At 71.3% G+C, this 57,459-nt stretch carries 52 protein-coding genes and 1 pseudogene; 37 read left to right on the plus strand and 16 right to left on the minus strand.

Annotated elements, in window-relative coordinates; translation table 11 throughout:
* From ABT324_RS26130 to folK, 7 genes are all read left to right on the plus strand, one after another.
* On the plus strand, positions 1–638 hold a 638-nt coding region (locus ABT324_RS26130; protein WP_351182786.1), incomplete at its 5' end, for a tRNA lysidine(34) synthetase.
* Positions 639–715: 77 nt separating this feature from the next.
* Positions 716–1,270 (plus strand): hypoxanthine phosphoribosyltransferase, encoded by a 555-nt coding sequence (hpt, locus tag ABT324_RS26135; RefSeq protein WP_351182788.1) that lies wholly within the window; start codon positions 716–718, stop codon positions 1,268–1,270.
* A 257-nt stretch (positions 1,271–1,527) separates the two neighbouring features.
* The gene (gene ftsH / locus ABT324_RS26140) at positions 1,528–3,891 is read left to right on the plus strand and encodes an ATP-dependent zinc metalloprotease FtsH (RefSeq protein ID WP_351182790.1); all 2,364 of its coding nucleotides are present in this window, start codon (positions 1,528–1,530) and stop codon (positions 3,889–3,891) included.
* Positions 3,892–3,998: 107 nt separating this feature from the next.
* Complete coding sequence (gene folE, locus ABT324_RS26145; RefSeq protein WP_351182792.1) at positions 3,999–4,571, plus strand: GTP cyclohydrolase I FolE; 573 nt, start codon at positions 3,999–4,001, stop codon at positions 4,569–4,571.
* Complete coding sequence (gene folP, locus ABT324_RS26150; RefSeq protein ID WP_351182794.1) at positions 4,571–5,419, plus strand: dihydropteroate synthase; 849 nt, start codon at positions 4,571–4,573, stop codon at positions 5,417–5,419. Before folE ends, folP begins: the two co-directional genes overlap by 1 nt.
* Positions 5,412–5,801, plus strand: a complete 390-nt coding sequence (folB, locus tag ABT324_RS26155) for a dihydroneopterin aldolase (protein WP_351182796.1) — start codon at positions 5,412–5,414, stop codon at positions 5,799–5,801. The genes folP and folB overlap by 8 nt, the downstream gene beginning before the upstream one ends.
* A 16-nt stretch (positions 5,802–5,817) precedes the next feature.
* Positions 5,818–6,312 (plus strand): 2-amino-4-hydroxy-6-hydroxymethyldihydropteridine diphosphokinase, encoded by a 495-nt coding sequence (gene folK / locus ABT324_RS26160; RefSeq protein WP_351182798.1) that lies wholly within the window; start codon positions 5,818–5,820, stop codon positions 6,310–6,312.
* A gap of 8 nt (positions 6,313–6,320) precedes the next feature.
* Here folK and ABT324_RS26165 read toward each other — a convergent pair whose 3' ends face one another.
* The 3 genes and pseudogenes from ABT324_RS26165 to ABT324_RS26175 all read right to left on the minus strand — a co-directional run.
* Positions 6,321–8,051: a tetratricopeptide repeat protein gene (locus tag ABT324_RS26165; protein WP_351182800.1), complete on the minus strand. Its 1,731-nt coding sequence runs from the start codon at positions 8,049–8,051 to the stop codon at positions 6,321–6,323.
* Positions 8,048–8,419, minus strand: coding sequence for a hypothetical protein (locus ABT324_RS26170; RefSeq protein WP_351182886.1), 372 nt, complete (start codon positions 8,417–8,419; stop codon positions 8,048–8,050). Before ABT324_RS26170 ends, ABT324_RS26165 begins: the two co-directional genes overlap by 4 nt.
* 59 nt (positions 8,420–8,478) lie before the next feature.
* Positions 8,479–8,829 (minus strand): annotated as a pseudogene (locus ABT324_RS26175) (hypothetical protein); the annotation flags it as partial.
* On the opposite strand from ABT324_RS26175, the gene ABT324_RS26180 reads away from it, so the two are divergent.
* The gene (locus ABT324_RS26180) at positions 8,777–9,370 is read left to right on the plus strand and encodes a sigma-70 family RNA polymerase sigma factor (RefSeq protein ID WP_351182802.1); all 594 of its coding nucleotides are present in this window, start codon (positions 8,777–8,779) and stop codon (positions 9,368–9,370) included. The pseudogene ABT324_RS26175 and the gene ABT324_RS26180 overlap by 53 nt on opposite strands.
* Here ABT324_RS26180 and ABT324_RS26185 read toward each other — a convergent pair.
* On the minus strand, positions 9,363–10,319 hold the full coding sequence (locus tag ABT324_RS26185) for a MerR family transcriptional regulator (RefSeq protein WP_351182804.1): 957 nt from the start codon (positions 10,317–10,319) through the stop codon (positions 9,363–9,365). The two genes, ABT324_RS26180 and ABT324_RS26185, sit on opposite strands and share 8 nt — an antisense overlap.
* Positions 10,320–10,410: 91 nt before the next feature.
* Here ABT324_RS26185 and ABT324_RS26190 point away from each other — a divergent pair, with 91 nt between their 5' ends.
* The 13 genes from ABT324_RS26190 to ABT324_RS26250 all read left to right on the plus strand — a co-directional run bounded on the left by ABT324_RS26190 (position 10,411) and on the right by ABT324_RS26250 (position 25,575).
* A complete protein-coding gene (locus ABT324_RS26190; RefSeq protein ID WP_351182806.1) occupies positions 10,411–10,899 on the plus strand; it encodes a DUF3180 domain-containing protein in 489 nt (162 codons plus the stop codon).
* Positions 10,900–11,098: 199 nt separating this feature from the next.
* Entirely contained in the window at positions 11,099–11,947 is an 849-nt protein-coding gene (locus ABT324_RS26195) for a DUF6779 domain-containing protein (RefSeq protein WP_351182808.1), read from the plus strand.
* Positions 11,948–11,997: 50 nt separating this feature from the next.
* On the plus strand, positions 11,998–13,263 hold the full coding sequence (locus tag ABT324_RS26200) for a PrsW family intramembrane metalloprotease (protein WP_351182810.1): 1,266 nt from the start codon (positions 11,998–12,000) through the stop codon (positions 13,261–13,263).
* 856 nt (positions 13,264–14,119) lie between these two features.
* Positions 14,120–15,019, plus strand: coding sequence for a Rossmann-like and DUF2520 domain-containing protein (locus ABT324_RS26205; RefSeq protein WP_351182812.1), 900 nt, complete (start codon positions 14,120–14,122; stop codon positions 15,017–15,019).
* A 28-nt stretch (positions 15,020–15,047) separates the two neighbouring features.
* The gene (gene panC / locus ABT324_RS26210; protein ID WP_351182814.1) at positions 15,048–15,926 is read left to right on the plus strand and encodes a pantoate--beta-alanine ligase; all 879 of its coding nucleotides are present in this window, start codon (positions 15,048–15,050) and stop codon (positions 15,924–15,926) included.
* A 93-nt stretch (positions 15,927–16,019) separates the two neighbouring features.
* On the plus strand, positions 16,020–16,496 hold the full coding sequence (panD, locus tag ABT324_RS26215; protein WP_351182816.1) for an aspartate 1-decarboxylase: 477 nt from the start codon (positions 16,020–16,022) through the stop codon (positions 16,494–16,496).
* A gap of 33 nt (positions 16,497–16,529) precedes the next feature.
* On the plus strand, positions 16,530–17,333 hold the full coding sequence (locus ABT324_RS26220; RefSeq protein WP_351182882.1) for a type III pantothenate kinase: 804 nt from the start codon (positions 16,530–16,532) through the stop codon (positions 17,331–17,333).
* 111 nt (positions 17,334–17,444) lie between these two features.
* Positions 17,445–18,899, plus strand: a complete 1,455-nt coding sequence (lysS, locus tag ABT324_RS26225) for a lysine--tRNA ligase (RefSeq protein WP_502949798.1) — start codon at positions 17,445–17,447, stop codon at positions 18,897–18,899.
* 185 nt (positions 18,900–19,084) lie between these two features.
* Positions 19,085–19,441 (plus strand): histone-like nucleoid-structuring protein Lsr2, encoded by a 357-nt coding sequence (locus ABT324_RS26230; RefSeq protein ID WP_351182820.1) that lies wholly within the window; start codon positions 19,085–19,087, stop codon positions 19,439–19,441.
* 331 nt (positions 19,442–19,772) lie between these two features.
* On the plus strand, positions 19,773–20,843 hold the full coding sequence (locus ABT324_RS26235; RefSeq protein WP_351182822.1) for a FecCD family ABC transporter permease: 1,071 nt from the start codon (positions 19,773–19,775) through the stop codon (positions 20,841–20,843).
* Complete coding sequence (locus ABT324_RS26240; RefSeq protein ID WP_351182824.1) at positions 20,840–21,922, plus strand: FecCD family ABC transporter permease; 1,083 nt, start codon at positions 20,840–20,842, stop codon at positions 21,920–21,922. Before ABT324_RS26235 ends, ABT324_RS26240 begins: the two co-directional genes overlap by 4 nt.
* Complete coding sequence (locus tag ABT324_RS26245; RefSeq protein ID WP_351182826.1) at positions 21,919–22,779, plus strand: ABC transporter ATP-binding protein; 861 nt, start codon at positions 21,919–21,921, stop codon at positions 22,777–22,779. Before ABT324_RS26240 ends, ABT324_RS26245 begins: the two co-directional genes overlap by 4 nt.
* A 246-nt stretch (positions 22,780–23,025) precedes the next feature.
* The gene (locus ABT324_RS26250) at positions 23,026–25,575 is read left to right on the plus strand and encodes an ATP-dependent Clp protease ATP-binding subunit (RefSeq protein ID WP_351182828.1); all 2,550 of its coding nucleotides are present in this window, start codon (positions 23,026–23,028) and stop codon (positions 25,573–25,575) included.
* Between the two features lie 247 nt (positions 25,576–25,822).
* Here ABT324_RS26250 and ABT324_RS26255 read toward each other — a convergent pair whose 3' ends face one another.
* Positions 25,823–26,548: a DedA family protein gene (locus ABT324_RS26255; RefSeq protein ID WP_351182830.1), complete on the minus strand. Its 726-nt coding sequence runs from the start codon at positions 26,546–26,548 to the stop codon at positions 25,823–25,825.
* A gap of 269 nt (positions 26,549–26,817) precedes the next feature.
* On the opposite strand from ABT324_RS26255, the gene ABT324_RS26260 reads away from it, so the two are divergent.
* From ABT324_RS26260 to ABT324_RS26270, 3 genes are all read left to right on the plus strand, one after another.
* Entirely contained in the window at positions 26,818–27,435 is a 618-nt protein-coding gene (locus tag ABT324_RS26260) for a helix-turn-helix domain-containing protein (protein WP_351182832.1), read from the plus strand.
* A gap of 51 nt (positions 27,436–27,486) precedes the next feature.
* Positions 27,487–28,386 (plus strand): hypothetical protein, encoded by a 900-nt coding sequence (locus tag ABT324_RS26265; protein ID WP_351182834.1) that lies wholly within the window; start codon positions 27,487–27,489, stop codon positions 28,384–28,386.
* Between the two features lie 86 nt (positions 28,387–28,472).
* On the plus strand, positions 28,473–31,616 hold the full coding sequence (locus ABT324_RS26270) for an ATP-binding protein (RefSeq protein WP_351182836.1): 3,144 nt from the start codon (positions 28,473–28,475) through the stop codon (positions 31,614–31,616).
* 235 nt (positions 31,617–31,851) lie between these two features.
* On the opposite strand, the gene ABT324_RS26275 is transcribed toward ABT324_RS26270, so the two are convergent.
* Together ABT324_RS26275 and ABT324_RS26280 are read right to left on the minus strand one after the other, a co-directional pair.
* Entirely contained in the window at positions 31,852–32,670 is an 819-nt protein-coding gene (locus ABT324_RS26275; RefSeq protein WP_351182838.1) for an ABC transporter permease, read from the minus strand.
* 70 nt (positions 32,671–32,740) lie between these two features.
* The gene (locus ABT324_RS26280) at positions 32,741–33,688 is read right to left on the minus strand and encodes an ATP-binding cassette domain-containing protein (RefSeq protein WP_351182840.1); all 948 of its coding nucleotides are present in this window, start codon (positions 33,686–33,688) and stop codon (positions 32,741–32,743) included.
* Between the two features lie 104 nt (positions 33,689–33,792).
* Between ABT324_RS26280 and ABT324_RS26285 the strand changes: the two genes are divergently transcribed.
* A complete protein-coding gene (locus tag ABT324_RS26285; RefSeq protein WP_351182842.1) occupies positions 33,793–34,785 on the plus strand; it encodes an endonuclease/exonuclease/phosphatase family protein in 993 nt (330 codons plus the stop codon).
* 43 nt (positions 34,786–34,828) lie between these two features.
* Here the strand turns inward: ABT324_RS26285 and ABT324_RS26290 are convergent, their stop codons facing one another.
* From ABT324_RS26290 to ABT324_RS26310, 5 genes are all read right to left on the minus strand, one after another.
* The gene (locus ABT324_RS26290) at positions 34,829–35,137 is read right to left on the minus strand and encodes an antibiotic biosynthesis monooxygenase family protein (protein WP_351182844.1); all 309 of its coding nucleotides are present in this window, start codon (positions 35,135–35,137) and stop codon (positions 34,829–34,831) included.
* A 64-nt stretch (positions 35,138–35,201) separates the two neighbouring features.
* The gene (locus ABT324_RS26295; protein WP_351182846.1) at positions 35,202–37,142 is read right to left on the minus strand and encodes a YhgE/Pip family protein; all 1,941 of its coding nucleotides are present in this window, start codon (positions 37,140–37,142) and stop codon (positions 35,202–35,204) included.
* Positions 37,139–37,819, minus strand: coding sequence for an ATP-binding cassette domain-containing protein (locus ABT324_RS26300; RefSeq protein WP_351182848.1), 681 nt, complete (start codon positions 37,817–37,819; stop codon positions 37,139–37,141). The genes ABT324_RS26295 and ABT324_RS26300 overlap by 4 nt, the downstream gene beginning before the upstream one ends.
* An 835-nt stretch (positions 37,820–38,654) precedes the next feature.
* On the minus strand, positions 38,655–39,170 hold the full coding sequence (locus ABT324_RS26305; RefSeq protein ID WP_351182850.1) for a 2'-5' RNA ligase family protein: 516 nt from the start codon (positions 39,168–39,170) through the stop codon (positions 38,655–38,657).
* The gene (locus ABT324_RS26310) at positions 39,170–40,075 is read right to left on the minus strand and encodes an iron-sulfur binding domain-containing protein (RefSeq protein ID WP_351182852.1); all 906 of its coding nucleotides are present in this window, start codon (positions 40,073–40,075) and stop codon (positions 39,170–39,172) included. Before ABT324_RS26310 ends, ABT324_RS26305 begins: the two co-directional genes overlap by 1 nt.
* Positions 40,076–40,830: 755 nt before the next feature.
* Here ABT324_RS26310 and ABT324_RS26315 point away from each other — a divergent pair.
* Positions 40,831–41,415, plus strand: coding sequence for a hypothetical protein (locus tag ABT324_RS26315; RefSeq protein ID WP_351182854.1), 585 nt, complete (start codon positions 40,831–40,833; stop codon positions 41,413–41,415).
* A 66-nt stretch (positions 41,416–41,481) separates the two neighbouring features.
* Here ABT324_RS26315 and disA read toward each other — a convergent pair whose 3' ends face one another.
* The 3 genes from disA to ABT324_RS26330 form a co-directional block, all read right to left on the minus strand.
* Positions 41,482–42,579: a DNA integrity scanning diadenylate cyclase DisA gene (gene disA / locus ABT324_RS26320; RefSeq protein ID WP_351182884.1), complete on the minus strand. Its 1,098-nt coding sequence runs from the start codon at positions 42,577–42,579 to the stop codon at positions 41,482–41,484.
* A gap of 2 nt (positions 42,580–42,581) precedes the next feature.
* Positions 42,582–43,952: a DNA repair protein RadA gene (radA, locus tag ABT324_RS26325; protein WP_351182856.1), complete on the minus strand. Its 1,371-nt coding sequence runs from the start codon at positions 43,950–43,952 to the stop codon at positions 42,582–42,584.
* A 107-nt stretch (positions 43,953–44,059) separates the two neighbouring features.
* Positions 44,060–44,635, minus strand: coding sequence for a copper chaperone PCu(A)C domain-containing protein (locus ABT324_RS26330; RefSeq protein WP_351182858.1), 576 nt, complete (start codon positions 44,633–44,635; stop codon positions 44,060–44,062).
* Between the two features lie 300 nt (positions 44,636–44,935).
* Here ABT324_RS26330 and ABT324_RS26335 point away from each other — a divergent pair, with 300 nt between their 5' ends.
* From ABT324_RS26335 to rlmB, 7 genes are all read left to right on the plus strand, one after another.
* The gene (locus ABT324_RS26335; protein WP_009947449.1) at positions 44,936–45,424 is read left to right on the plus strand and encodes a CarD family transcriptional regulator; all 489 of its coding nucleotides are present in this window, start codon (positions 44,936–44,938) and stop codon (positions 45,422–45,424) included.
* Positions 45,425–45,443: 19 nt separating this feature from the next.
* Positions 45,444–46,148, plus strand: a complete 705-nt coding sequence (ispD, locus tag ABT324_RS26340) for a 2-C-methyl-D-erythritol 4-phosphate cytidylyltransferase (protein WP_351182860.1) — start codon at positions 45,444–45,446, stop codon at positions 46,146–46,148.
* Positions 46,145–46,627, plus strand: a complete 483-nt coding sequence (gene ispF, locus ABT324_RS26345) for a 2-C-methyl-D-erythritol 2,4-cyclodiphosphate synthase (protein ID WP_351182862.1) — start codon at positions 46,145–46,147, stop codon at positions 46,625–46,627. Before ispD ends, ispF begins: the two co-directional genes overlap by 4 nt.
* A 110-nt stretch (positions 46,628–46,737) precedes the next feature.
* On the plus strand, positions 46,738–46,938 hold the full coding sequence (locus ABT324_RS26350) for a hypothetical protein (protein WP_351182864.1): 201 nt from the start codon (positions 46,738–46,740) through the stop codon (positions 46,936–46,938).
* Between the two features lie 100 nt (positions 46,939–47,038).
* The gene (locus tag ABT324_RS26355) at positions 47,039–47,719 is read left to right on the plus strand and encodes an HAD family hydrolase (protein WP_351182866.1); all 681 of its coding nucleotides are present in this window, start codon (positions 47,039–47,041) and stop codon (positions 47,717–47,719) included.
* A 72-nt stretch (positions 47,720–47,791) separates the two neighbouring features.
* Positions 47,792–49,186 carry a cysteine--tRNA ligase gene (gene cysS, locus ABT324_RS26360; RefSeq protein ID WP_351182868.1) on the plus strand — a complete coding sequence of 465 codons (1,395 nt, stop codon included), beginning with the start codon at positions 47,792–47,794 and terminating at the stop codon, positions 49,184–49,186.
* Between the two features lie 3 nt (positions 49,187–49,189).
* Entirely contained in the window at positions 49,190–50,146 is a 957-nt protein-coding gene (gene rlmB, locus ABT324_RS26365) for a 23S rRNA (guanosine(2251)-2'-O)-methyltransferase RlmB (RefSeq protein WP_351182870.1), read from the plus strand.
* A 249-nt stretch (positions 50,147–50,395) separates the two neighbouring features.
* Here rlmB and ABT324_RS26370 read toward each other — a convergent pair whose 3' ends face one another.
* On the minus strand, positions 50,396–51,217 hold the full coding sequence (locus ABT324_RS26370) for a phospholipid scramblase-related protein (protein WP_351182872.1): 822 nt from the start codon (positions 51,215–51,217) through the stop codon (positions 50,396–50,398).
* Between the two features lie 194 nt (positions 51,218–51,411).
* Here ABT324_RS26370 and ABT324_RS26375 point away from each other — a divergent pair, with 194 nt between their 5' ends.
* The 4 genes from ABT324_RS26375 to ABT324_RS26390 all read left to right on the plus strand — a co-directional run bounded on the left by ABT324_RS26375 (position 51,412) and on the right by ABT324_RS26390 (position 57,292).
* Positions 51,412–52,845 (plus strand): MBOAT family O-acyltransferase, encoded by a 1,434-nt coding sequence (locus tag ABT324_RS26375; RefSeq protein ID WP_351182874.1) that lies wholly within the window; start codon positions 51,412–51,414, stop codon positions 52,843–52,845.
* Positions 52,846–53,016: 171 nt separating this feature from the next.
* On the plus strand, positions 53,017–55,035 hold the full coding sequence (locus ABT324_RS26380; RefSeq protein WP_351182876.1) for a putative bifunctional diguanylate cyclase/phosphodiesterase: 2,019 nt from the start codon (positions 53,017–53,019) through the stop codon (positions 55,033–55,035).
* Between the two features lie 221 nt (positions 55,036–55,256).
* A complete protein-coding gene (locus tag ABT324_RS26385) occupies positions 55,257–55,958 on the plus strand; it encodes a protein phosphatase 2C domain-containing protein (RefSeq protein ID WP_351182878.1) in 702 nt (233 codons plus the stop codon).
* Positions 55,959–56,014: 56 nt separating this feature from the next.
* The gene (locus tag ABT324_RS26390) at positions 56,015–57,292 is read left to right on the plus strand and encodes an alginate O-acetyltransferase AlgX-related protein (RefSeq protein ID WP_351182880.1); all 1,278 of its coding nucleotides are present in this window, start codon (positions 56,015–56,017) and stop codon (positions 57,290–57,292) included.
* The last annotated feature ends 167 nt before the right edge of the window (positions 57,293–57,459 follow it).

The raw sequence follows: 57,459 nt of genomic DNA on the forward strand, positions 1-57,459 counted from the left end.
AGCGCCGCCCGCCCGGTTCGCTGGTGCTGCTCGGGCACACCCTCGATGACCAGGCCGAATCCGTGCTGCTCGGGTTGGGGCGGGGGTCGGGCGCGCGGTCGATCGCGGGGATGCGGCCGCTGGACCCGCCGTGGGCGAGGCCGTTCCTGGGGGTGCGCCGGGAGACCACCGAGGCGGCTTGCCGGGAGCTCGGGCTCGACTTCTGGCGGGACCCGCACAACGCCGATGCCCGCTTCACCCGTGTGCGGTTGCGCACAGAAGTCCTTCCCCTGATGGAAGACGTGCTGCAAGGTGGTGTTCACGAGGCGTTGGCCCGGACCGCTCAACAGCTGCGGGAGGACGCCGACGCGCTGGACGCGGTGGCCGCCGCGGAACGCCGTCGGGTCGAGGTGGGGGAGGGGCTTGATGCCTTGTCGTTGAAGGAGATTCCGGCCGCGGTGCGGCGCCGGGTGCTCAAGGCGTGGCTGCTGGACCGCGGCGTGCCGGAGCTGTCCGACGCGCACCTGCGGGCGGCCGACGCGCTGCTGGCGGACTGGCGCGGGCAGGGCGGGCCGAGGTTGCCGGGCGACTTTGTGCTTCGTCGCGCGCATGGCACGCTTCAAGTCGAAGCGGCGGGTCGCAAGCCGCCGAATGGCTGATGGGCGACGCGTTGTCGGAACCGGGGCCTTGCCGCGCCGGGGGAACTGTCGATCAGACGAAGAGGGGAAGCCGGGCCGTGTACGACGGCGACATTGCTTCTGTGCTCATCAGCGAGCAGCAGATCAAGGACAAGGTCACCGAGCTGGCCAAGCAGGTCGACGAGGACTACCACCAGGCCAGCGGGGACCTGCTGCTGGTGGGCGTGCTCAAGGGCGCGGTGATGTTCATGACCGACTTCGCGCGGGCCCTGCCGCAGCCCGCCCAGCTGGAGTTCATGGCGGTCAGCTCCTACGGCTCGTCGACCTCCTCGTCCGGCGTGGTGCGCATCCTGAAGGACCTGGACCGCGACATCGCCAACCGGCACGTGCTGATCGTCGAGGACATCATCGACTCCGGGCTGACGCTGTCCTGGCTGCTGAAGAACCTCAGCTCGCGCAATCCCGCCTCGCTGGAGGTGTGCACGCTGCTGCGCAAGCCGGACGCGGTGCAGGTCGACGTGCCGGTCAAGTACGTGGGCTTCGACATCCCGAACGAGTTCGTGGTCGGCTACGGCCTGGACTACGCCGAGCGCTACCGGGACCTGCCCTACATCGGCACGCTCGACCCGAGGGTTTACACGACGGGCGTCTGACTCGGTCAAGTCCCGCTCGCCGCTGCGTGAGGTGGGTTCGTGGTGGACGGGTGTCCGGTTCGACCCTCTTGGCCCACGGGGCCGGGGCGACCGGATACGCTGTTCATCCTGTGCCGGGCGCGGCGTGGTCGGGCCCGCACATCGGCCGGTACGCTGGTCTGAAGGGGTTGACGGCGACGATGAACTGTGTCTGCCGAGCAGCCGTCGCCCGAAGTGACAGTCAGGGAGGGTCGAGGCCGCCCGTCGGCCGCAAGTGAATGGACCGAAAGCGCCTGCTCCGCAACCCGCTGCTGTGGATCCTCATCGCATTTCTGTTGATCTTGTCGTTCAACGTGCTCTTCGACGAGACCCGCGCCTACCGCGAGGTCTCCACGTCGCAGGCACTCGAGCAGATCGCTCAGGGCAAGGTCAAGGAAGCGACCATCGAGGACAAGGAGCAGCGGGTCCGGCTGACCCTGAATGACGGCCAGAACTTCGATGGCAGCAACCAGCTGATCGCGCAGTACCCCGCGGGGGCCACCGACCAGGTGGTCGAGGAGATCCGCAACGCGCACGTGCCCACCTGGAACACCAAGGTCTCCCAGGACTCGTTCTGGGTGCAGATGCTGTTCTACCTGGTGCCCATCGGCCTGCTCGTGCTGCTGCTGATGTGGATGATGAACAACGTCCAGGGCGGCGGCAACCGCGTCCTGAACTTCGGCAAGTCCAAGGCCAAGCAGCTGACCAAGGACATGCCCAAGACGCTGTTCACCGACGTCGCGGGTGCCGACGAAGCCGTCGAGGAACTGCACGAGATCAAGGACTTCCTGCAGAACCCTGGCCGCTACCAGGCCCTCGGGGCGAAGATCCCGAAGGGCGTCCTGCTCTACGGCCCGCCCGGCACCGGCAAGACGCTGCTCGCGCGCGCGGTCGCCGGTGAGGCCGGGGTGCCGTTCTACTCGATCTCCGGCTCCGACTTCGTCGAGATGTTCGTCGGCGTCGGTGCCTCCCGGGTGCGCGACCTGTTCGAGCAGGCCAAGCAGAACGCGCCGTGCATCATCTTCGTCGACGAGATCGACGCGGTCGGCCGCCAGCGGGGTGCCGGTCTCGGCGGTGGCCACGACGAGCGGGAGCAGACCCTCAACCAGCTGCTGGTCGAGATGGACGGCTTCGACTCGCGCGGCGGCATCATCCTGATCGCCGCCACCAACCGCCCGGACATCCTGGACCCGGCGCTGCTGCGCCCGGGCCGCTTCGACCGGCAGATCCCGGTGTCCGCGCCGGACCTGCGCGGTCGCCGCGCCATCCTCGGCGTGCACTCCAAGGGCAAGCCGCTGGCCCAGGACGTCGACATGGAGAGCCTGGCCAAGCGCACCGTCGGCTTCTCCGGTGCCGACCTGGAGAACGTGGTCAACGAGGCCGCGCTGCTCACCGCGCGGGAGAACGGCCAGCTGATCACCGCCGCGGCCATGGAGGAGGCGGTCGACCGGGTGGTCGGCGGCCCGCGCCGCAAGAGCAAGATCGTCTCCGAGCGGGACAAGAAGATCACCGCCTACCACGAGGGCGGCCACGCGCTCGCCGCGTGGGCGATGCCCGACCTGGAGCCGGTCTACAAGCTGACCATCCTGCCGCGCGGTCGCACCGGCGGGCACGCGCTCGTCGTCCCCGAGGACGACAAGGACATGATGACCCGCTCGGAGATGATCGCCCGGCTGGTGTTCGCGCTGGGTGGCCGCTCCGCCGAGGAGCTGGTCTTCCACGAGCCGACCACCGGTGCCTCCAGCGACATCGAGCAGGCCACCAAGATCGCCCGCGCGATGGTCACCGAGTACGGCATGACCGCCCGCCTGGGCGCGGTGAAGTACGGCAAGGAGGAGGGCGACCCGTTCCTCGGGCGCACCGCCGGCCAGCAGCCGAACTACTCGCTGGAGGTCGCGCACGAGATCGACGAGGAGGTGCGGCGCCTCATCGAGGCCGCGCACACCGAGGCGTGGGAGGTGCTCAACACCTACCGCGACGTGCTCGACGACCTCGTGCTGGAGCTCATCGAGAAGGAGACGCTGAACCGCAAGGACCTGGAGCGCATCTTCGCCCGCGTGGAGAAGCGGCCCCGGATCACCGCGTTCAACGACTTCGGTGGCCGCACCCCGTCGGAGAAGCCGCCGGTCAAGACGCCCGGCGAGCTGGCCAAGGAGCGTGGCGAGCCGTGGCCCCCGGTCAAGGAGGAGCCGACCCCGGCTCCGGCCCCCGCCCCGGCGGGCAACGGCGTCCCGGCGGGCTACGGCCAGCAGCAGCAGGAGGAGTCGACCCCGGCCGGTGCCGGGGCGAACCAGGGCACCGTGCAGATCCAGCAGCCGCAGCCGCCTCAGCAGCCGCAGCCGCAGTCCGGTCAGCACGGCCAGGCGCCGCAGGCGGTGCCGCCGAACTACGGTGCCCCGCCCGGCTGGACCCCGGCGACCACGCCGTCGGGCTCCAACTACTCCGGTGGCCAGTACAACTGGACGCCGTCCTGGGAGCGCGGGCCGCAGCAGTCCGAGCACCCGGCGGCGCCGGAGCACGGCGAGCAGCAGTCGCCGGAGTCGCCGCGGCCGGAGGGCTCGGACCCGGGCCAGGACAACGGAGGCGGCAACCAGAGCCGCTGATGCTGGCTCGCCGCGAGGCGACTCAGTGGAGGAACGAAGAATTGACCAGTTCGGTCGACGAGCCGATCGGGACGGGAGACGACTCCCGTCCCGACGGTTCTTTCCAGATGCCCCAGTTCGACCAGGCGCGCGCCGAGGCCGCGATCCGGGAGCTGCTGCTCGCCGCCGGTGAGGACCCGGAGCGGGAGGGCCTGCGCGACACGCCCACCCGCGTGGCCCGCGCCTACCGCGAGCTGTTCGCGGGGCTCTACACCAACCCGGACGAGGTCCTGGACAGGACCTTCGACGAGGCCCACGAGGAACTCGTCCTGGTCCGCGACATCCCGGTGTACAGCCAGTGCGAACACCACCTGCTGCCCTTCCACGGCAACGCGCACGTGGGCTACATCCCGAACGAGCAGGGGCGGGTGACCGGGCTGTCGAAGCTGGCCCGGCTGGTCGACCTGTACGCCAAGCGGCCGCAGGTGCAGGAGCGGTTGACCTCGCAGGTCGCCGACGCGCTGGTCCGCCGGTTGGAGCCGCGCGGGGTGATCGTGGTGATCGACGCCGAGCACCTGTGCATGGGCATGCGCGGCGTGCGCAAGGCCGGGTCCACCACCACGACGTCCGCCGTGCGCGGCCAGTTCCGCAGCTCAGCGTCCTCGCGCGCCGAGGCGTTGTCGCTGATCAGGGGCCGTTGATGCACCCGAGGTTGCCGAACCCGCCGCGCTGCGCGGTGATGGGCGTGCTGAACGTGACCCCGGACTCGTTCTCCGACGGCGGGCGCTACCTGGACCGCGGCGCGGCCATCGCGCACGGCGTGGAGATGCACCGGATGGGCGCCGACATCGTCGACGTCGGCGGGGAGTCCACCCGGCCGGGATCGGAGCGCGTCGACGCGGCCACCGAGGTCGACCGGGTGCTGCCCGTGGTCCGCGAGCTGGTCGCGGCGGGCGTGCCGGTCAGCGTCGACACCACCAGGGCCCGGGTCGCCGCGGCCACCGCGGAGGCCGGGGCGGCGGTGATCAACGACGTCTCCGGCGGGCTGGCCGACCCGGACATGGCGCGGGTGGCCGCCGAGACCGGGCTGCCCTGGGTGCTGATGCACTGGCGCGGCCACAGCAAGGACATGAACAGCCTGGCCCAGTACTCCGACGTGGTCACCGAGGTGCGCGACGAGCTGCTGCGGCAGGTCGACGCGGCGCTACGGGCCGGGGTCGCGGAGGACGCCGTCGTGCTGGACCCGGGGCTGGGCTTCGCCAAGACCGGGCGGCACGACTGGCAGCTGCTGCAGCGGCTGGAGGTGTTCGTCGAGCTCGGCTTCCCGGTGCTGGTCGGGGCCTCCCGCAAGCGGTTCCTGGGGCGGCTGCTGGCCGACGCCGAGGGCACCCCGCGCCCGCCCGCCGGGCGCGAGACGGCCACCGCCGTGGTGTCGGCGCTGGCCGCCGACCGCGGTGCCTGGGGCGTCCGGGTGCACGACGTGCGGCAATCGTTGGACGCCGTCGCGGTGACCGCCGCGTGGCGCAGCGGAGGGGAGTGCGGTGGCTGACCGGATCACGTTGACCGGGCTGAAGGTGCGCGGCAACCACGGCGTCTTCGACCACGAGAAGCGCGACGGGCAGGACTTCCTCGTCGACATCACCGTCTGGATCGACCTGGGCGAGGCCGCCAGCAGCGACGACCTGGCCAAGACGCTGCACTACGGGGAGCTGGCCGAGCGCGCGGCGGCGATCGTGGCCGGGCCGCCGAAGGACCTGATCGAGGCGGTGGCGGGCGAGATCGCCGACGACGTGATGACCGACGCGCGGGTGCACGCCGCGGAGGTCACCATCCACAAGCCGAGCGCGCCGATCCCGCTGACCTTCGCCGACGTGGCGGTGACCATCCGCCGCTCCCGGCGCGGTGGTCGCGGCCAGGTCGTCCCGGCGTGACCTGCAGGGGGGTCCGATGAGCAGGGCGGTGCTGTCGCTGGGGTCGAACCTCGGGGACCGGCTCGGCTACCTCCGGCTCGCCGTCGCGGGCTTCGCCGACGTGCTGGTCGCGGCGTCCCCGGTGTACGAGACGGCGCCGTGGGGCGTCACCGACCAACCCGACTTCCTCAACGCGGTGCTCATCGTCGAGTCCCCGGACCTGGACGAGTGGGGCTGGCTGCGGCGCGGCCAGCAGCTGGAGCAGGAGGCGGAGCGGCGGCGCGAGCAGCGCTGGGGCCCGCGCACCCTGGACGTCGACGTGGTCAGCGTGGACGACGTCCGCAGCGACGACCCGGAGCTGCTGCTGCCGCACCCGGGCACGCCGAGCCGGGCGACGGTGCTGATCCCGTGGCTGGCCGTCGACCCGGAGGCCGAGCTGCCCGGTCGCGGCCGGGTGGCCGAGCTGCTGGCGGCGCTGCCCGCCGAGGAGGTCGCCGACGTCCACCTCCGCTCGGACCTCAGCCTGACCTGACCGGCCGGTCACGCGACGGTGGCGGTCGGGGTGGCGACCTCGGCGGCCGCCGCTTCGGCCCTGGCCCGGGTGTCCCGCGCCAGGGCTTCCCGCCCCGACAGCTGGTGGAGTTCGGCCAGCTCGCGCAGGGCGAGCGCCTGCTGGTGGCGTTCTCCCTGGGTGGTGGCCAGGCGCAGCCCCTCGTCCAGCAGGGTGCGCGCGGTGGCGAAGTCGCCGACGTCGCGGTGCGCCGCGCCCAGGTCGACCAGCACTTCGCTCTCCGCCGCCGGGCCGCCGACCTTCGCCACCACCTGGCGGGCGGTCTGCAGGTGCGCGGTGGCTTCGGGGTAGCTGCCGAGGTCGAGGTAGGTCTTGCCGATCTGGTGGTGCACGTAGGCGACCTTGGGGGTCAGCCCGTGCGGCACCGCGAGTTCGAGGGTGCGCTGCAGGTGGTCCAGTGCGGTCTCGCAGTCCCCCAGGCGGCGGTGCACGTCGCCGATGTCGGTGAGGGCGCTGGCCTGGCCGTCGACGTTCCCGGCCTGGCGGGACAGGTCGAGCCCGACCCGCAGGCTCGCCAGCGCGTCGTGCAGGAAACCCTTCGCCGCCAGGGTGTTGCCCAGGTTGCTGCGTAGCGCGCCCTCGCGGAACGGGTCGCGACCGGCGCACAGCGCGGCGCCCGCCTGGAAGTGCCGCAACGCCTCGCTGAAGTCGCCGAACCGGAAGCAGGCGGTGCCCAGCGATTCCAGCGTGCTCGTTTCCATCGCGCGGTCGCCGGTGCTGCGGTGGTACTCCAGCGCCCGGTACAGGTGTTCGCGAGCTTCGGCGCCGCGGCCCAGCTCCAGGTAGGTCGCCGCCAGGTCGGCGCGGGTCATCGCCTCGCCGGTGGCGTCCTGGGCGGCGATCGCGGCGGCTTCGTCCGCGGCTAGCCGTTGCAGCAGCAGGACGTCCGCGCGCAGGGCCGCCTCGGCGCGGTGCGGCGTGAACCGGTGCAGCACCATCACCCGCGTCTGCCACGGCACGGGCTCGGCCGAGGGCGGCGGCGCCTCCGCGTCGTGCAAAATCAGGACCGGCGCGTCCGCGGACGCCGGGGTCGCCGGCGGGGGCACCGGGCTCCAGCACCGCCACCCGGTCGTCCCGGTCGGTCGCGGCGCGACCCAGGTCCGCCCAACCCGACGGGCGGTCGGTGAACACGTGGACCTTCGCGCCGAAGCGCAGCGCCCGGTAGGCCAGCAGGCGCGCCGCCCAGGATGCGCCGACCAGCGCGATCGACACCGGGACGGGCTGGACAGCGTCAACGTCACCGGGAAACCCACCTGGTTGCGGCCCAGTGGGAAGCCGAACGAGGTGCCGGTGAGCTGCAGCAGGTCCAGTTCCGGTTCGCTGGCCAGGTGCCGTCCGATGTGGAGCCGGGGCACCGAGCGCTGCTTGCGCGGTCGCCAGCCCTGCGGCTTGCGCACCACCTCGGTCGGCTCGTCGTCCTCGTGCGGCCCGGGCCCGCCCGGGGGCAGCGGCGAGGCGGCGGCCCGCGCGGTCGCCACCGGCGCGGACACGACGGCAGCACTGGTCAGCACCGCCCCGCTCGCCTGCTGGCGCCACTCCGCGGAACCGAGCGCGGGCGCGAAGGCGGTGTCGTCGGGTTTGGCCGGGGCCGCTGGGGGCGCGCTCGGCATGGCCGGGGGCTGCGCCGTCGAGATCACCGGAACTCGCTTGTCCGGCGCGGGTTCTGTGGGCGGTGCTGCGGCCGCCGGGGGCTGGTTCACCGCGCGCCTCCTCCGGTCGGTGCCGATGCGTACACCGCGGGCAGCTGCTGTCCGTCCAATCTGGACAGACGCCCGTCCGCGAGTTCGACGAGCCGCGCGACCCGCTCGCAGGTCTGCGCGTGCTGCTGCTCGCCCGTCACCACCCGGAGAAGGCCGGAAAGTTCGGTGCCGCGCCGCCCCGCCTCCAGTGCGAGGGAGATGCTGACCTGCGCGTCCGGCACCTCGGCCAGCGCGGACAGCAGCAGCGAGCCGCGCTCCGGGTTCGGCCACGACCGCACCCGGAAGCAGCCGTGCTGCAACATGGTGGAGCGCCACGAACCCCACTCCTCGCGCGGCTGGACGGGCCGCCGGTTCGCGGGCTCGGCCAAGTCGCAGGAGCGCACCAGCGCGTCGAGCAGGCCATCGGTGTCGAGAGCGCGGGCAACCCGCGGCGCCGCAGCGAACGCCGGACGCGGTCGGTCAGTTCGGCGAGCCGCGCGGGGACGTCCGGGTCGGAGCCGCTGTCCACTGCGGCGGAAGCGACCGCCCGAGCGTCCAGCCGAACCGCGATCCACACCACGTGATCGCGCCGGGCTGATCCGGGCAGCGGCGCGCTGTGCAGCACGACCCGCACCACCGCCCCCGGCAGCTCGGCCGCGAGCTGCGCCAGCGCCGCCCAGCATCGCCAAGCGCTACGCCGGGCGCGGCCTGCCGCTGCTGGACCTGATCCAGGAGGCAACCTGGGGTTGCTGCGCGCGGTCGAGAAGTACGACCACAGCCCAGGATTCCGTTTCGCCACCTACGCGACCTGGTGGATCCGCAAGGCGATCCTCCGCGCGCTGGCCGAGCAGCCCCGCACCATCCGGCTGCCAGCGCACCTCACCGACCAGCTCGCGCGGGTGGCGCAGGCGCGGCGGAAGCTGACGGCCGAGCTGGACCGCGCGCCCCGGTCCGACGAACTCGCAGCAGCGCTGGACATCCCGCTCCGCCAGCTGCTCGACCTGCTCGCCCTGGCCCAGGAACCGCTCAGCCTCGACCAGCCCGTCGGCGCGGACGGCGGCACGCTGGGCGAGCTGCTGGCCCGCCCCGACGAGCTGGAGGCACCGGGGATCGCACTGCTGCGCAACGAGGTCGAAGCCGTGCTCGGCACGCTCACCCCGCGCGAGCAGCAGGTGATCAGGCTGCGCTGCGGCTTCGACGACGGCCGCCAGCGCACCCTGGCCGAGGTCGGCCACGAGCTGGGCGTCACCCGCGAGCGGATCCGGCAGCTGGAGCACCGGATCCTGCGCAAGCTCCGCGAACCAGCCCGGGCCGACCGCCTGCTGGCCTACGTCAGCTGACCGGTCGCGCGGAGGCGCGGAGCGCGGCGGCCAGCCACTTCGTCGCCTCGTTGGTCACCGGGTGCTGCGGCCAGTCGTTGATGATCGCCAGCAGCTCCCAGTAGCGGGACATCCGCGCGTCGTGCCCCTCGTAGGAGGCGGCCACCTCGCGGCGGAACTCCGGGGTGTCCGGCTTGCCCCACGAGGCGGTGGCCATCGCGACCAACCGGTCGACCAGCTGCCGGGCCTCGGCGCTGTCCGGCGCCACCCCCGCGTCGACGGCGGCCTTCGCCTCGTCGGTGACGGCCCACCACTTCGGCGCCTCGTCCTGCGCCACCATCGGCTCACCGGCGTCCCGGCGGTCGGAGTGCTCCTGGTAGAGCGCCCGCACCGCGCGCCGGAAGTCCTGGTCCTGCACCAGTTCGGCGAGCTCGATCCAGGCCTCCAGCTGCTCGGTGCTCGGGTCGTCGGGCAGGTTCGGCTTCGCCGAGCGCATCCACTCGGTGAAGCCCGGGGTCACGTTCAGCCCCTCGGCCTCCGCGCTGACCTCGTCCCAGAACTCGTCGATGAGCCGGTTGCGCTCCTCGTCGGACATCTTCGCCAGTTCCTGCATGATCTTGGCCTCCTCAGCCGTTCGGTCGAGCTTCACGACCGCCCGCAGCACGGCCCGCCGGGTTCGCAGCACCCGCATCTGCTCCTCCAGCAGCCCGAGGTGGGTGCTGGCCAGCTGGGCGAGCGTGGTCTCGCGGGCCAGCACCCGCTTGACCTCCTCCAGCCCGGCCCCCAGTTCGCGCAGCGTGCGCACCAGTTCCAGGCGGCTGACCGCGGTCACGTCGTACAGCCGGTAACCGGATGCGGTCCGGTCGGTGGGCGGCACCACGCCGGTGTCGGAGTAGAACCGGATCGTCTTCACACCCAGTCCGGTGCGACGGGCCAGTTCACCGATCGTGTAGCGGGCGGTGTCGTTCACGTCGACCACCTTCGACCTTCCAGTCGGGGGAGACTCAAGAAGATTTTCGCCCGACCCGCCCCGCGGCCCGATCGGGTGCGATCCTGGAGCCGTGGCACCGCGACAAGCAGAGCACCTCTCGTTCACCAAACCGCGCCAGCTGGTCATCGGCGGCGCGGTGGCGGCGGTCGTGGTCTTCCTGCTGACCCGGCTCGCCTACGGCGACCTGCCGCAGCTGCCGCTGCTGGCCGGGGCGACACTGCTGCTGATCGCGCTGGTCGACCTGGTGCTGGCACTGGTCATGCGGCCGCGGATCCAGCGCAAGCCGGGGACCGAGCGGGTGGACGGCCTGACGGCGGCGCGCGCGGTGGCGCTGGCCAAGGCGTCCTCGCTGGCGGGCGCGATCATGGCCGGGGTGTGGATCGGCCTCGGCGCCTACCTGCTGCCGATGGTCCGGACCGTGCAGGCGGCGCAGTCCGACATCACCGCGGCGGTGGTCGGCCTGGTGAGCGCGGGAGCGCTGGTCGCGGCGGGCCTGTGGTTGGAGACCTGCCTGCGCAACCCCGACGAGCCGGACGAGCCCGACGACGACGAGGAGTGAGTGGTTCCCACCACGCCACGCTCCATGACCATCCGGCTGCGGTGCGCACGCTTCGCGCTGCTCCCAGCGGTTTTGACGCCTCCCGGAGGTGCGCGTTGAGCTGGTCGGGCTACTGGTCGCTGGGCTGCGGCGACCAAAGTGGTGCCGGGATGTTCGCCTTCAGATCTCGAACTGATAACCGCCCGGTACCGTGGTGGGCATGTCCGATCGCGGCAGTACCGAGACCGACACCCGGGCCGGGGGCTCGACCGCGCTGTGGGTCGGCGCGCTCGTGCTCGCCGCGGCGGCCACCGCCGTGCTGGTGATCAGCGATGACGCCCGCCTGCTGCGGCTGGGCTTGGTCGCGGCGCTGTGGTCGGCGCTGGTCGGGGCGTTCGCGGTCGCCCGGTTGCGGCACCGGGTCGCGCAGGACGAGAAGCTCGCCGAGGACCGGCAGCGCATCTACGAACTGGAGCTGGAGCGGGAGATCGCGGCCCGCCGCGAGTTCGAGCTGGAAGCCGAAGCCGAAGCACGCCGGAAGGCCGCCGAGGAGTCCGAAGGCGAGCTGAAGGCGCTGCAGTCCGAGCTGCAGCGGCTGCGCACCAGCCTGGAGCAGGTGCTCGGCGGAGACGTCCTGTTCGAACGGGTCGCGCTGCGCGCCGAGTCCACCCGGGTCCGCTCGCTGGGCGAGAACAGCGGCAAGATCGAAGGCCAGCTCACCCCGCCACCGAACCGGGAACTGCCCGCCGCCGCGGCCCAGAACACCGAGCTGATCAGCCGACTGTCCGGCGAGCAGCCGCGCGAGGAGCACCGCACGAAGATCCGCCCGCGGCCCAAACCGCAGGTGGCGCAGGCGCACCCGCCCCGCCCGGCTCCCGCCCGCCGCCCCGAGAAGGTGCACCAGGAACCGCCGCAGCGCGCACCGGAACCCCCGAAGAAGGCCCCGGTGGAACCAGCCCCCGCCCCAGATCCGGCCGGGGCGCACGCCGAGGGGACCTCGGTGAACGACCTGCTCGCGGCCTACGGCACCGCCTCCGAGACGCAGCGGCGACGGCGGCGACGCGCCTGAGGAGGTGACTGTCCGGGCGGTCCCGGACGCCCTTCTCTAGGGTTTTGTCCGTGTCGAGTCCTGATCTCCGGGGGCCCGCCGCCGACCTGTCCGGCGCGCGGAAGCTCCAGACCCGAAAGCACCACGCCGTTGGTTGGCCGGTCGCTGGCCTGATCGTGCTCGGGATCTGCGGACTGGTGATGGCCGGTGTCACCACCTCGCGGGTCGGCGCGCTGCCCGCGCTGGTCGGTGCGCTCGCCGCGCTGCTGCCGGTCGGCGTGGTGTTCGCCGCGATCATCTGGATCGACCGCTGGGAGCCCGAACCGCCGATGCTGCTGCTCGGCGCGTTCCTGTGGGGTGCGGGCGGTGCGACCGCGTGCTCGCTGCTGCTCAACGACACCGTCATCCAGCTGGCGGACGGCCTGTTCGGGGCTGGCGACCAGAAGTTCTTCCTGACCGCGGTGATGGGGCCGCTGGTGGAGGAGGCGGCGAAGGCGCTGTTCGTGGTCGCCCTGTGGTTCAAGCGCCGCTCCGAGTTCAACGGGATGGTGGACGGCATCGTCTACGCGGCGCTGACCGCGGCGGGCTTCGCCTTCACCGAGAACATCCTGTACTTCGGCAAGGCCTTCGCGCTCGGCGGTGTCGGCGGCCCGGTGGGCGGCGTGGTGGCGGTGTTCATCATGCGCGGTGTGCTGGCGCCGTTCTCGCACCCGCTGTTCAGCGCGATGTTCGGCATCGGCATCGGTCTCGCCTCGCGCACCGACAACAAACGCCTGCGCTGGGTCTACCTGCTGAGCGGGTTCGCGGCGGCGTTCCTGCTGCACGCGGTGTGGAACGCGGCGACGCTGCTGGGCGGCGCGGAGTTCCTGAACGTGTACTTCCTGATCATGGTGCCGATCTTCCTGGGCACCTTCGGCCTGGTGGTGTGGCAGCGCAAGCGCGAGCAGCGGATCGTCATCCAGCAGCTGCCGGTCCTGGAGCGGGCCGGGCTGATCGTGCGCAGCGAGATGGAGATGCTGGCCACCCTGGCGGGCCGGAAGGGCTGGCTGCGCAAGGTGCGCCGCAGCGCGGGCCACGAGGCGGCCAAGGCCGTCCGCGACTACCAGATCGCGGTCACCGAGCTGGCGTTCCTCCAGCACCGAGCGGCCGAGGGCCGCACGACGAGCGCAGCCCGCCGAGCCCGCCGCGAGAAGCTGATCGAGGACCTCAAGCAAGCTCGCCGCTCAGCAGCAGGCACCCAACAAGCCATCCAAACAGCCCGCATCAAGATCAACGAACTAACCCAGCACAACCTGAAACGCCCCCGCCCCAAACCCCCAACCCACCCCCACCCCTAACCAACCCCCACCAAAACTGCCCCCGGCCCTGAGACCCCCGGCCCCGAGGCCCCCCGGCTCCGAGGCTTCCGGTCCGGAGGTCCCCCCGGCCCTGAGGTCCCCTCGCGGTCCCGGGGTCCCCCCGGCTCCGAGGCTTCCGGTCCGGAGGTCCCCCCGGCCCTGAGGTCCCCTCGCGGTCCCGGGGCCCCGCGGCCCCGAGTCCCCAAGGCCCCCACGGCCGCCGAGACATCCACGGCTCCGAGGCCTTCGAGACACGCGGGGCGCCCGAGATGCCCGAAACCGCAGTTTCAATTGAAACTGCGATTCACCGTGCCCAGGCCCCGCAGTTTCAATTGAAACTGCGCCCCAACGAGGCCAAGGACTGCGGCCGTGCCCCCGCCTCGGCCGTCATCGTCCGGTGCTGCGCGTCGATCCCCCGGCGTCCGAGTACGGCCCCGAGTTCACAGGTTCAACGAGGTTGGGGCTGTGGTTTCGTCGTCCCTGCTTCGATGTGCGTCGCTCGGTGCTGTGCTTCGGTCTGGTGCCCTGGGGCGGCTCCGGGGTCGCAGTTTCAATTGAAACTGCGATCTGTCGTGGCTGGGGGTCGCAGTTTCAGTTGAAACTGCGGGAGCGGGTGCGGACCGCCGCCGTGCTTGGGGGCGGGGTGGTGGGGTTGGGTGTGGTGGGGGACTCGGCGCGTGGGTGCCGTGGGCCTCGGGTGGGGCTTGCGGTGGAGTTGTGTGGGACTGGGTGGCGTTCACCGGGGCGTGGTTCTCGCCACCTGGGCGGCGTCACCGGGCCGTGGCCGGGCTACCCTCGCGCTGCTGTCCGGTACCCGGTGGTTGGGACTGGAACGGTGTTGGAGGACGACGTGGCGATGTCTGCTGGTCGCACGGGCCCTCGACTGCGCGTGGGAGTGATCTCCGCCGGTCGGGTGGGTGCCGTGCTGGGCGCGGCGCTGCAGCGAGCAGGGCACCAGGTGGTCGCGGTATCCGCCGTGTCCGAAGCCTCGCTGCGCCGCGCGGAAGAACTGCTCCCCGGGGTCGCGGTGCTGCCGCCGGACGAGGTCGCCAAGCAGGCCGACCTGGTGCTGCTGGCGGTCCCGGACGACGCGATCACCGGCCTGGTCCGGGGCCTGGTCGCGACCGAGTCGCTGCGCGCCGGGCAGATCCTGGTGCACACCTCCGGGGCGCACGGCGTGGCCGCGCTCGCCGCGGCGACCGAGGTCGGTGTGCTGCCGCTGGCGATGCACCCGGCGATGACCTTTACCGGGCGCGCCGAGGACGTCGAGCGGCTCGGCAACGCCTGCATGGCGGTCACCGCATCCGCTGTGGACGAAGCGGGTTGGAGCGTGGCCGAGGCGCTGGCCCTGGAGCTGGGGATGGAGCCGGTGCGGGTGCCGGAGGAGTCCCGCCGCCTGTACCACGCGGCCCTCACCCACGGCGCGAACCACCTGATCACCCTGGTCAACGAGTGCGCGGAACTGCTGCGCGGCGCCGGGGTCGACAACGCCGACCGGGTCATGGCCCCGATCCTGTCCGCGTCGCTGGACAACGCGCTGCGTCTCGGCGACCGCGCGATCACCGGCCCGGTGATGCGCGGCGACGCGGGCACCGTCCGCGCGCACCTCGCCGCCCTGCGCGAGGCGGATCCGCGCGTGGTCGCGGGCTACCGGGAACTGGCGAGGCGGACCGCCGAGCGGGCCGAGCGCACGGGCGTCCTGCGCGCGGACGGCGCGGCGGAGGTCCGCGATGCCCTTGACGAAGAGCCGTCGTGATCACGGCGCGCCGAGCACTGGAGTCGTGATGAGCGCAGCTTTCGAGCGCGGTGCGCTGACCGTGCACCGCGAACCCGCCGAGCTGGCGCGGGTCACCCGCGCGCTGCGGGCCACCGGCCGCAAGGTCCACCTCGTGCCGACCATGGGTGCGCTGCACCGCGGCCACCTGGAGTTGATCGAGCGGGCCCGCCGGGACATCAACGCGGTGGTGGTCGTGTCGGTCTTCGTGAACCCGCTGCAGTTCGGCCCGGACGAGGACTTCGACCGCTACCCGCGCAGCTTCGAGACCGACCTGCAGCTGTGCCGGGAGGCCGGGGTCGAGCTGGTCTTCGCCCCGTCGGTGCAGCAGATGTACGGCGACGACCCGCAGCTGACCGTCCACTCCGGACCGATCGGCGAGCAGCTGGAGGGCGCGGCGCGGCCGGGCCACTTCGACGGCGTGCTCACTGTCGTGCTGAAGCTGCTCAACATCGTGCGCCCGGACCTGGCGTTCTTCGGGGAGAAGGACTACCAGCAGCTGGTGCTGATCCGGCGCATGGCGCGTGAGCTGAACCTGGATGCGCGCGTCCAGGGCATTCCCACCGTCCGGGAACCGGACGGCCTGGCGCTGTCCTCCCGCAACGCCTACCTCAGCGACGAGCAGCGCAGCGCCGCGCTGGCGATCTCGGCGGCCCTGACCGCCGGGGCGCACGCCGGACCGGCGGGCGCGGAGGCGGTGCTCAAGGCCGCGGGCGAGGTGCTGGCCACCGAGCCGTCGGTGGAGGTCGACTACCTGGAGCTGCGGGATCCCGAGCTCGGGCCGGTCCCGACCGGGGGCGAGGCGCGGCTGCTGGTGGCGGCGCGCGTCGGCCGCACCCGGCTGATCGACAACGCCAAGGTGCTGCTGGGCGCCCCGGAGCAGTCCTGATCGGGCCGACCGCGCGGGTGCCGGCGGGAGCTGCCGGGGCATCGCGCAAGATACGTCGGCGAGAGTTGCGGTATCGGCAGTAGGAGGTCTGCGGTGTTCCGCACCATGTTGAAGTCCAAGATCCACCGGGCCACGGTGACCCAGGCCGACCTGCACTACGTCGGTTCGGTCACGGTGGACGCCGACCTGATGGACGCCGCGGACCTGCTCGAGGGCGAGCAGGTGGCCATCGTGGACGTCACCAACGGCGCCCGCCTGGAGACCTACGTGATCACCGGCGAGCGCGGTTCCGGCGTGATCGGGATCAACGGCGCCGCCGCGCACCTGATCGAGCCCGGTGACATCGTGATCCTGCTGTCCTACGGCGTCATGGACGAGCTGGAGGCCCGCTCGATCCGGCCGAAGGTGATCTTCGTCGACGCCGACAACAAGGCCCTGGAGACCGGTGACCAGCCCGGCGTGGCACCGGCGGGCTCGGGCCTGACCAGCGCGGGCGTGGTCCCCGAAGCACCGGCCGAGACCGACGACGCGGCCAAGCTGGACGCCCTCCTCCAGCAGCCCGAGCACTGATCGACCGGCATGACCTCCGGAAGGGGCGGACCCGTGCTGCTGGCCATCGACGTCGGTAACACCAACATCTCGCTGGGCCTCTACGACACCAGCTCGGACAGCGCCGACCTCGCCGCGACGCTGGTGCACGACTGGCGGATGCGCACCGAGCCGCGGATGACCGCCGACGAGATGGCGCTGACCATGCGCGGTCTGCTCGGCGACCGCGCGGAGCAGGTCACCGGCATCGCGGCGCTGTCCACGGTGCCCGCGCTGCTGCGCGAGCTGCGCGTCATGCTGGGCCGGTACTGGGACGACGTGCCGCGGGTGGTGGTCGAGCCGGGCGTGCGCACCGGGGTCCCGCTGCTGGTGGACAACCCGAAGGAGGTCGGCGCGGACCGGGTCATCAACACCCTCGCCGCGCACCACCTGCACGCCACGAACTGCGTGGTGGTCGACTTCGGCACCTCCACGAACATCGACGTGATCTCGGCCAAGGGCGAGTTCCTGGGCGGCGCGTTCGCCCCCGGCGTGGAGATCTCGCTGGACGCGCTGGCCGCCCGCGCCGCGCAGCTGCGCAAGGTGGAGCTGGTCCGGCCCCGCTCGGTGATCGGCAAGAACACTGTGGAGTGCCTGCAGTCCGGCATCCTCTACGGCTTCGCCGGGCAGGTGGACGGCCTGGTGCGCCGCATCGTGGCGGAGCTGGAGGCCACCCACGGCGGCCCCACCACGGTCCTGGCCACCGGCGGCCTGGCGCCCCTGGTGGTGGGGGAGTCCACGACGATCACCCACCACGTCCCCGACCTCACGCTGCTGGGCCTGCGCCTGGTCTACGACCGCAACTTCAAGACCTCGTGAGCCCTGCTCATCCGGGGAGATTGCGGAACCGTACCCTTGGTTCCCGTGACTGAGGACCGTTCCATTCCCCCGGCAACCAGCGACGACGGCGTTGACGACCTGCCGGAGCAGATGCGGGTCCGGCGGGAGAAGCGGGAGCGCCTGCTCGCGGCCGGAGTCGACCCGTACCCGGTGACCCTGCCCATCACGCACGAGCTCGCCGAGGTCCGCGCCGCCCACGACGGGCTGGAGCCGGACACCGCCACCGGTGCGCAGGTCGGCGTGGCGGGCCGCGTGATGTTCCTGCGCAACACCGGCAAGCTGTGCTTCGCCACGCTGCGCGCGGGCGACGGCACCGAGCTCCAGGCGATGCTCAGCCTCAAGCAGGTCGGCGAGGACTCGCTGGCCATGTGGAAGAGCGAGGTCGACCTCGGCGACCACGTCTTCGTGCGCGGCGAGGTGATCACCTCCCGCCGCGGCGAGCTGTCGGTGATGGCCGACGAATGGCGAATGGCGGCCAAGTCGTTGCGCCCGCTGCCGGTCATGCACAAGGAACTCGGCGAGGAAATGCGGGTCCGGCAGCGCTATGTCGACCTGATCGTCCGAAAGCAGGCCGCGGACACCGTGCGCACTCGGGCCGCGGTGCAGCGCTCGTTGCGGGATTCGTTCGAGCGGCGTGGTTTCGTCGAGGTGGAAACCCCGATGCTGCAGACGTTGCAGGGTGGGGCCGCGGCGCGACCCTTCGTGACGCATTCGAACGCCTTCGACATGGATCTGTTCCTGCGGATCGCGCCCGAGTTGTACCTGAAGCGCTGCGTGGTCGGTGGGATCGAGAGGGTTTTCGAGATCAACCGGAACTTCCGCAACGAGGGGAGTGATTCTTCCCACTCCCCGGAGTTCGCCATGTTGGAGTTCTACCAGGCCTACGCCGATTACGACGACATGGCCGCGCTGACCAGGTCCCTGATCCAGGAGGCGGCGGAGAAGGTCGCCGGTTCGCAGGTGGTCACCTGGTACGACGGAACCGAGTACGACCTGTCCGGCGAGTGGACCTCGATCCGGATGTACGACTCGCTGTCCGAAGCGCTGGATTCGGAGATCACCCCGGAAACCCCGGTCGAGGTGCTCCGCAAGCACGCCGACTCGCGGGGATTGCAGACCGATCCGGCGCACGGCCACGGAAAGCTCGTCGAGGAGCTGTGGGAGCACCTGGTCGGCGACCACCTGACCGCGCCGACGTTCGTCCGCGACTTCCCGGTGGAGACCTCGCCGCTGACCCGGCAGCACCGGGAGCGCCCGGGTCTGGCGGAGAAGTGGGACCTCTACATCCGCGGGTTCGAGCTGGCCACCGGCTACTCGGAGCTGGTCGACCCGGTGGTGGAGCGGGCCCGCCTGGAGGAGCAGGCCAAGCTCGCGGCGGCCGGGGACGACGAGGCGATGCCGGTCGACGAGGACTTTCTGCGCGCGCTCGAGTACGGAATGCCGCCCAGCGGCGGGGTGGGAATGGGTATCGACCGGTTGTTGATGGCGTTGACCGGCCTCGGTATCCGGGAGACGATCCTGTTCCCGCTGGTCCGCCCCGAATGACCCGATCAGGGACGTCGCGGTGAATTTTCGGGCACGGGTGAGTGCATTATCGCACTTACTGCGCTAACCTGAGCTCAGAATGCATCGGTGACGGCTATTGGAGTACTCGCGGGGGAGTTTCCGCTCCCAGCAGTTCGTGCTGTCCCGTTCTGGCACATTTTGCTCTTCCGGGGAGGACTTCGAAGATGGCGCAGAAGGTCACTGTCACCCTTGTCGACGATCTGGACGGCGGCCAGGCCGACGAAACCGTCGAGTTCGGATTGGACGGCGTGTCGTACCAGATCGACCTTTCCGCCGAGAATGCGGGCGAGTTGCGGGACGCGCTGGCGAACTACGTCTCCAACGCCCGTCGCGCGGGTGGCCGGAAGAAGCCGGGCCCGCGCCCGGGTTCGGGTGGCGCGCGTTCCGGCGGTGGTTCGACGAGTGCTGACCGCGAGCAGAACCAGGCCATTCGGGAATGGGCCCGCAAGCGCGGCCTGAAGGTGTCGGACCGCGGTCGGATCCCGGCCGACATCGTGGAGCAGTACCACCAGGCCAACTGACGAGATCTCGGCAGCGGAGGGGCGTTCGCCCGGCGAAGAGCCGGGTGAGCGCCCCTCGTCGTGTTCTCCGAACCCCTCGCGCCGTGAGTTGCGGGGGAAAGCGCCTGTGCGCGTGATCACGGTTGTGGGGCATCGCGGCGGAGTTGCCGTTGCGGGGTGCGAATCCCATTCAGCGGTAAATCGGGAAAAGCGGTGAAGATCATTTTGTGCCGGTTCATCCGGTACCGGTGCGGCCGAGGTGTGACGGTGGACATCTCGCCCCGCTCTGGGCCCCGTGCTTAGGTGGGCCTAACCTAAGCACGATCGGGTGATCCGGCAGAGGGAGTGGGACGTGAGTGGCAGCCTGGCCGTCGACGGTCCACGCGCAGCGGAGCGGGCTGCGACCGGCGGTTCCCGCCTGCGCGAACGCCGCCGTCGCCGACTCGTCGGCATCGCCGTCCTGCTGGCCGCGCTGCTGGTCAGCTGCGTGCTCAGCATCGCGATCGGTGCCAAGACGATCCCGCTGGGCGAGGTCTGGAGCGGGCTGGTCGCGCCGACCGGCACCGAGAACGACCTGATCATCCGCGAGCTGCGGGTGCCGCGCACCATCGTTGGCGTGCTCGCCGGGCTCGGGTTGGGCCTGGCCGGAGCGCTGATGCAGGGCCACACCCGCAACCCGATCGCCGACCCCGGCATCCTCGGCATCACCCAGGGCGCGGCGCTGGCCGTGGTCCTGGCCATCTACACCTTCGGCGTCACCACGCTGATCGGGTTCATCTGGTTCGGCTTCGCCGGGGCCGTGCTCGGCGCGCTGGCGGTGTTCGCCATCGGCTCGATCGGCCGCGGCGGACCCACCCCGGTGACCCTGGCGCTGGCGGGCACCGCGATCAGCTTCCTGCTGCAGGCGATCACCTCGGCGCTGGTGCTCACCGACCAGCAGACGATGGACACCTACCGGTTCTGGAAGGTCGGCTCGATCGCCGTCACCGACCCCGCGGTGATTCCACAGGTGGTGCCGTTCGTGCTGGTCGGCGTCGTGCTGGCGCTGACCAACGCCGGCGGGCTGAACGCCCTGTCGCTCGGCGAGGACGTGGCCCGCTCGCTGGGGCACCGGGTGGAGTGGTCGCGCCGGGCCGGGATCGCCGCGATCGCGGTCCTGGTCGGCAGCGCGGTCGCGATCTGCGGGCCGATCGGCTTCGTCGGGCTGATCGTGCCGCACGTGGCCAGGTACTTCACCGGTGCCGACTACCGCTGGCTGCTGCCCTTCGCCGGACTGCTCGGCGCCGCGCTGGTGCTGCTGGCCGACGTGCTCGGGCGCCTGGTGGCGCGGCCGTCCGAGGTCCAGGTCGGGGTGATGCTGGCGATGGTCGGCGCCCCGTTCTTCATCGCGCTCGTGCGCCGCAGGAAGTTGGTGCGGTTGTGACCCAGGTGCTGGAAGGTGGCGTCGCCGGGCGGCGACCGGCGCGGCTCGGACCGTTCTCCGGGGTGCTGCGCTGGCGGCCGCTGCTGGCGCTGTTCGGCGGGCTGGTGCTGCTGCTGGCGGTCTTCGTGCTCGACGTCGGCCTCGGCGAGTACCAGATCAGCCCGCTGGAGGTGCTGCAGACGCTGCTCGGCGGCGGCGACCGGGCGCAGCAGATCATCATCCTGGAGCTGCGGTTGCCCCGGGCGCTGACCGCGCTGCTGGTCGGCGCCGCGCTGGGCCTGTCCGGCGCGATCATGCAGACCCTCGCGCGCAACCCGCTGGCCAGCCCGGACATGCTCGGCATCACCTGGGGCGCGGGCACCGCGGCCACCCTGGTGATCGTGCTCGGCGGCACCGCGGGCAGCGTGGCCGGGGCGCTGGCCGACTACGGCCTGCCGCTCGTCGCGCTGGTCGGCGGCCTGCTCACCGGGGTGGCCGTCTACGGCCTGGCCTACCGGCGCGGGGTGGACTCCTACCGGCTGGTGCTGGTGGGCGTCGGCGTCAGCGCCCTGGCGGGCAACGCCACCTACTGGCTGCTCACCGTCGGCGACGTCAACGAGGCGGGCCGCGCCCTGGTGTGGTTGACCGGCAGCCTCAACGCGCGCGGCTGGGAGCACGTGGTGCCCACGGCCATCGCGCTGTGCGTGCTGGTCCCGCTGACCTTGATCGGCTCGCACGTGCTCAGCGCCCTGCAGTTCGACGACGACACCGTGCGCGGCCTGGGCGTCCGGATGGACCTGTCCCGCGGCCTGCTGCTGCTGGCCGCGGTCGTGCTGGCCTCCATCGCCACCGCGGCGGCCGGGCCGATCCAGTTCGTCGCGCTGGCCACCCCGCAGATCGCGCTGCGCCTGGCGCGCACCTCGCGCCCGCCGATGCTGGCCTCCATGGTGTTCGGCGGCGCGCTGGTGGTCGGCGCGGACGTGATCTCGCGGACCGCGTTCGGCGCCTTGGAGCTGCCGGTCGGCATCGTCACCGCGATCTTGGGTGCGCCGTACCTGATCTACCTGCTCGTCCGTCGGTACCGGGAGGTCCGCGCATGACCGCGTCCGCCACGTCCAGCGAGAAGACCGGCGCAACCGGCGCTGCCCGGCAGCGGCTGCACGCCAGCGACCTGAAGCTGGCCTACGGCGACCGGGTCATCACCGACGGCCTGGACTTCGACGTCGTGGACGGCACGATCACCGCGGTGATCGGCCCGAACGGCTGCGGCAAGTCGACCCTGCTGCGCGCCCTCGGACGGCTGCTCCAGCCGCAGCGCGGCAGCGTGCTGCTGGACGGCAAGCAGATCCACAAGATGCCGACCCGGGAGGTGGCGAAGGTGCTCGGCGTGCTGCCGCAGTCGCCGGTCGCACCCGAAGGCCTGACCGTCGCCGACCTGGTCGCGCGCGGGCGGCACCCGCACCAGTCCTGGTACCGCCAGTGGTCCTCCGACGACGAGTCCGCGGTGGCCGAGGCGCTGGGCATGACCGGCATCGCCGACCTCGCCGACCGCACCCTGGACGAGCTCTCCGGCGGCCAGCGGCAGCGCGCCTGGCTGTCCATGGCGCTGGCCCAGGGGACCGACCTGCTGCTGCTTGACGAGCCGACCACCTACCTCGACCTGTCCCACCAGGTGGACGTGCTGGAGCTGGTCGGGCAGCTGCACGACGAGAGCGGGCGCACCGTGGTGATGGTGCTGCACGACCTCAACCTGGCTGCCCGCTACGCCGACCGCCTGGTGGCCATGAAGGACGGCGCCGTGGTCGCCGAGGGCGAGCCCGCGGAGGTGCTCACCGAGCCGTTGCTGGCCGAGGTCTTCGGGCTCAACGCGCGGGTGATTGCTGATCCGGTCGCGGGTACCCCGATGGTGGTGCCGGTCGGCGGCCGCGGGGCCGGGAAGCCCGATCAGCCCAGCTAACAGACCGTGTTCGCGCTCAGCGGACAGGGCCATCCGATCGGGGCAGATCCGGAATCCCGCAGGCCAGCGGGCCGTTGGTCAGGGTGCCGGACAAGAATGTGGGCAGCAGGCCGTAGCGGGCACGGACCGCGACCGGGTGGGGCTACTACAGTGGTCCTCAAGAGTGCTGAACCCGTCGTGGGCATCGGCGATGCAGGAGCCGTGTCCAGCCAACGAGACCGCCGGCGCAGCAGTCAGGGAGTGCGAATGTTCGAGAGGTTCACCGACCGCGCGAGGCGGGTGGTCGTCCTGGCCCAGGAAGAGGCCCGGATGCTCAACCACAACTACATCGGCACCGAGCACATTCTCCTGGGCTTGATCCACGAGGGTGAGGGTGTCGCCGCCAAGGCGCTGGAGTCGTTGGGGATCGCGCTTGAGGGCGTGCGCCAACAGGTCGAGGAGATCATCGGCCAGGGGCAGCAGGCCCCGAGCGGGCACATCCCGTTCACCCCGCGGGCGAAGAAGGTGCTGGAGCTGTCGTTGCGGGAGGCGCTGCAGCTCGGTCACAACTACATCGGCACCGAGCACATCCTGCTCGGGTTGATCCGCGAGGGCGAGGGTGTGGCCGCGCAGGTGCTGGTCAAGCTGGGTGCGGACCTGAACCGGGTGCGCCAGCAGGTCCTGCAGCTGTTGTCGGGTTACCAGGGCAAGGAGCCGGCGGAGGCTGGTGGGCGGGGTGAGGGCACCCCGTCGTCGTCGCTGGTGCTGGACCAGTTCGGCCGCAACCTGACGCAGAGCGCGCGGGAGAACAAGCTGGACCCGGTGATCGGCCGGGAGAAGGAAATCGAGCGGATCATGCAGGTCCTCTCGCGGCGCACGAAGAACAACCCGGTGCTCATCGGTGAGGCCGGTGTGGGTAAGACCGCCGTGGTGGAGGGGCTGGCTCAGAAGGTCGTCAAGGGCGAGGTGCCCGAGACGTTGAAGGACAAGCAGCTCTACACCCTGGACCTGGGTTCGCTGGTGGCTGGTTCGCGGTACCGCGGTGATTTCGAGGAGCGCCTGAAGAAGGTGCTCAAGGAGATCAAGACCCGCGGTGACATCATCCTGTTCATCGACGAGATCCACACGCTGGTCGGTGCGGGTGCGGCTGAGGGTGCGATCGACGCGGCGAGCATCCTCAAGCCGATGCTGGCCCGTGGTGAGTTGCAGACCATCGGTGCCACCACGTTGGAGGAGTACCGCAAGTACGTGGAGAAGGACCCGGCGCTGGAGCGCCGGTTCCAGCCGATCCAGGTGGGGGAGCCCTCGCTGGAGCACACCGTGGAGATCCTGAAGGGTCTGCGGGACCGCTACGAGGCGCACCACCGGGTGTCGATCACTGATTCGGCGTTGGCGGCCGCGGCCAGCCTGGCCGACCGCTACATCAACGACCGGTTCCTGCCGGACAAGGCGATCGATTTGATCGATGAGGCCGGGGCCCGGATGCGGATCCGTCGGATGACCGCGCCGCCGGACCTGCGGGAGTTCGACGAGAAGATCGCTGATGTGCGTCGGGAGAAGGAGTCCGCGATCGACGCGCAGGACTTCGAGCGGGCCGCTCGCCTGCGGGACGAGGAGAAGCAGCTCCTCGGTCAGAAGGAGGAGCGGGAGAAGCAGTGGAAGGCCGGTGACCTGGACGTGGTCGCCGAGGTCGACGACGAGCAGATCGCCGAGGTGCTGGCGAACTGGACCGGTATCCCGGTGTTCAAGCTCACCGAGGAGGAGACCACCCGCCTGCTGCGCATGGAGGAGGAGCTGCACAAGCGGATCATCGGTCAGGACGACGCGGTCAAGGCCGTGTCCCAGGCGATCCGCCGCACGCGTGCCGGGTTGAAGGACCCGAAGCGCCCGTCGGGTTCGTTCATCTTCGCCGGTCCCTCCGGTGTGGGTAAGACCGAGCTGTCCAAGGCGTTGGCGGAGTTTTTGTTCGGTGACGACGACGCGCTCGTGCAGATCGACATGGGTGAGTTCCACGACCGCTACACCGCTTCGCGGTTGTTCGGTGCCCCGCCCGGCTACGTCGGTTACGAGGAGGGTGGCCAGCTCACCGAGAAGGTCCGCCGCAAGCCGTTCTCGGTGGTGCTGTTCGACGAGATCGAGAAGGCCCACCAGGAGATCTACAACACGCTGTTGCAGGTGTTGGAGGACGGTCGTCTCACCGATGGCCAGGGCCGCACGGTGGACTTCAAGAACACGGTGCTGATCTTCACCTCGAACCTCGGCACGCAGGACATCTCCAAGGCCGTTGGTCTGGGCTTCTCCAGTGGTCAGGGCGCTGAGTCCAACTACGAGCGGATGAAGTCCAAGGTCAACGAGGAGATGAAGAAGCACTTCCGGCCGGAGTTCCTCAACCGCATCGACGACGTGATCGTGTTCCACCAGCTCACCGAGAACGAGATCATCCAGATGGTCGACCTGCTCTCGGGTCGGGTGGAGAAGGCGCTCAAGGGCAAGGACATGGCCCTGGAGCTGACCGAGAACGCCAAGAAGCTGCTGGCCAAGCGCGGGTTCGACCCGGTGCTGGGCGCGCGGCCGCTGCGCCGGACGATCCAGCGGGAGATCGAGGACAAGCTGTCCGAGAAGATCCTGTTCGGCGAGATCCAGGCCGGTCAGATCGTGATCGTCGACGTCGAGGGCTGGGACGGCGAAGGCGCCGACGACAAGGCGCACTTCACCTTCCGCGGTGAGCCGCGGCCCTCGCTGGTCCCGGACACCCCGCCGGTCGCGGTCTCGGCGAGCTCCGACGACAAGCAGGAGGGCACGGACTCCGAGTCCTGACCCCCGCAGCAGGAGGCCCCGCACCCCACCTGGGGAGCGGGGCCTTCCGCATGTCCGGCACCGGACGACAGCAGTTCCAACTGGAACTTCAGTCCCCACCTGACTCCGCAGTTTCAATTGAAACTGCGATCCGGTGTGCCTGCGAGTCGCAGTTTCAATTGAAACTGCGGCCCACGTGATGACCAGGGGTTACAGTTTCAATTGAAACTGTAACCCCTGGTCAGGCGGTTGTGCGTGGGTCGCGGGGTCAGCGGAGGCGGCGGAACTCCTCGGTGGGGGCGTCCGCGGAGACCCGGGCGAACTGGACAGTGGGGGCGTCGTCGGGCGGCGTGCCCCGGCGGTTGGCGCGGATGCGGATTACCACGAAGGCCACCACGGCGAGGACCGCCACCACCAGCACCGCCTTGGAGAACACCCCGGCGTACTGCTCGACCAGGTACCAGCTCTCCCCCAGCAGGTAGCCCGCGAGCACGAAGACCGTGTTCCAGATCAGGCTGCCGAGGGTGGTGAACAGCGCGAAGGTGCTCAGGCGCATGCGCTCGACCCCGGCGGGCAGCGAGATGAAGCTGCGGAACAACGGGATCATCCGGCCGAAGAACACCGCCTTGACGCCGTGCTTGGCGAACCACGCCTCGGTCTTGTCGATGTCGGCGGTCTTGACCAGCGGCAGCTTCGCCGCGATGGCGCGGGTGCGGTCACGGCCCAGCGTGGCGCCGAGTCCGTAGAGCGCGAGTGCCCCGACCAGCGAGCCCAGCGTGGTCCACAGGATCGCGCCGAGGACGGTCATGCCGCCCTGGCTGGCGGTGAACCCGGCCAGCGGCAGGATCACCTCGGACGGGATGGGCGGGAACAGGTTCTCCAGGGCGACGATGGCCCCGGCACCGGGGCTGCCGAGCGCTTCCATCACGGAGACCACCCAGCCGGTGAAGCCGGTCGGTTCGGCGGAGGTGGCGGCCAAGGTCGTCAGATCCATTCGAGCGGCTCCGGGTAGGGGGTGCTCCGCCGCGGCGATCGCGGCTCAAGCGGAACGTTGATCGGAACAAATGTCCGTTTGTTCCATGATTCCAGCCGTTCGGCGCACTCCGGCCACCCGGTTGGTGATCTACACCACCCAGGCGGCCGCCTCGCGCTCCACCGCAGGTCACCGGCGCTCCTACGATTGGCGGTACGGATGGAGGTGGTCCGGGAGTGGCGAGCTACGCGGCGCGACGCGGCCCCAGGACCGGGGCAACGGTGTGGCGCGTGCGGTCGGACGGGCGGCAGCACGTCGTCCCGGACGGCGTGCTGGACCTGATGTGGTTCCAGGACCGCATGGTCGTCGCCGGGCCCGACACCCGGGCCATGGCGGTCGAGACCAGGCCGGGCGAGGTGACGTGGGGCCTCCGGCTGGCACCGGGCGTGGCGCACGCGCTGCTGGGCGTGCCCGTCGACGAGCTGGCGGACCGGCGGGTCGCGCTGTCCGAGCTCGTCGCCCTCCCCGCCCGGTCCGTGGAGGCGGACGTGGTCAGCGCCCTCGAGCAGGTCCTCGTCGACCTGTGGACGCGCGCCGACCCCGACCGTTCGGCCCTGCGCCTCGCGGCCTCCCTGGACCGAGCGGCCCGCGCCGACCTGGGCGTTCGGGAGACGGCGCAGCTCCACGACCTGTCGGAGCGGTCGCTGCGCAGGCTCAGCAACCGGGTCTTCGGCTACGGCCCGAAGTCGCTCGCGCGGATCCACCGCTTCCAGCGCGCGCTCCACCTGGCGCGGTCGGGCCTGCCGCTGACCGAAGCCGCCGTGACCGCGGGCTACGCGGATCAGGCCCACTTCACCCGCGAGACCAAGCGCCTCGCGGGGCGGACCCCGGCAGCGCTCATCGCGTAGTTGGCCGTTCCGTCCAAGACGGAGCCGCGTCGTGGGTGCCAGGGTGCGGGTATGAGCATCGACCTGGACCGCGCGAGGACGTTCCTGACCTCGCACGCGAGGATCCTCGACCGGCGGCGGTTCGAGGCCCTGACCACCGGCGGCGAGGCCGAGCGCCAGGCTGTCGTCAGCGCGCTCGACGGCTACCGGAACCCCGACGGCGGCTACGGGTGGGGCCTGGAACCGGACCTCCGCGCACCGGAGAGCCAACCCGGCGGCGCGCTGCACGCGTTCGAAGCCCTCGCGGACGCCCAAGCCGCGAACTCCCCGAGCACCGCAGCGCTGCTCGACTGGCTGACCACCGTGACGCTCCCCGACGGCGGCCTGCCCTTCGCGCTGCCGGTCAGCGACCCCGCCGCCTGCGCCCCGTTCTGGGTGCAGGCGGACCCGGTTGAGTCGTCGCTGCAGATCACCGCTGCGGTGGCAGCGCAGGCGCACCGCCTCGCGCGCTGGGACGGGTCGGTCCGCGACCACCCGTGGTTGGCGGCGGCGACGCGGTACTGCTTCGACGCGATCCGCCGGATCGAGGAGGCACCACCCGCCTACGTCCTCTCCTTCGCCCTCCAATTTCTCGACGCCGCCTCCGACACCCGCCCGGCGGCGCGCGACCTGCTCGACCACCTCGGCCAGTTCGTCCCGCGTGACGGCGCTGTCGCCGTCGTCGGCGGAGCCGAGGGCGAAACCCTCCACCTCCTCGACTACGCGCCCGAACCCGACCGCCCGGTCCGCGCCCTGCTCGACCCCGAAGCTGTCGTCGCCGACCTGGACCGGCTGGAGCGCGGACAGCTCCCGGACGGTGGCTGGGCCGTGGACTTCACCAGCTACTCGGATGCGGCGTCCCTGGAGTGGCGCGGCTGCGCCACGGTCGCCGCGGTCGCGGTGCTGCGCCAGAACGGCCGCTGGGGGTCGTGAGTGCGTAACAGTGTTCGAACACTGTTACGCACTCACGACCCCCTGTTTGTGAGCACCCGGGCCCGGATCTTTGAGAAGCTGGTCTGGTGCGTGTCGCGCTCCTGGGGCCATTCCGGTTGACCACCCCCGACGGTCGGGCGGTGGACGTCGGTGGCCTCCGGGTGCGCACGCTCCTCGCGCGTCTCGCGCTCGAAGCCGGTCGCCCGGTCGCCACCGAGGCGCTCATCGCCGACCTCTGGGGCTCCGCCCAACCGGCTCGCGCGCTCAACGCGCTCCAGTCGCTCGTCTCCCGCGCGCGCCGCGCGCTCGACGGCTCCCTGGAGCTGCGCTCCGACCCGTCGGGCTACGCCCTCCTGGTCGATCCTGAGGACGTCGACGCCGACCGCTTCGCGCGGCTCGCGGCCGATGGCCGCCGCTCGCTCCGCGACGGCCAGGTGGACGCGGCCGCCGCCACGCTCCGCGAGGCCCTGGCGCTGTGGCGCGGCACCGCGCTCGCGGACTTCCCCGACGCACCGTTCGCCGAGGCGCAGGTGGCGCGGCTGGACGAGCTGCGGCTCACGGCGCTCGAGGACCGGGTCGAGGCGGACCTGCGCGCTGGTCACCAGGTTGATCTGGTGCCCGAGCTGCAAGGCTTGTGCGCGCGCTTCCCGCTGCGCGAGCGGCTCACGTCGTTGCGGATCCGCGCGCTCTACGCCTGCGGGAGGCAACCGGACGCGCTAGCGGTGTTCGAGGCGCTGCGGCGTCGCCTGGACGACGAGTTCGGCATGGATCCTTCGCAGGAGTTGAAGGACCTGCAGCTCGCTGTGCTGCGCGGCGATCCCGAGTTCGCGCCGCGTCCAGAGACGCGTCGGACGTCGGCCCCGGCTGTGCTGCCTACGCGGTTGAGCAGCTTCGTCGGCCGGGAGCGCGAGATCGAGCACGCGCGAGCGGAGCTGGCCGAGGCGCGGCTGGTCACGCTGTTCGGGCCGGGCGGTGCGGGGAAGACCCGGCTGGCCACCGAAACCGCGGCGGGTATGACGGATCGCCGGGTGTGGTTCGTGGAGCTCGCGCCGCTGCGCGACGAGCACGACCTGACGTCGGCGGTGCTGACCGCGCTGGGCGTTCGGGAGAACCGGTTGCTGGAAGCACCGAAGGCGCACGCCCTGAGCCGGGTGGAGGAGCTGCTCGCGGCGGAACCGACGTTGCTGGTGCTGGACAACTGCGAGCACGTGATCGGCGCTGTCGCCGAGTTCGCGCAGGAAGTCCTGAGCTGTTCGCCGCAGCTCCAGGTGCTCGCGACGAGCCGGGAACCGCTCGCGGTGGCCGGGGAGCGGTTGCTGCCCGTCGGCCCGCTGGAACTGCCGGAATCCGTTGACGTGGCGCGGGAGTCCGCGGCGGTGCGGCTGTTCGCCGACCGGGCGGCGGCCGCGCGCCCCGGGTTCACGCTGGACGAGGGCAACACCGGTGACGTGGTGGAGATCTGCCGCCGGTTGGACGGCATGCCGCTGGCCATCGAGCTCGCCGCGGCGCGACTTCGGGCGATGAGCGCGCGCCAGATCGCCGACCGCCTGGACGACCGCTTCCGCCTGCTCACCAACGGCAACCGCACCTCCATGCCGCGCCACCGGACGCTGCGCGCGGTGGTGGAGTGGAGCTGGGACCTGCTCACCGAGCAGGAGCAGGCGCTGGCCCGGCGGCTGTCGGTGTTCGCCGGTGGCGCCACCCCGGAAGCGATCTCCGGGGTGTGCGCGGACGCCGAGCCCACCAGCGGCGACGCGTTCTACGTGCTGCTGTCGCTGGTGGAGAAGTCCTTGGTGGAGGCGGTGGATTCGGGCCAGGGCATGCGCTACCGGATGCTGGAGACGGTGCGCGCCTTCTGCGGTGAGCAGCTCGCCGCGGCGGGGGAGGAGGAGGTGCTGCGCGCCTCGCACGCCGCGTACTACGTCGACTTCGCCGAGCGCATCGCGCCGAACCTGCACCTGGCCGAGCAGGTCGACTGGATGAACCGGCTCGACGCCGACCACGACAACATCATCGCCGCGCTGCACTGGGCGACCTCGTCCGGCGACGCCGACCGCGGGGCCCGGCTGGTGGCGGCGCTGTGCTGGTACTGGTCGATGGCCGCGCAGCACGAGGAACTGATCGGCCGGCTCAACGCGGTCGCCGCGCTGCCGGGCGCCGCCCCGCCGGAGAGCCGCGCGGTCGTCGAGCTGATGTTGCGGATGATCTCCGACGAACCGGACTGGTTCAGCCGCCTGCGCGACGCGGTGGTCGCGGTCCGCGACACCGGGGCCCGGTCCCGCTACCTGTACGCGGCGATGTTGGAACCGGTGGCCTGGATGCTCTCCGGCGAGCAGTCCGAAATGGACAGGTGCGTGGAGTCGGCGCTGCAGGACCCGCGCCCTTGGTCGCGCGCCGCCGGACTGTACTGCCGGGCCTGGGCCTTCGAGCACTCCGGGCACCCGGCGGCGGCGGAGAAGGACCTGCTGGCCGCGCTCGTCGAGTTCCGCGCGATCGGCGACCGGTGGGGCACCGCGAGCAGCATCCACAACCTGGCCGAGCTGCGCTCCCAGCGCGGGGACCACGAGGGCGCGGTCGACGCACTGCAGGAATCCGCCGCCACCCTGCGCGAACTGCGCTGCACCGACGACCTGGTGTCGGTGCAGGCCCGCATCGGCGTGGAGCTGCTGCGCGCCGGTGACCTGGAAGGCGCGAAGGAGCAGCTGCGCCGGGCCGAGGAAACCGGCAAGAACGCCTTCCCGCACCACCGCATCGGCGCCCTGACCGGATTGGTCGAAGTGGCCCGCGTGACCGGCAACCACGCCGAAGCTTGGGAGCACTTGGGCCGCCTGCGTGAACTCCTCGGCGACACGACCATGACGCCGCAGCCCCTGCGGCAGCTGGTGAGGTTGAGCGAATCCCGCCTGCACGCCGCCGAAGGACGCTTCGAGGCTGCCCGGGAGTCCCTGGCCGCAGCACTGCTGATCGGGTTCGACCTTCGGGACATGCCGATGACTGCCGCGATCGCCGAACAAGCGGCTTGTGTGGAGCATGCTCAGGGGCGTTCAGGATCAGCGGCGCGGCTGCTGGGGATGGCGATCGCCTTCCGGGGGCAGTTGGACGAGGGGGAGCCCGAGGTTCGGGCGGTTCTCCGGTCGTTGGGCGATGACTACGTCGCGGAGACGGAGGCTGGGGCGGGGCTCGGGCGGGAAGAGGCTTTTTCGGAGCTTCGGGGGGTTTTGGCGGTGTAGGGGTTGAGGTTGCGCTGGGGATGCTGCAATTTCAACCGGGATTGTTCGTTCGCGGCGGAGCTTGCGGTGGCGCGGTTTAGCAATTCCAATCGAAATCGCAGTCGTTGGTACCCATCGGTCGGCCGTCCGCGGGCCTCCGTCCTCGGGTGACCGTTGTTCGTCGGCTGTTGCCGTGGTCCCCGGGGTGTGGGTGCGGCCTCCTCCCGCCTCGGGTGGTGGGAGGAGGCCGTGGGGTTCATGCGCGGCGGCGGTAAGCCCACATCGCCAGCGGGAAGAAGACCGCCACTATGGCCACCATCCAGATCAGGGTTGCCGTCAGTGGGGCCAGGACTGGACCGCCGATCATCAGGCCCCTGGCCGTGTCCGCGAGTTGGGTCACCGGGTTGATGCCCACCCAGGTCTGGAGCCAGCCGGGCATCGTTTCCGTGGGGACGAAGACGTTGCTGCCCATGGTGATCGGGAACATCAGGGCCATCGCCACCCCGGGCAGCGCTTGCTGGCTCTTGATCAGCATCCCCAGGAACACCGTGATCCAGCACATCGCCAGGGCGAAGGCGATCACCACCACGATGGCGAGCAGCGTGGACAGCAGGTCGGTGCGGATCCGGAAGCCCATGAGGGAGGCCACCACCAGCAGCACCGCCAGCGACACCAGGTAGCGGACGATGTCACCGAGCACCGCGCCGATCAGCGGGGCCGACCGGGCCACCGGCAGGCTGCGGAACCGGTCGAAGACGCCCTTGTTGATGTCGGTGTTGAGCGCCATGCCGGTGCCGAGGCTGCCGAAGACCATGTTCATCGCCATCACCCCCGGCAGTGTGACCTGCAGGTACGTGCTGGTGTCGCCCTGGATCGCGCCGCCGAAGAGGTAGACGAACATGACCAGGAACAGGATCGGCTGGATCGTGACGTCGGCCAGGACCTCCGGCGACTTGCGAATCTTCAGCACGCTGCGACCGGCGAGGGTCAACCCGTGCCGCAGGGCGCGGAGCAACCCGATGCGCTCCGGGGCCGCCGTCGGTGCAGCGGGCGTGCGTTCCACCGTGGCAGTCATGCGGCAGCGCCTCCTCGCAACGATTCGCAGTGGTGGTTCCGGCCTCTCGCGGAGTGCTGTGGCTGGTTCGTCATGCGGCCTCCTCGGCTGGTTTCCCGGTGATGGCGAGGAAGACCTCGTCGAGGCTCGGCAGGCGCAGCGCGAGCTCGTCGGCGGTGATGCCCGCGTCGTCGAGTCGGCGCACCAGGGTGGACAGCAGGACCGGGTCGTCGACCGGGGCGGTGAGCAGTCCGCTCTCGTCGTGGGTGGCGGGTTCGGCACCGGTCAGCTCGGCCAGGATCCGGCGCACCGCGGGGAGGTTCGCCAGGTCGGTCGGGCGCACCTGCAGGGTCTGGCCGCCGGTCCGGCGCTTGAGCTCGTCGGCGCGGCCGTCCGCGACGACCCGGCCGTGGTCGATCACGCTGATCCGGTCGGCCAGCTGATCGGCCTCCTCCAGGTACTGGGTGGTGAGCAGCACCGTGACGCCCTCGCCGGTGAGGTCGCGGACCATGTCCCACACCTGGTTGCGGCTGCGCGGGTCGAGCCCGGTGGTGGGCTCGTCCAGGTAGAGGATTTCGGGACGCCCCACCAGGCTGGCCGCCAGGTCCAGGCGGCGGCGCATCCCACCGGAGTAGGTCTTGATCGCGCGCCCGCCCGCGTCGGTGAGCCCGAACCGCTCCAGCAGCTCGGCCGCGCGGGCCTTCGCGTCGCGCCGCGGCATCTCCAGCAGTCGGCCGATCAGCACCAGGTTCTCCACCCCGGTCAGCTCCTCGTCCACCGAGGCGTACTGGCCGGTCAACCCGATGCGGCTGCGCACCGCGACCGCCTGGCGCCGCACGTCGTGACCCGCGACGGTGGCGGTCCCGGCGTCCGGGCGCAGCAGGGTGGCCAGGATGCGCACCGCGGTGGTCTTGCCCGCGCCGTTGGGGCCGAGCACGCCGAGGATCGTCCCGGTGGGCACGGCGAGGTCGACCCCGGCCAGCGCGGTGGTGGAGCCGAAGCGCTTGACCAGGCCTTCGGCCTGGATCGCGTATGTCATGCAACCTCCTCAGGTCCTCACGCATCCCACTGTCCGGAGGGGCGCTGGCAGGCCGCGCACAAACCGCTGACAGGCTTGGTGCTCCGGATGGCAGGGGGTCGTTGGTGACTCGGACGTGGGTCGAGCAGGTGGAAGAGGAGCTGGAACCGCGCAAGCCGGGCGGGCGGGTGCTGTCCGCCCTGCTGGTGCTGCTGAGCCTCGGCTTCCTCGCCTGGGCGGCGCTACCGCTGGGCGGGCTGGAGTTCGACCGCTGCACCGTGGCGCTGGTGGCGCTGACCCCGTACGCGGCGCTGGTCGGCGCCGTGCTCGCGCTGCTCGGGCTGCTGCTGCGGCGCTGGCTGACCGCGCTGGTCGTCGGTCTGGTGACGGTGCTGCTGGTGTTCTCCGTGGTGCCGCGGGCCTGGTCGAACACCGCGCCGACCCAGGGCGATCCGCTGCGCGTGCTGTCGATCAACGCCTACTTCGGGCAGGCGGACGCGGAGGAGATCGTGGAGCTGGTGCGGCGGAACCAGGTCGACGTGCTCAGCCTGCAGGAACTCACCCCGGAGCTGGTCGACCGGCTGGACGCCGCGGGGTTGGGCGCGCAACTGCCGCACCGGGTGTTCCGGGCGGGTCCGAAGGCGGAAGGCTCCGGGATCGCGGCGCGCCACCCGCTGCGGGAACTGGACCTGGTGCCGGACTCGACGCTCGCCCAGCCGTCGGCGCTGCTGATGCGGCCGGGCAGCCCGCCGGTGGAGGTCGTCGCGGTGCACACGCTGTACCCGATGGGCAGCAGCACCTACGACGTGTGGCGGCGCGAGATGGTCGACCTCGGGCAGCTGCCGGTGAACGGCACGCCCCGCGTGCTGGCGGGCGACTTCAACGCGACGCTCGACCACAGCCGCCTCGGAGACCTGGTCGGCCGCGGCTACACCGACGCCGCAGCGGCCACCGGAGCGGGACTGCGCGCGACCTGGCCGGAGGGCTGGTTCCCGCCGCCGGTGGCGATCGACCACGTCCTCACCACGCCAGAGGTCGTCCCGCAGTCCTTCGAGGTCTTCCCGGTCCCCGGCGCCGACCACCGGGCGGTCCTCGCGACGCTCGTGGTCGGCAGCTGAGGCCGTGAGCGCCCCGCGGACCCGCAGAGCGCTCACGGACGGGTCACTTCTCCGGGTAGGACTCCTGGATCAGTTCGAACTCCAGCAGGCTGGAGCCGGAGGCGACCGGGTTCTTAGCCTCACCGGCGTGCGCGGCCTTCGCCGGGCCGGACGCCCAGGCCTGGAACGCCTCCTCGGACTCCCACTTCGTGTAGACGAAGTAGCGGTTGTCGCCCTTCACCGGGCGCAGCAGCTCGAACCCGAGGAAGCCCGGCGCGCTGTCCACCGAGCCGTGCCGCTCGGCGAACCGCTTCTCCAGCTCCGGACCAGCGCCTTCGGGAACCTCGATCGCATTGATCTTCACAACAGCCATGTAGCCAGCCTACGTGCCCGTCGGGGTGATCGGCGACCTTGGCGCCCCATGCCCGGAGCGGTCCTCACAGCTCGATCTGCGGGTGCAGCCGGGCCACCGACCAGGTGCGCTGCCGCTGCACCACCAGCGTGGTCAGCAGCAGGAAGATCGCCAGAAACCCGGCCAGCACGACAGCGTCCTGGAGCAGGTGCTGCGCCTCGCCGCCGGAGATCGTCACCCGCAGCCCGTCCACCAGGTAGCTCATCGGCAGGAACGGGTGCACCGCCTGGAACGGCACCGGCGCGGTCTCCATCGGGTACAGCCCGCCGGATGCGGTGAGCTGGATGATCAGCAGCACCAGCGACAGCAGGTCGCCGACCGCGCCCAACGCGGTACGCAGGAAGTGGTCGATCGCCACGAACGCGAGTGCGGCGAGCGCGACCAGCCCGAGCGTCCACCACAGGTGCACCGGGTCCAACCCCAGCCCGAAGTCGACCACCGCGTACAGCACGAACCCGCCGAGCACGCCCAGCGCGGCGGCGGGCAGGAACCCGGCCAGCGCGATCGTCCACGCGCTCACCCGGTCCGCCATGGCCCGCTGGTTCACCGGTTTGAGCAGCAAGTACGCGAACAGGCCGAACACCCACAGCGCGATGGCGAAGAAGAACGGCGCCAACCCGCGCCCGTAGACGTGCGCCGGGTTGATGTTGTCGACGTGGATCTCGGTCGGCGAGCCCAGCACGTCGGCGGCCTGGGCGACCTCGGTCGGGTTCGTCGGCGGGATCCTGCCCAGCGAGTCGTCGACCAGGCCCTGCAACGTCTTCGCACCGTCGTTGAGCTGCCCGGCCCCGGTGTGCAGCACGCCGCTGCTCGCGGCCAGCGTGTCCAGCCCGTTCGTGATGCCGTTGCTGCCCCCGGCCAGCTCGGCCGCGCCCGCGCGCAGCGTGTCGGCCGGTGCGGTGATCGCGCGAATCTGGTTCTGCAGCGGGCCGAGGTTGTTCTGCAGCGCCAAGGCCTGCTGGTTGGCCTCCTGCGCGGTGGTCAGCGCCTCCTGCGCGTCGCCGTCGGCGGTGGCCGCGGCGTCGGCGATCTTGCGGGAAATGTCCAGCGCGCGCTGGTAGGCGGGGTCCTGCTCGATGTCCGGGTGCTTCTGGCCGAGCTCTTCGACGGACGCGCGGCCCTCCCCGGCGCGCTGGCTGAGGAACCCGGTGGTCGTCTTGATCGCGCTCAGGCTGCTGACCGCCACGTTGCTGGCGTTGACCAGCGCGTTCACCGCACCGGGCAGCCGCTCCGCGGTGAAGTCGGTGATCGCGGTCAACTGCTGGTCCAGCTGGGCGCTCGCGTCCGAGATGCTCCGCACGCCCTGGGCGATCTGGCCGGTGCCGTCCCGCACGCCGTTCAGCCCGGTGGAGAGCGCGGCCGTGCCCTGCTTGCTCAGCTCGGTGCCCTCGACCAGCTGCTTGGACGCCTCCGACGCCAGCTGCAACTTCTGCCGCGCCTGGTCCAGCTCACCGTAGAGCGCGCGGGCGTAGGTGGCGTGCGCGGCGGCGTTGATCTGGTTCTGCAGCTCGGTCTTCACCGTGTCGGCCATGATCCCGACGATGAAGCCGTTGGCGTCGTTCTTGACGATGTGCAGCGCCGCCCGCTCCGGGTTGCGGTCCGCCGCGGTGGCCAGCCGGGCGCTGAAGTCCGGGGGCACCTCGATGGTGAAGTAGTAGGTGCCCTCCTCCAGCCCGCGCCGGGCGTCGGCGGCGTCCACGAAGTGCCAGTCGAAGGTGTCGGTCGCCTTGATCTGCTGGACGAACTGCTCCCCGGCGTCGATGTGCTCGCCGTGGGCGTCCACCGGCCGGTCGGAGTTGACCACCGCGACCGGCACCTGCCCCAACCTGCCGTAGGGGTCCCAGTTCGACCACAGGTACAGCGAGCCGTACAGCAGCGGGACCAGCACCAGCACCAGCGGCACCAGGCGGCGCAGCGGCCCGCGGAAGCGCCGCAGCTCCAGCCAGGCCAGGTTGAGCGCTTTCACGGCGCGTCCTCCTCCAGCAGGTCGAACACATCGGTCGGCCAGTCCTGCTCGCGGGCCGGGAGGTGGATCACCTCGACGTCCCCGGACGGCGCGTCCGAGGCGCTGGCCAGCACCGTCGTCCCGGTCCGGGTCACCTCGTGCAGCGCCGCCCACACTCGGGCGCGCGAGGGCAGCGGCAACCCGACCTCGACGTCGTCGACGAGGATCCCGGCGGGCGAGGACGCGACCGCCAGCGCCACCGCGAGCAGCAGCTGGTCGGCCGGGTGCAGCTCGCCGACCAGCGCGGACCGGTCCGGGGCCAGGCCGACCAGGGAGAGCGCGGCGTCGATGTCGCGGTCGGAGGCACCGCTGATCAGGCGGCGCTCCAGGACCGCCTCCCGGACCCGGTGCCGGTCCTCCAGCTCGTAGCCCGGCCGCAGCCGCGCCGGGCGGATCAACTGCCGCACCACCCTGGCCTGGGCGGGCAGCACGTGCCCGGAGACGTCCAGGTACCCGGTGATCAGCGGCAGCCGCCCGGACAGCGCGAGCAGCAGCGAGGTCCGCCCGGAACCACCGGGACCGGCCACCACGGCGAGCGCTCCGGCGGAGACCTCCAGGTCGAGGTTGGCGAACACGACGCCTTCCGGCCCCCGGACGGCGATCCCGCGGGCGAGGATGCTCACGCCGTCGACATCCATGCGTCCTCCTGCCGGGTGCGGTGCTGATCCAAAAGTGGCGGCTCCCCCAGCACCCGGCAACTCGTGGTCGGCCCCGGGGTCCACAGCGGACCGGCACCGACCCGCCCCGGGCCTGGACGGCACGCACCTCCGGTGGAAACCGGGGACCCGACTTCCACCAGAGGTGCGGATGGTGCCAACACCCCCGCCGTGTCATACCCCGACATGCCAACAACATCCCCGGAAAGAGTGAACAACCCCTGGTCAGTCATCCCACCCCAGCCCCACCACCCGCCGGAATCCATTCCTGAACGAAGGAGGTACCGGGCGGTGGAGGTCGGGCCCGGTTGAAGGAGGCGCCAGGCGACGGAGGTCGGGCCGGACGAAGGAGGAATCGGGTGTCGGAGGTCGGGCCGGACGGAGGAGGAGTCGGGCATCGGAGGTTGGGCCGGACGAAGGAAACGTCGTGCAATGGAGGACGGACGGGTCGAAGAGGCGCCGAGTGGCCGAGTCCAGATCGGGCGTAGGAAGCACCGGCCGAACGCGCCACGGGCCTGGGCGGCCGAACGGCTACGACGCCGTGGTCCCGCAGTTTCAATTGAAACTGCGAAGTGGTCCTCGGTGGATGCGCAGTTTCAATTGAAACTGCGCCCGTTTCCCCTCGTTCGGCGACTCGTCACTGCTCTACCTCGCCCGAGGTGGAGGGGCGTTCACCCACGTCCGCGAGCGGCGTTGGGTGCCGGTTGGGGAGGTTTCGGCGGTTGCCTGGGGGTGCAGTTTCAATTGAAACTGTAGATCATCTGGTGAAGCGCCTGAGGGGTTCGGGTGAGATCGCCTCGTTGGGACCGCGGTTGGGTCAGCGGGTGAGGAGGGTGTCGGCGTTTCCGGTGCGGGTGTCGAGGATCGCGACTTCGCTGATCGCGGCGCGGACGTCGTCCGGTGGTTGGAGCGCGCGGAACCCGGTGGCGAGTTGGTCGTCGGTGAGGCCTTGGGCGAGGGCGCAGTGCGGGATCCAGGCGCCGGGGAAGTAGTAGGCCGAGGGGTTCTGCACCCGGCCCGCCAGCGCGTCGTGCACCGCCGAGTGCACCGCCAGCAGCTCGGCATCCACCACCGCGCCGAGCAGCAGCGCCCGGTCCTCGCCGGGGAACGTGCCGAGCGTGTGCAGCCAGAGGTCCGGGATGGACAGCAGGTCCAGCTCAGCGCGCACCGCCTTGCGGGCCGCCGCCGGGATGCTCCCCGCCGCGGCCAGGACCACGTGCGGGCGGTGCCTGCCGACCGGGCTCGGCACCCCCGCGTCGGTCAACCGCCGCTGCAGGCCGCGGACCTCCGACTCGGTGCGGTCGTCGAAGAAGAAGACCAGCGCGTGCGCCATCAGTGCTCCCCGGGCAGCGCGAAGCGCCCGTCGTCGGTCTGCTCCACCAGCCCGTCCACCAGCAGCGAGTCCAGGCAGCGGTCGCGCTGCCCGGCGTCGGACCACACCGCGTCCAACTGCTCGCGCAGCACCGGTCCCGAGGACCCGCGCAGCACGTCGAGCAGCTTCCCGCGCACCTGCCGGTCGGTGCCCGCGAACTTCTGCACCTTCTTCGGTGGGCCCGCGTAGGCCGGACGACCGGCGTGCTGCCAAGCGCAGTCGTGCGCGATCGGGCACGACTCGCACAGCGGCGAACGCACCGTGCACACGACCTGCCCGAGCTCCATCAGCGCGGCGGAGAGCTTCGCCGCCGAAGCATCGTCGTCCGGGAGCAGCGCCTCGACGTCGGCGAGGTCCCGCTTGGTGGAAGGCGGCCCAGCGTCCCCAGCCCCGTGCACGGCCCGCGCCACAACCCGCCGCACGTTCGTGTCAACAACCGGAGCGCGCTTCCCGTAGGCGAAGGCAGCGACGGCCCGCGCGGTGTAAGCCCCCACCCCCGGCAGCGCCAGCAGGGTTTCGACATCCGAAGGAACAACGTCACCGTGCTCCGCGGCGATGGTCGCGGCGGCCTCGTGCAAGCGAAGGGCGCGCCGCGGGTACCCGAGCTTCCCCCAAGCCCGCACGACCTCGCCCTGCGACTCGGCAGCCAGGTCAGAGGGCCGCGGCCACCGCCGCATCCACTCCTCCCAGATCGGCTGGACCCGCTTGACCGGGGTCTGCTGCAGCATGGTCTCGCTGACCAGCACCCCCCACCCAGTGGTCCCGGCAGCCCGCCAAGGCAAAGCCCGCCCAGAAGCGGCGAACCACGAGATCAACTCACCAGGCTCCAAGGCCAACCCAACGAACCCCACACCAGAACTCTCCATGACCCCCCAATCCTGCCAAACCCCAACCCCTGAAAACACAAGCCCACCCGCCAACAACCCACCCACCCCGCCACCACCCACCGCCCCCACCCCACAACCCATGCAACCCCACCTCCACAAAACACCCCTCCGCAGGCCCGCCCGGTATCGCCTCCAGCGCCCAAAGCGCCGATCGTCGCCGCCTCTTCGCAGGCCCGCCCGGTATCGCCTCCAGCGCCCAAAGCGCCGGACGTCACTACTCCTCCGCAGGCCCACCTCGTATCGCCGCCAGCCTTAAAGCGCCGAACCTCACGCGATTTCGATTGAAATTGCCTCACCACCCCACCGCACCCCCCGTCCAAAACGACGGCAATTTCGATTGAAATCGCTACACCCCCAAAGCAACCCCCCACCGCTTTGAACCCAAAGGAACCCGGCACGCAACGGCACCTCGCCACCCCAACTCCACCCAGTAGCACCACCGCTCGCCCCAGGTGTCCCCCGTTCAACCGTCCACCGAGCCCCTGGTTCGGTACCCGCCTAGGGCTCACCGCTGCCGTTTGGGTGTCGTCGTGCTGCCGGTCGTGCGCGGGGTTGCTGGTTCAGCACCCACCCGAAGCTCACCCCCGCTCTCCAGGCAGTTGTCCTGCTACCCGCTGAGTCCCTGAGCCAGCACCCCCCCGATCGCACTCCGTAGGGCGAATTCCCCAAGCAGCACCCGATCGGGTGATCAACGACAGCGCTGTTCGGAGTAGTCGCCGGGTTACTGTCGTGCCGTGCTTGATCCGAACGGGCCGTTGCCGCCCGCGGTGTACTGGCGACGCCGCGTGGTGGCGATCGTCGCGGTGCTGCTCGCGGTCGTCCTGCTCGGCTGGGGAGCGGTGGTGCTCCTGAGCGGGTCGGGAGCGCAGCCGCAGGCCGCCCCACCGCCGGGGCAACCGGTCGCGATAGCCGCGGACGAGCCACCGCCGCAGTGCCCGGACGAAGCGATCCGGGTGGTCGCGGAGGTGCCCCGCCCCGAGTTCCGGGTCGGCGACCGGATCCCCATGAGCATGGTGGTCACCAACGCGGGCGAGCGCCCTTGTGTGCGCGACACCAACCGCACGCTGCGCGAGCTGACCGTGACCTCCCAGTCCGGCAAGCACGTGTGGTCCAGCAACGACTGCTACGCGGAGTCGACCAACGAGCGACCGCTGCTGCAGCCAGGCGAGTCGGTTCGCAACGACGTCGAGTGGTCCGGCCTGACCTCCACCCCGGACTGCGGTCCCGACCAGGCCAAGGCCGCCGAAGGCCAGTACAGGGTCGTCGCCCGCCTGGACTCCCTGAACAGCTCCCCAGTCGAATTCCGCCTGATCCCCTGACCCCGACCGCCATGACCTCGTGAGTGGCGATGGTGGTTGTTGCGACCATCCCCGCTCACGAGGGAGTCAGGTGAAGGGGTCGATGATGGTCGATTCGGCGAGGCGGGAGAGACCTTCTCGGACCAGGCGGGCTTGGGCTTCGCCCAGCGCGTCCACCTCGCGCAGTTCGTCCACCGTGGCTGCGAGGAGGCGCTGCAGGGAGCCGAAGTGCTCCACCAGGCGGCGGCGGACCGCCGCGGGCAGCCTCGGCACGCGGGCCAGCAGGCGGTAGCCGCGCGGGCTCAGGTGCTGGTCCAGGGCTTCCGGGGTGTCCGGGTACCCGAAGGCGGCGGCGATCGCGGTGAGGTCCAGCAGCTCGGTCCCGTCGAGCTTGCGCAGGGCCGCGCCCACCTGCTCCGAGGTCGGCATCGCGCCGTTGGTGGGCAGGTACTCCTGCACGATCAGCTCGCGGTCCAGGTCGATGCCGTCGCGGCCGCGCCGGGCGTCGCGCAGCGGGCCGACCAGCTCGTCGAGCTGCAGCTCGATCAGCCTGCCGTCGCCGCCGAGCTCGATCACGTCGCCTTCGATCTCGTCGGCGATCCGGCGCACCATCTCCATCCGCTGCACGACGGTCATCGCGTCCCGCAGCGTCACGTAGTCCTGGATCTCCAGGGCCGACAGCGCCTGCGCGACCTCGGCCAGCCGCGCGGTGTAGCGCTCCAGGGTGGCCAGCGCCTGGTTGGCGCGGGAGAGGATCTCCGGCGAGCCGATCAGCACGTGCCGGTGGCCCTGCGTGTAGACGCTGATGATGCTCATCGACTGGCTGACCGACACCACCGGGTAGCCGGTCTGGATCGCGGTGCGCTCCGCGGTGCGGTGCCGGGTGCCGGACTCCTCGGTGGGCGTGCTCGCATCGGGAACCAGGTGGACGTTGGCCCGCATGATCCGCTGGGCGTCGGTGGACAGCACCACCGCACCATCCATCTTGGACAGTTCGCGCAGCCGGGTGGCGCTGAACTCGATGTCCAGGTGGAACCCGCCGTCGCAGAGCGCTTCCACGGTGGGGTCGTAGCCGAGCACGATCAGCCCGCCGGTGCGGCCGCGCAGGATGCGCTCCAGGCCGTCGCGCAGCGCGGTTCCGGGCGCCAGCCGGGCCAGCGTGGCGCGCAGCGCCTCGTGGCTCATGCTCACCTCACGATCTTGAGCGCGTCGCCGATGTTGGACACCACCGTGGCCCGCACGCCCTTGGGCAGCGGTCCGGAGTCCGGGGGCACCAGCGCTCGATCGAAGCCCAGCCGCGCGGCCTCCGCCAGCCGGCGGCCGACCCCGTTGACCCGGCGGATCTCGCCCGCCAGGCCGACTTCGCCGACCACGACCAGGTTCGGCGGCAGCGGTTTGCTCTTCCGCGAGGACGCGATGGCCAGCGCGACGGCGAGGTCCGCGGCGGGTTCGTTCACGCGTTGCCCGCCGACCGTCGCGGCGAACACGTCGTACTCGCCGGTGGGGATCTTGCCGTGCTTTCCCAGCACGGCCAGCGTCATGGACACCCGCGCCGAGTCGAGCCCGCTGACCGACCGGCGCGGCATCGCCATCTGGGTCTGCATCAGCAGCGCCTGGACCTCGACCAGCAGCGGCCGCTTGCCCTCGACCATGACGGTCACCGCGGTGCCGTCGACGACGGTCTCCTGCCGGTTGATGAACAGCCCGGAGGGGTCGGGGACCTCGGCGATGCCGTCGTCGCGCTGCTCGAAGCAGCCGACCTCGTCGGCGGGGCCGAACCGGTTCTTCACCCCGCGCAGCATCCGCAGCGCCGAGTGGCGGTCGCCCTCGAAGTGCAGCACCACGTCGACCAGGTGTTCCAGCACGCGGGGTCCGGCCACCGCGCCGTCCTTGGTGACGTGCCCGACGAGCACCACCGGCAACCCGCGCTCCTTGGCCAGCGCCACCAGCGCGGTGGTGACCGCCCGGACCTGGGTGACGCCGCCGGGGCTGCCCTCGGCGTCGGGGGACTGCACGGTCTGCACCGAGTCGACGATCAGCAGGCCGGGCTTGACCGCGTCGACGTGCCCCAGCACGGCGGAGAGGTCGCTCTCCGCGCCGAGGTAGAGCTGCGGGTGCACCGAGTCCGTCCGCTCCGCTCGCAACCGCACCTGACCTGCGGATTCCTCGCCCGTGACGTACAGCGACGGGCCGCGCGCGGAGTTGGTGGCCCAGCGGTGGGCGACCTCCAGCAGCAGTGTGGACTTGCCCACTCCGGGCTCACCGGCCAGCAGCACGACCGCGCCGGGCACGATGCCGCCGCCGAGTACCCGGTCCAGCTCGCCGATGCCGGTGGACACCGCGCGGGCCGAGTCCAGGTCGACCTCGGCGATCGGGCGGGCCGGGGTGGCCGGGGCACCGGCGCTGACCTTGGCCAGCGCGGGGCGGGCGGGGGCGGCCTCCTCGACGGTGCCCCACGCCTGGCAGCTCGGGCAGCGCCCGACCCACTTGGCGACCTCGTGGCCGCAGTCGGCGCAGCGGAAGGCGGGGCGGGCGGCTCGGGCGTTCTTGGGCGGCACGTGGCGAGGCTATCCGCCCGGGACGACGGCGCGACCACGACGTGCGCCCGAGACGCGGATCGGGCCGCCCGCTGCTGCGGACGGCCCGATCCGGGTAGCTGTGGGGGTCAGTGACCGCCTTCGCCGTCGTGCTGCTCGGGGCGCGGCTTCTGGTCCTCGCTGATCGGCACCTGGACGGTGACCGGGCCGGCCTTCTCGAACACGAAGGTCACCGGGATGGTCACGCCGGGGGTGATGTCCTGCTTGAACCCGTTCAGCGTGATCTGCACCTGACGTCCGCCGGCGGCCTCGACCTGCGCCTTCTGCTCGGCGGAGGCGCCGGTGGCGTGCAGCGCGGTGCGGCTGGGCAGGGTGGTGTCCCCGCCGATGGTGGCCGGCGCGGTGGTGTAGTCGCTGGTGACCTGGACGAGCCTGTCGGCCGCGCCCTCGTTGGCCAGCACCACCTCCAGCGGTGCGGAGGACCCGGCCGGGTAGACCGTGCCGGTGCTCGGGAAGGTGAACATGGCGTTGCGGATGGCGATGTCCTGGACATCACCGCTACCGCCGTTCACGGCGGCGACCTGGGTGTCGGTCTCGGTCACCTGACCGGCACTGCACCCAGCGAGGGCGACGACGGCGCCGAGCCCGATTGCGGCCGGGATCAACCGCAGGCGGACGGCCTTGTGGTGCTGAGGGCGGCTCACGGTTGCAGCGTCCTTCCTGATTGCCGGACAACCAGGTGGAGCTTAATGCCCCGCCCGCGCGGGGGTGCTCCAGGGTCTTGCCGAGCTACGCATCGACCGGTGCCCGGGTGGGGTGCGCGCACCCCTGGCATTGATGTCCATTGTGGACGATTTCAGTGGGCCGAAAGGTCTCGCCTTGCACGTTCGGGTGCCCTTTGTCAACCCCAGTCCACGGCCTGACCTGCGATTACGGATGGTGGGGCGTCGAAGACGAGTTGCTTGGCGTGGTAAAGTGGGCATAGCGAAAGGGGCAGAGGACACATGGTTTTCAAGGTCGGAGAGACCGTCGTCTACCCGCATCACGGTGCCGCGCTCATCGAAGCAATCGAGACTCGTGTGATCAAGGGCGAGGAGAAGCAGTACCTCGTCCTCAAGGTCGCGCAGGGCGACCTGACCGTGCGCGTTCCCGCGGACAACGCCGAGATCGTCGGCGTCCGGGACGTGGTCGGCCAGGAGGGTCTCGATCGGGTCTTCGACGTGCTGCGGGCCCCGCACACCGAAGAGCCCACCAACTGGTCTCGACGGTACAAGGCCAACCTGGAGAAGCTCGCCTCCGGCGATGTGAACAAGGTGGCCGAAGTGGTGCGCGACCTCTGGCGACGCGAGAAGGATCGTGGCCTGTCCGCAGGCGAGAAGCGGATGCTGGCGAAGGCCCGTCAGATCCTGGTCAGCGAGTTGGCGCTGGCCGAGGGCACTGATGAGGGCAAAGCGGAAACCCTGCTGGACGAAGTCCTCGCCACCGCGGTTTGATCATCGGGAACGGGCGGGCGTGAGCGTAGTCGCGCTGGTCCCCGCGGCTGGCCGCGGGGTGCGCTTGGGGTTGGGGATGCCCAAGGCGCTGGTTCCGGTGAGTGGTGAATCGTTGTTGTTGCGCGCGGTCCGCGGCCTGCTGGCCGCGGGCTGCGTGCAGCACGTCGTCGTGGCGGCCCCGCCCGAGCAGGTCGAGCTGGTGGCCGCGGAACTGGCCGAGCTCCCGGCCGCGCACGTGGTTCCCGGGGGTTCGGAGCGGACCGATTCGGTGCGCCTCGCGCTCGACGTCGTAGCGCAGGTCGCGCCGGAGGCGCGGGTCGTGCTGGTGCACGATGCCGCACGTGCTTTCACCCCGGCGTCGGTGGTCCAGGACGTCGTGCGGGCGGTCGAGCAGGGCGCGCCCGCGGTGATCCCGGTGCTGCCGGTCTCGGACACGATCAAGCGCGTCGACCAGGCCGGGGACGTCGTCTCGACCGTGGACCGCGCCGAGCTCCGCGCCGTCCAGACCCCCCAGGGCTTCGCCATCGACGTGCTGCGCGAGGCGTACGCGGCGGCCGGTGACATCGCCACCGACGACGCGGGCCTGGTGGAGCGGATCGGCGGCAAGGTGCACACCGTCGCGGGCCACCCGCACGCGTTGAAGATCACCACCGCGTTCGACCTGGCCATCGCCGAGTCGGTGCTGGCGGCGGGGGCCCCACAGAACTCTGGAGAACTCGCGTGAGCGATCTGCTGCCCCGCGTCGGGCAGGGCGTCGACGTCCACCCGGTCGAACCCGGCCGCGACTGCTGGGTCGCCGGGCTGCACTGGCCGGGGGTGGACGGCTGCGCCGGTCACTCCGACGGCGACGTCGCCTCGCACGCGCTGTGCGACGCGCTGCTGTCGGCGGCCGGGCTGGGCGACCTCGGAGCGGTGTTCGGCACCGACGACGACCGCTGGGCGGGTGCGCACGGGGTGGACTTCCTGGCCGAGGTGCGGGACCGCGTCACCGCGGCTGGTTTTCGCATCGGCAACGCGACGGTGCAGGTCATCGGCAACGCGCCGCGGATCGGCAAGCGCCGCGAGGAGGCGCAGCAGGCGCTCTCGGCGGCCATCGGGGCGCCGGTCTCCGTCGCTGGCACCACCTCCGACGGCCTCGGCCTCACCGGGCGCGGCGAGGGCATCGCCGCGATCGCCACGGCCCTGGTCTTCCCGGCGCCCTGACGAGCTCCGGGTGACAGCCCGGTAGCTGGGCGTGACGGGTTGGCGGAGTCAGGGAAAACTCAGGGGCCGCGACCTGGAATGCCAGGGTCGCCGCGCGCGATGCTCAACACATGGTGATCGAGCGGAACCGGTGGGTGCGTCGGCTGCTCGTGGGGCAGCCGTTGGTGGGGTGGCCAGTGTCGTTCGTGCTGTGGTCCGGGGGCGGTGGGTTCGGGCTGGCGCTGGCGGTGGTCCTGCTGTGGGTGAGCACTGCGGTCTGCGTCGCGGGCATCGTCGTCCCGATGCGCGGTCAGGAGGCGCGGCGCTGTTGAGCGTTGCCAGTTCTCCCGGCCTCGCGGTGGCAATTGAGGTGCGGGTGAGCTTGGCCGCACATCGGTGCCGCCGGGGCCCGGCGCGCATACCTTGGGCCACGTGACTCTGCGCGCGGTGCTCTTCGACTTCTCCGGCACGCTGTTCCGCCTCGAGGAAGATCCGTCCTGGTACGCCGACCTCACCGACGCCGACGGCGCCCCCTTCGACCTCGCCGCCCAGGCCGAGATCATGCGCCGGATGACCGCGCCCACTGGGCAGGTCGTCCAGCTCGACGCCGAGTACCAGCACGCCTGGGACAACCGCGACCTCGACCCCGAGCTGCACCGCAAGGTCTACGTGGAGGTGCTGCGCAGCTCCGGGGTGCCCGACGGCCAGGCCGAGGGTCTGTACGAGCGGCTGATCGACCCCGACTACTGGACCGAGTACCCGGACGCGGCGGAGGTGCTGCGCCGACTGCGCGAATCCGGGGTGAAGGTCGGTGTGATCAGCAACATCGCCTTCGACATCCGTCCCGCGTTCGAGCGGATCGGTGTCACCCAATACGTCGATGAGTTCCTGCTGTCCTACCTCGAAGGCGTGATCAAGCCGGACGCGAAGATCTTCCTGCGCGCCTGCGAACGGCTCGGCGTGGCGCCGGAGGAGGCGCTGATGGTCGGGGACAGCGAGGAGGCCGACGGCGGGGCCGCAGCGGTCGGTTGCCAGGTGGCGATCGTGGAACCGGTCCCCACCGCCGAGCGCCGCGAGGGCCTGCTGACCGCCGTGGGCGACCTGCTGCGCTGACCGTCACTGCGCTCTTGACGCGACCGCCCCTGTCGTGATTGGGCCCGAACCGGCCCCCGTACCATCGGGGTTGTGAGCCTGCAGCTGCATGACACCGCGACCCGCACGACGCGCGAGTTCCACCCGCGCTGCGACGGAGTGGCGTCGATCTACGTCTGTGGTGCCACCGTGCAGGGCGTCCCCCACGTCGGCCACGTTCGCAGCGGCCTCAACTTCGACGTGCTCCGCCGCTGGTTGCAGCACCACGGCTACGACGCGCGCCTGGTCCGCAACGTGACCGACATCGACGACAAGATCCTCACCAAGGCCGCCGAGGCCGGTCGGCCCTGGTGGGAGTGGGCCGCCACGCACGAGCGCGCCTTCGAGCGGGCCTACGACCAGCTCGGCTGCCTGCCACCGTCGGCGCTGCCCCGCGCGACCGGGCACGTCACGCAGATGGTCGACCTGATCCAGCGCCTGGTCGACAAGGGCCACGCTTACGCGGCGGGCGGCGACGTCTACTTCTCGGTCGCCTCCTACGCCGACCAGTACGGCAAGCTGTCCGGGCAGCGCCTCGACGAGGTGCAGCAGGGCGAGACGCTGGCCAGCGGCAAGCAGGACCCGCGCGACTTCACGCTGTGGAAGGGCGCCAAGCCCGGCGAGCCGAGCTGGCCGACGCCGTGGGGCAGCGGTCGGCCCGGCTGGCACCTGGAGTGCTCGGCGATGGCCACCTTCTACCTGGGCAGCGAGTTCGACATCCACGGCGGCGGGCTCGACCTGGTCTTCCCGCACCACGAGAACGAGCTGGCGCAGTCCAACGCCGCCGGGGACGGCTTCGCCCAGTACTGGATGCACAACGCCTGGGTGACCATGAGCGGCGAGAAGATGTCGAAGTCGCTGGGCAACGTGCTGTCCATCCCGGAGGTGCTGAAGCGGGCCCGCGCGGCCGAGCTGCGGTACTACCTGGTCACCCCGCACTACCGGTCCACCATCGAGTTCTCCGAGGAGGGCCTGTCCGAGGCGGTGGCCACCTACCGCCGCATCGAGTCGTTCGTGCGGCGGGTCGGGCAGCGCACCGGTGCCGTCGGGCACGGCGAGGTGGCGGCGGAGTTCGCCGCGGCGATGGACGACGACCTGTCCACGCCGCAGGCGATCGCGGCGGTGCACAACGTGGTCCGCGAGGGCAACGCGGCGCTGGACCGGGGCGAGGACGAGTCGGCCCGCAGCGCGGCGGCGTCCGTGCGGGCGATGACCGACGTGCTCGGGCTGGACCCGCTGTCCGAGCAGTGGGCCGAGGACTCCGGCGCGGACGACGCCGCGCTGCGCGCGCTCGGCGAGCTGGTGGAGGCCATGCTGGAGCAGCGCAGGCAGGCCCGCGCGGAGCGCGACTTCGCCACCGCGGACCTGCTGCGGGACCGGCTGCAGGCCAGCGGGATTGCCGTCGAGGACACCCCCGACGGCCCGATGTGGACACTGAAAGACGGGTAACACGTGGCTGGCAACGACAAGCGCCGCGGCGGCATGCGCAAGTCCAACAAGAAGGGCATGGTCGTCGGTTCCGGCGGGCAGCGGCGCAGGGGCCTGCGCGGCAAGGGCCCGACGCCGAAGGCGGAGGAGCGCGTCAGCCACCCCGCGAAGCGGCGCGCGGACGCGCGCGCGAAGGCTGAGCAGCAGCGCGCGAAGCGCCAGGCGGCGGCGGAGTCGCAGCCGGAGCTGGTGTGCGGGCGCAACCCGGTGGTGGAGTGCGTCCGGGCGGGCGTGCCCGCGAGCGGGCTGTTCGTCGCGCAGGGCATCGACATCGACGACCGGGTCACCGAAGCGGTCCGGGAGGCGAAGGCGCGCGGCATCTCGGTGGTCGACGTGCCGCGCGTCGAGCTGGACCGGATGACGCACAACGCGGTGCACCAGGGCCTCGCGCTCCAGGTGCCGCAGTTCAAGTACGCGCACCCGGAGGAAGTGCTGCAGGCGGCGCGCGACTCCGGCCTGCCGCCGCTGATCGTGGCGCTCGACGGGGTAACCGACCCGCGCAACCTCGGTGCGGTGATCCGCTCGGCGGCGGCCTTCGGCGCGCACGGCGTGATCGTGCCGCAGCGCCGAAGCGCCGGGATCACCGCCGTGGCCTGGCGCACCAGCGCGGGCACCGCGGCGAAGCTCCCGGTGGCCAAGGCAGTGAACCTGACCCGCACGCTGAAGGACCTCAAGAGCGAGGGCCTGATGGTGATCGGCCTCGACGCGGACTCCGACGTGAACTCGGACGAGCTGGAGCTGGCCACCGGCCCGCTGGTGGTGGTCGTCGGCTCCGAGGGCCGGGGCCTGTCCCGCCTGGTTCGGGAGACTTGCGACCAGACGGTCTCGATCCCGATGGCGGCGGGGGTCGAGTCCCTCAACGCGTCGGTCGCCGCAGGCGTCGTCCTCGCCGAAGTCGCCCGCCGCCGCCGGATCCACTGACCCCACCGGGGTTCCCGCCCGGGGACCCCGGCCCCGGCCGCTGGCGGGGGCCTCCGCGCCTCCGCCGACTGGGTCCAGTCCCGGCCTCCTGCCGGGGGCCGGTTCCGTCTCCCCGGCCGCGATCTCAGTGGAAGCCACCCCGGACGTGCACGCCCACCCCGGTGTGTCCGGTACCCGACGCGCTCCGGCGTGTCCGGCACCCGACACGCCGGGGTTTGCAGTTTCAATTGAAACTGCGGTCCGGGTGGGTCACTGGTGCTGGCTGAAGATCGTGTCGAAGGTCAGGGCCGAGGCGAGGGTCATGCTCAGGAGTGGATCCTGGAGCGGCCGGTAGATCTGCAGGACGTAGTTGTCCGCCGTGGTGAAGGCCGCCTTCGCCAGGCCCTGCCAGGTCTTGGTGATCTGGCCGATCTCCTGGTCCGCGTGGTCGAGGACCTTGATGTCCCAGGCGCGCAGGTTCTCCGCCTGCAGGCCGCCGACGCGCTGGCCGCCGATCTCGAAGTTGAAGCGCGCCTTGCCCCAGAAGTTCGCCAACCGAATCTCGCCGATCGGCGACTGGTCCGCGCGCTGCACGTGGACGGTGCCCTTCCACAGCGTCGCCGGGCGGGTCAGCAGCAGGTGCGGGCGGCCGGTGATGTCCCGGATCTCCAGCTTGACCGTCATCAGCGAGTCGAGCTTGGTGAACGCCCGCAGCGCCTTCTGCGCGCCGTTCTGCCCGACCTGCACGACCGAGCCGAGCTGGCGCCCGTGCTGGTCGTAGATGGCGTACTCGTTGGACATCTCGATGAGCTTGGCCTGCTGGTTGATCACCAGCACCGGCTCGGTGAACAGCGTCCCGCCGCCACCGGTGACCTGGCCGCCGACCCCCGCGCGCTGCTGGACCTGCTGCTGGATCGACGCGGCGTTGCCGGTGCCGCCCACGGACAGCTCCGCGACCGAGGCGTCACCCTGCGGCGGTGGGGCCGGTGCCTGGGCTGGCTGGACGTGCGGGGTCCACTGGCGGCCGTCCCACCAGCGGACGTAGCGCTGGTCGGCCTGGTCCGGGTACCAGCCTGGCGGGGGAGCGTTCATGAGCCCCAGGCTAGGTGATCGGCGCTGCCGCCGTCCGCGCTTTCGGCTGCCGCGCGGGCCACTGTTCTGCCTGGTCAGGACAAAGCGGATGTTTCAACCCGAGCCGTTTCGGCTCGGTGACGTTCCGGGCTCGGATAGAGTCCGAGCAGCAATCATCCAGGGGAGGCGAGGGCCTCCCGCACTCCGAGGCCCCGATGTCGTTCGCAAGCTCCCTGTTCCTCTGGTACTTCCTGCCGGCCGTGCTGGCGGCGGTGCTGATCGCCCCGCGCGCCGGGCGCAACGCCGTCGTCGCGGTGGCGAGCCTGCTGTTCTACGCCAGCGGCGCGGGCGGCACCACGCTGCTGCTGCTGTCGTGCATCGTGGTGAACTACTTCGCCGGGCTGCGGCTGGAACCGGTCGAGTGGGGCTTCGAGCGGAACCGGCGCCGGTGGGTGCTGATCGGCACGGTGTCGTTCAACCTGGCGATCCTGGCGGTGTGGAAGTACGCGGGGTTCGCCACCGAGCAGCTGGCGGTGCTCAGCAGCTGGTTCGGCGGTGACTTCCCGGTGCTGCACCTGGCGCTGCCGATCGGCATCTCTTTCTACACGTTCCACCACATCTCCTACGTGGTGGACATCTACCGCGGCGAGCGGCCCGCGCTGCGCAACCCGGTCTCGTTCATCACCTACATCGCGATGTTCCCGCAGCTGGTGGCGGGTCCGATCGTGCGCTACCGGGAGATCGCCGACCAGCTGCCGCAGCAACGCACCCACCGGCTCGACGACATCGCGGCGGGCTTCCCGCGGTTCGCGTGGGGGTTGACGAAGAAGGTCGTCATCGCCGACGCGCTGTCGCCGATGGTGGACGCCTGCTTCGCGACCCCGGACGAGGACATGACGTTCGCGATCGCCTGGCTGGGGGCGATCGGCTACGCGGTGCAGCTGTACTTCGACTTCTCCGGGTACTCGGACATGGCGATCGGCCTGGGCCGGATGCTGGGGTTCCGGCTGCCGGAGAACTTCGCCCGGCCGTACTCGTCGGTGACCGTCACGGAGTTCTGGCGCCGCTGGCACATGTCGCTGTCGCGCTGGTTCCGGGACTACGTCTACATCCCGCTGGGCGGCAACCGCGGCGGCCAGGCCCGCACCTACCGGAACCTGGCGATCATCTTCGTGCTGACCGGCTTCTGGCACGGCGCGGCCTGGACGTACCTGGTGTGGGGCCTGTTCCACGGCCTGCTGCTGGTGGTCGAGCGCGCGTTCGGTTGGGCGCACGCCCCGGCCGACCTCCCCGCCCGCCTGGCCCGCCGCGCGCTGACGATGCTGCTGGTGGTGGTCGGCTGGGTGTTCTTCCGCTCCCCGGACCTGAGCAGCGCCTTCGTCATGCTGGGCCACATGCTGGTCCCGGATTTCGCGGGCCTGACCGACATCGTGGCGGCGGCGGTGACCAACCAGCGGGTGGTGTTGCTGCTGCTGGCGCTGGTGGTGGTGTTCCTGCCGGCGAACGCGGGTACCGGCCCGTTCCTGGAGTCGGTGCGCACCCCGCAGGCCTACGCGCTGCGCATCGGTGTTCTCACCCTCGGCCTCGGCTACTCGGGCCTCCTGGTCGCCACCGGCTCCTTCAGCCCCTTCCTCTACTACCAGTTCTGACCAGCGGTTCCGGTGCCCGGTCGGGATCAGCGAACCGGTGCCCACCCACCTCGGGGCCTTGGCGACCCAGCCCTCCCGTGAGCTCCGCTTCCGGGTGTGAAGCGGTGTTCGGCGGGGATGAGTGGGGAAGTCTTGGGGGAGCGCGCGGCTCTTCGTGCGGGGGAGGTGTCGGTGAGTACCCGAAGTGAGCGCTCCGAGGCCGGGCCGGACGGGCTGGCGGACTGGGTGCAGATCGCTCCGCAGGGGCTGCCTGACGGCCCCGTCCTGCTGTGCACTCCTGGTGGTGTTGTGGTGCGTGCGACCGCGCAGGCTGCCGCGTTGCTCGGGTACGAGGGGCCCGATGACCTCGTCGGGCGGCAGCTCGAGGAGGTGGGGGTCCGCGAGGGCCCGCCGGATGGCGGTGGGCGTCCTGCGGTGCGCACCGTGAGCTGGTCGGCCGGGCAGTTGGTGTGCACCGTGCTCTGCGACGTCTCGGACCTGACCGCCGCCCCGGCCCACCCGGCCACCGGGCGGGAGGACTCGCTGGAGGAGGAGCGGGCCGACCAGATCAGCAACGCGCCGATGCTGGACCTCCAGCGGGCCGCCAAGATCGGGACCTGGCAGCTGGACCCGGCCACCGACTCGTTGCGGCTGTCGAAGGTGTTCCACGAGCTGACCGGCATCCCGCTGCGGGACGGGATGACCCTGGAGGAGTTCCTGGCCTTCGTGCACCCGCACGACCGCGACATGGTGCGCCGGAAGGTCCTCCACTCGGTGGAGCACTCCCTGCCGGTCGAGTTCGAGCACCGGTTCGTCCGCGGGGACGGCGGGCTGCGGACGCTGCGCGTGCACGGCGTGGTGAGCAAGGGACGCCGGACGATGCTGGTCGGCACCGCGCAGGACGTCAGCGCCGCCGATGACCAGGACAGCTCGGGGCTGCTGGTCGACATGGGCGCGGCCGTCGACATCCTGGCCAGGCTGCTGGAGGGGCCCGCCGCCGAGGACGTGGCCGTGCTGGCCTGCGGGATCGACAACGTCCGGCGGATCGACCACTCGCTGGGGTACGAGGCGGCGGCCGACGTGGAGGCCTCCGTGGCGCAACGCCTGGCGGAAGGGCTCCCGGAGACGTGCATCGGCGCCCGCAGCCCCAGGTGGGAGAAGTTCATGATCGTCTGCCCGGACACCAGGGCGGTGGGCGGCGTGGAAGCGCTGATCACGCTCGTGTCCGGGCTGCTGCGCACCACGCTGCCGGTGGGCAACCACCTCGTCCAGCTGTCCGGCTCGATCGGGGTGGCGACTCCGCGCGGCGGCGGAGTCACCGCCGACGACCTGTTCCGGCACGCCGCCATCGCGGCGTCCGAGGCGCAGCAGAAGGGCTTCAACCAGGTCGTGGTGGCCGATCCCGACCTGATCTCCGCCGCGGACCGCCAGCTCCCGCTGGAAGCGCAGCTGCGGGACGCGCTGCACCGCGACGAGCTGACCCTGCACTACCAGCCGGTGGTGGCCGCCGACGGCTCCATCGTCGGGGCGGAGGCGCTGGTGCGCTGGCCACGACCGGACCGCGGGGTGGTCAGCCCCGGTGTCTTCCTGCCCGTGGCCGAGCGCTCCGGGCAGCTGCACGACCTGGACCAGTGGGTGCTGCGGACCGCGTTCCGGGACGCCGCCGGGTGGCCGCCGGTGGGCGGCCGACCGGTCTCGGTGGCGGTCAACATCGCTGGTCTGCTGCCCGGCGACCCGGACTTCGTGGACCTGGTCACCGAGGCCGTGACCGACTCGGGCATCGACTGGTACCGCGTCGAGCTCGAACTGGTCGAAACGGACCTCGTGGACCTGCGCCCGCAGAACCGGTACGCCATGGAGCGGCTCGTCGAGCGCGGTGCGCGCTTCGCGATCGACGACTTCGGCACCGGCTACTCCTCGATGGCCCGCCTGAAGCACCTGCCGGTGCAGACCATCAAGCTCGACGGCCGGTTCGTGGCCGACATCGACAGCAACAGCACCGACCTCGCCGTGTCGCAGGCCGTGTGCACGATGGCCCACGCCATGGGGCACACCTGCATCGCCGAGGGAGTCGAGACGATCGAGCAGCTGCGCGTGCTGCGGTCGATCGGGATGGACCTCTACCAGGGGTTCCTGTTCTCCCCAGCGGTACCGGCGGAGGACTTCCGGACGATGCTGGCGACCGGCGCGGCGCCCGGCTACCGGCGCTGACCAGCCTGCGCTGCGCGCGCTGATCGACCCCGCGACCAGTACCTCCGGTTCCCGGGTGCTTGACTCTACCCCCACGGGAAGGGCCTGTGATCGGGTCGGCTGCCGCTCGACTTGGTGTGATCTGCTCACCGGGATTGCGGGATCGTGCGAACCTCGGCGGGTCGGTGGCCGTCTCCCGGTGGAGCAGCTCAACCGGTCGAACCCAATCGGAGGGACCCTAAGTGACCAGCACGCTTGTCGCCGGCGCAGCAACGCACCAGGGCGGACGGGAGATCAACCAGGACGCCGTGGTCGTCGACGACGGGCTGTTCGGGCTCGCCGACGGGGTGGGCGGGTTGTCCAGCGGGGAGGTCGCCAGCAGGCTCGCGCTCGACGCGGTGAAGGCGGACTTCGCCACCGACCGCAGCGCCGCCGGGCTGCTGCGCGCCTGCCAGCAGGCCAACCGGGCGGTCCTGAGACGCGCGGACCGCGAGGAGATCACCATGGGGACCACGCTGGTCGCCGTGGCGCTGACCTCCGATGCCGGGGTGGTGGCCGCGCACGTGGGGGATTCGCGGCTCTACCGGCTGCGCGGCGGGCGGCTCGAAGGGCTCACCCGCGACCACACCGTCATCGCGGAGCTGCTGCGCGCTGGGGCGGTCAGCGAGGAAGCCGCCGACGAGCACCCGCACCGCAACGTGCTCACCCGGGCGATTGGGGTCAACCCGGAGGTCGAGGTGGACCGCATCGACCTGTCCTGCCAGCCGGGGGACCGGCTGCTGCTCTGCTCGGACGGGCTGTTCAAGACGCTGGCCACCGAGGAGATCGAGGAGGTCCTGGGGTCGGAGCCGACTCCGCAGGACGCCGCGGACCAGCTCGTCGCGGCCGCGGTGGAACAGCACGCCGACGACAACGTCAGCGTCGTGGTGGTCAACGTCGAGTGACCGCCGATCCGCCCGTTCTCGGCCGGTCGCGGTGGGTGGCCGGATAACGTTGGGGTGTGTCGCGGCAGAAGAACCTCCCCCCGGTCCACGAGGCGTGGTTGCCGCGGGAGCACCCGCTGCACCGCCCGCGGCACGGCAGGCGGCAGCTCGCGGCGCTGGTGTGCGCCGTCCTGTTCTTCACCGCACCCCTGGTCAGCTGGGTCTTCGGGGCCCGCCCGGCGCAGCTGGAGAACCGCCCGCTGGCGGCGTTCCCGAGCGTCACCGACGGCTGGGGCTTCTTCACCGGCCTGAACGCCTGGGCCACCGACCACCTGCCGTTCCGGCGGCAGGCCGTGCAGTCGGTGGACGCGCTCAGCCGCGGGGTCTTCGGCGAGCCCGCGCGGTTGGACGGCGGCTCGCACACCTCCCCGGTGGGCGCCGGGCAGGTCGACGAGAAGCCGCAGGTCAACGAGAACGTGTTCCCCTCGGTCATCGAGGGCAAGGGCGGCTGGCTCTTCCTGGGCCACGACGTGTCCTACCGGTGCGTGCCGAAGCGCTCGCTGGACGAGGTGATCGCCGGGCTGCGCCGCTGGCGCGAGGTGGTCGAGGCGTCCGGTCGGGAGTTCCAGCTGGTCATCGCGCCGGACAAGTCCACCGCGTACCCGGAGAACATGCCGGACACCTACGCGGGCGAGGACTGCTCCACGAAGGCCCGCGAGGAGTTCTGGAAGCGGGTGCCGCGCGAGACCGGGGCCCTGGACATGCGCCGCCAGCTGCGCGAGGTGGCGGACCGCAACCAGCGGCCGATCTACCACGACATCGACACGCACTGGACGCACGAGGGCGGCATCACGATGGCCTACCAGCTCGCCGAACGGCTGCAGCCGGGGACGACGAGCACCTGGGAGGTCCGGCCGTCGCGGCAGTACCCGCACAGCGCGGACATCCCGGACCTGCTGGGCCAGGACCGCACCGTGCCGATCCAGGCGTACTCGCTGGCCCCGGACGGCAGCGACGTGGACAACACCCAGTTCAAGCCGAGCGACTTCCACGAACCGCTGCACCTGGGGTCGCCGCCGAAGCCGGGCATGATCACCAAGCCGGTGCGGATGGTGGGCGACTCGTTCACCCAGTTCGCCAGCCCGTACCTGGCGGCGACGTTCACCGACCTGACGATCGTGCACCCGGACCAGGTCGCGGTGGACCCGGCGGCGACGGGCCAGCTCCTCGCCGAGGGCGAGGTGGTGACCTTCGAGCTCTCCGAGCGCTTCGTCGCCGGAGGTCGCTACCCCATGCTCGACCAGGCGGTGGCCGACCAGGTCGGCGCCGTCCTGGCCGCCCACCCCGTCCGCTGACCCTGCCCCGGCCTCGCGAACTGGGCCGGGGCGGGGCTCGTGAGTGCGAAACGGTGCTGGAGCACCGTTTCGCACTCACGACCCCCGATCGTAGGGGGGTCGGGGGGGGGTGGTGGGGGGTGGTGGGGTAGGGACACCACGGGAGTAACCGCAACAGTTTTTTGTTT

Origin of the sequence: Saccharopolyspora sp. NPDC000359 (assembly GCF_040300525.1) — a bacterium.
Lineage (GTDB): Bacteria > Actinomycetota > Actinomycetes > Mycobacteriales > Pseudonocardiaceae > Saccharopolyspora.

Bases quoted from the DNA above. Each gene is read 5' to 3' on its own strand.
- ABT324_RS26255 (WP_351182830.1), bottom strand. From the start codon at position 26,548: ATGGATCTGACGACCTTGGCCGCCACCTCCGCCGAACCGACCGGCTTC.
- ABT324_RS26245 (WP_351182826.1), top strand. From the start codon at position 21,919: ATGACCGCGTCCGCCACGTCCAGCGAGAAGACCGGCGCAACCGGCGCT.
- ABT324_RS26275 (WP_351182838.1), bottom strand. From the start codon at position 32,670: ATGACTGCCACGGTGGAACGCACGCCCGCTGCACCGACGGCGGCCCCG.
- ABT324_RS26290 (WP_351182844.1), bottom strand. From the start codon at position 35,137: ATGGCTGTTGTGAAGATCAATGCGATCGAGGTTCCCGAAGGCGCTGGT.
- ABT324_RS26230 (WP_351182820.1), top strand. From the start codon at position 19,085: ATGGCGCAGAAGGTCACTGTCACCCTTGTCGACGATCTGGACGGCGGC.
- ABT324_RS26350 (WP_351182864.1), top strand. From the start codon at position 46,738: ATGGTGATCGAGCGGAACCGGTGGGTGCGTCGGCTGCTCGTGGGGCAG.
- ftsH (WP_351182790.1), top strand. From the start codon at position 1,528: ATGGACCGAAAGCGCCTGCTCCGCAACCCGCTGCTGTGGATCCTCATC.
- ABT324_RS26250 (WP_351182828.1), top strand. From the start codon at position 23,026: ATGTTCGAGAGGTTCACCGACCGCGCGAGGCGGGTGGTCGTCCTGGCC.
- ABT324_RS26335 (WP_009947449.1), top strand. From the start codon at position 44,936: ATGGTTTTCAAGGTCGGAGAGACCGTCGTCTACCCGCATCACGGTGCC.
- ABT324_RS26280 (WP_351182840.1), bottom strand. From the start codon at position 33,688: ATGACATACGCGATCCAGGCCGAAGGCCTGGTCAAGCGCTTCGGCTCC.
- ABT324_RS26305 (WP_351182850.1), bottom strand. From the start codon at position 39,170: ATGGCGCACGCGCTGGTCTTCTTCTTCGACGACCGCACCGAGTCGGAG.
- folP (WP_351182794.1), top strand. From the start codon at position 4,571: ATGCACCCGAGGTTGCCGAACCCGCCGCGCTGCGCGGTGATGGGCGTG.
- ABT324_RS26370 (WP_351182872.1), bottom strand. From the start codon at position 51,217: ATGAACGCTCCCCCGCCAGGCTGGTACCCGGACCAGGCCGACCAGCGC.
- lysS (WP_502949798.1), top strand. From the start codon at position 17,445: ATGCGGGTCCGGCGGGAGAAGCGGGAGCGCCTGCTCGCGGCCGGAGTC.
- folE (WP_351182792.1), top strand. From the start codon at position 3,999: ATGCCCCAGTTCGACCAGGCGCGCGCCGAGGCCGCGATCCGGGAGCTG.
- ABT324_RS26300 (WP_351182848.1), bottom strand. From the start codon at position 37,819: ATGGATGTCGACGGCGTGAGCATCCTCGCCCGCGGGATCGCCGTCCGG.
- ABT324_RS26375 (WP_351182874.1), top strand. From the start codon at position 51,412: ATGTCGTTCGCAAGCTCCCTGTTCCTCTGGTACTTCCTGCCGGCCGTG.
- panC (WP_351182814.1), top strand. From the start codon at position 15,048: ATGAGCGCAGCTTTCGAGCGCGGTGCGCTGACCGTGCACCGCGAACCC.
- disA (WP_351182884.1), bottom strand. From the start codon at position 42,579: ATGAGCCACGAGGCGCTGCGCGCCACGCTGGCCCGGCTGGCGCCCGGA.
- ABT324_RS26195 (WP_351182808.1), top strand. From the start codon at position 11,099: ATGTCCGATCGCGGCAGTACCGAGACCGACACCCGGGCCGGGGGCTCG.
- ABT324_RS26205 (WP_351182812.1), top strand. From the start codon at position 14,120: ATGTCTGCTGGTCGCACGGGCCCTCGACTGCGCGTGGGAGTGATCTCC.
- ABT324_RS26310 (WP_351182852.1), bottom strand. From the start codon at position 40,075: ATGGAGAGTTCTGGTGTGGGGTTCGTTGGGTTGGCCTTGGAGCCTGGT.
- ABT324_RS26265 (WP_351182834.1), top strand. From the start codon at position 27,487: ATGAGCATCGACCTGGACCGCGCGAGGACGTTCCTGACCTCGCACGCG.
- folK (WP_351182798.1), top strand. From the start codon at position 5,818: ATGAGCAGGGCGGTGCTGTCGCTGGGGTCGAACCTCGGGGACCGGCTC.